57 protein-coding genes, 2 tRNA genes and 1 pseudogene (1 of these 60 running past the window's edge) are annotated in these 57,671 nt (G+C 38.2%); 9 read left to right on the top strand and 51 right to left on the bottom strand.

All coding sequences use genetic code 11. The features are described from left to right. The 21 genes from BET01_RS03690 to BET01_RS03590 all read right to left on the bottom strand — a co-directional run. Positions 1-190 carry the 5' portion of a GNAT family N-acetyltransferase gene (locus tag BET01_RS03690; protein ID WP_120195423.1) on the bottom strand. Its footprint begins 698 nt before the window's first position, so the window shows 190 of its 888 coding nt (coding positions 1-190); it begins with the start codon at positions 188-190; the stop codon falls past the left edge of the window. Positions 191-268: 78 nt separating this feature from the next. Next, entirely contained in the window at positions 269-1,162 is an 894-nt protein-coding gene (locus BET01_RS03685; protein ID WP_120195422.1) for a phosphotransferase, read from the bottom strand. A 117-nt stretch (positions 1,163-1,279) separates the two neighbouring features. Beyond that, positions 1,280-2,014, bottom strand: a complete 735-nt coding sequence (locus BET01_RS03680) for an MBL fold metallo-hydrolase (protein ID WP_120195421.1) — start codon at positions 2,012-2,014, stop codon at positions 1,280-1,282. A gap of 116 nt (positions 2,015-2,130) precedes the next feature. After that, complete coding sequence (locus tag BET01_RS03675; RefSeq protein WP_120195420.1) at positions 2,131-2,721, bottom strand: GNAT family N-acetyltransferase; 591 nt, start codon at positions 2,719-2,721, stop codon at positions 2,131-2,133. A 74-nt stretch (positions 2,722-2,795) separates the two neighbouring features. Beyond that, the gene (locus BET01_RS03670) at positions 2,796-3,209 is read right to left on the bottom strand and encodes a VOC family protein (protein WP_120195419.1); all 414 of its coding nucleotides are present in this window, start codon (positions 3,207-3,209) and stop codon (positions 2,796-2,798) included. Positions 3,210-3,253: 44 nt separating this feature from the next. Further along, positions 3,254-3,679: a VOC family protein gene (locus BET01_RS03665; protein ID WP_120195418.1), complete on the bottom strand. Its 426-nt coding sequence runs from the start codon at positions 3,677-3,679 to the stop codon at positions 3,254-3,256. A 95-nt stretch (positions 3,680-3,774) separates the two neighbouring features. Then, a complete protein-coding gene (locus BET01_RS03660) occupies positions 3,775-4,203 on the bottom strand; it encodes a GNAT family N-acetyltransferase (RefSeq protein WP_120195417.1) in 429 nt (142 codons plus the stop codon). Positions 4,204-4,320: 117 nt separating this feature from the next. Continuing rightward, positions 4,321-4,881 carry a histidine phosphatase family protein gene (locus BET01_RS03655; protein WP_120195416.1) on the bottom strand — a complete coding sequence of 187 codons (561 nt, stop codon included), beginning with the start codon at positions 4,879-4,881 and terminating at the stop codon, positions 4,321-4,323. A gap of 150 nt (positions 4,882-5,031) precedes the next feature. Further along, positions 5,032-6,258: a hypothetical protein gene (locus BET01_RS03650; protein WP_120195415.1), complete on the bottom strand. Its 1,227-nt coding sequence runs from the start codon at positions 6,256-6,258 to the stop codon at positions 5,032-5,034. 127 nt (positions 6,259-6,385) lie between these two features. Continuing rightward, positions 6,386-6,832 (bottom strand): GNAT family N-acetyltransferase, encoded by a 447-nt coding sequence (locus tag BET01_RS03645; RefSeq protein ID WP_120195414.1) that lies wholly within the window; start codon positions 6,830-6,832, stop codon positions 6,386-6,388. 306 nt (positions 6,833-7,138) lie between these two features. Then, positions 7,139-8,092, bottom strand: coding sequence for a GNAT family N-acetyltransferase (locus BET01_RS03640; protein WP_120195413.1), 954 nt, complete (start codon positions 8,090-8,092; stop codon positions 7,139-7,141). Between the two features lie 599 nt (positions 8,093-8,691). After that, positions 8,692-8,958, bottom strand: a complete 267-nt coding sequence (rpsR, locus tag BET01_RS03635) for a 30S ribosomal protein S18 (protein WP_120195412.1) — start codon at positions 8,956-8,958, stop codon at positions 8,692-8,694. 21 nt (positions 8,959-8,979) lie between these two features. Beyond that, complete coding sequence (locus tag BET01_RS03630) at positions 8,980-9,429, bottom strand: single-stranded DNA-binding protein (RefSeq protein WP_120195411.1); 450 nt, start codon at positions 9,427-9,429, stop codon at positions 8,980-8,982. Between the two features lie 22 nt (positions 9,430-9,451). Continuing rightward, positions 9,452-9,739 carry a 30S ribosomal protein S6 gene (rpsF, locus tag BET01_RS03625; RefSeq protein ID WP_120195410.1) on the bottom strand — a complete coding sequence of 96 codons (288 nt, stop codon included), beginning with the start codon at positions 9,737-9,739 and terminating at the stop codon, positions 9,452-9,454. A 151-nt stretch (positions 9,740-9,890) separates the two neighbouring features. After that, the gene (locus tag BET01_RS03620) at positions 9,891-10,088 is read right to left on the bottom strand and encodes a DUF951 domain-containing protein (RefSeq protein ID WP_120195409.1); all 198 of its coding nucleotides are present in this window, start codon (positions 10,086-10,088) and stop codon (positions 9,891-9,893) included. Positions 10,089-10,130: 42 nt separating this feature from the next. Beyond that, positions 10,131-11,120 (bottom strand): aldo/keto reductase, encoded by a 990-nt coding sequence (locus BET01_RS03615; protein ID WP_120195408.1) that lies wholly within the window; start codon positions 11,118-11,120, stop codon positions 10,131-10,133. 32 nt (positions 11,121-11,152) lie between these two features. After that, complete coding sequence (locus BET01_RS03610; RefSeq protein WP_120195407.1) at positions 11,153-11,878, bottom strand: NAD-dependent protein deacylase; 726 nt, start codon at positions 11,876-11,878, stop codon at positions 11,153-11,155. 105 nt (positions 11,879-11,983) lie between these two features. Next, complete coding sequence (locus tag BET01_RS03605; RefSeq protein WP_120195406.1) at positions 11,984-13,030, bottom strand: GNAT family N-acetyltransferase; 1,047 nt, start codon at positions 13,028-13,030, stop codon at positions 11,984-11,986. After that, positions 13,027-13,953 (bottom strand): DUF2156 domain-containing protein, encoded by a 927-nt coding sequence (locus BET01_RS03600; RefSeq protein ID WP_120195405.1) that lies wholly within the window; start codon positions 13,951-13,953, stop codon positions 13,027-13,029. The genes BET01_RS03605 and BET01_RS03600 overlap by 4 nt, the downstream gene beginning before the upstream one ends. A gap of 26 nt (positions 13,954-13,979) precedes the next feature. Beyond that, positions 13,980-14,384, bottom strand: a complete 405-nt coding sequence (locus tag BET01_RS03595; protein ID WP_120195404.1) for a hypothetical protein — start codon at positions 14,382-14,384, stop codon at positions 13,980-13,982. 91 nt (positions 14,385-14,475) lie between these two features. Then, a complete protein-coding gene (locus BET01_RS03590) occupies positions 14,476-15,426 on the bottom strand; it encodes a helix-turn-helix transcriptional regulator (protein WP_120195403.1) in 951 nt (316 codons plus the stop codon). Positions 15,427-15,611: 185 nt separating this feature from the next. On the opposite strand from BET01_RS03590, the gene BET01_RS03585 reads away from it, so the two are divergent. Next, on the top strand, positions 15,612-15,854 hold the full coding sequence (locus BET01_RS03585) for an HPr family phosphocarrier protein (RefSeq protein WP_120195402.1): 243 nt from the start codon (positions 15,612-15,614) through the stop codon (positions 15,852-15,854). Positions 15,855-15,912: 58 nt separating this feature from the next. Here the strand turns inward: BET01_RS03585 and BET01_RS03580 are convergent, their stop codons facing one another. From BET01_RS03580 to dapA, 3 genes are all read right to left on the bottom strand, one after another. Then, the gene (locus BET01_RS03580) at positions 15,913-17,928 is read right to left on the bottom strand and encodes a methyl-accepting chemotaxis protein (RefSeq protein WP_120195401.1); all 2,016 of its coding nucleotides are present in this window, start codon (positions 17,926-17,928) and stop codon (positions 15,913-15,915) included. 139 nt (positions 17,929-18,067) lie between these two features. Then, complete coding sequence (locus tag BET01_RS03575; protein WP_120195400.1) at positions 18,068-18,976, bottom strand: amidohydrolase family protein; 909 nt, start codon at positions 18,974-18,976, stop codon at positions 18,068-18,070. A 128-nt stretch (positions 18,977-19,104) separates the two neighbouring features. Further along, positions 19,105-20,001, bottom strand: coding sequence for a 4-hydroxy-tetrahydrodipicolinate synthase (gene dapA / locus BET01_RS03570; protein WP_120195399.1), 897 nt, complete (start codon positions 19,999-20,001; stop codon positions 19,105-19,107). Positions 20,002-20,121: 120 nt separating this feature from the next. Between dapA and dpsA the strand changes: the two genes are divergently transcribed. After that, positions 20,122-20,970, top strand: coding sequence for a dipicolinate synthase subunit DpsA (gene dpsA, locus BET01_RS03565; protein WP_120195398.1), 849 nt, complete (start codon positions 20,122-20,124; stop codon positions 20,968-20,970). Continuing rightward, a complete protein-coding gene (locus BET01_RS03560; protein WP_120195397.1) occupies positions 20,967-21,545 on the top strand; it encodes a dipicolinate synthase subunit B in 579 nt (192 codons plus the stop codon). The genes dpsA and BET01_RS03560 overlap by 4 nt, the downstream gene beginning before the upstream one ends. Positions 21,546-21,604: 59 nt before the next feature. Here BET01_RS03560 and BET01_RS03555 read toward each other — a convergent pair whose 3' ends face one another. From BET01_RS03555 to BET01_RS03530, 6 genes are all read right to left on the bottom strand, one after another. Continuing rightward, entirely contained in the window at positions 21,605-22,162 is a 558-nt protein-coding gene (locus tag BET01_RS03555) for a GNAT family N-acetyltransferase (RefSeq protein WP_158584977.1), read from the bottom strand. Positions 22,163-22,325: 163 nt separating this feature from the next. Beyond that, a complete protein-coding gene (locus tag BET01_RS03550) occupies positions 22,326-23,180 on the bottom strand; it encodes a class II fructose-bisphosphate aldolase (protein ID WP_120195395.1) in 855 nt (284 codons plus the stop codon). A gap of 10 nt (positions 23,181-23,190) precedes the next feature. Beyond that, positions 23,191-25,038 (bottom strand): fructose-specific PTS transporter subunit EIIC, encoded by a 1,848-nt coding sequence (locus BET01_RS03545; protein WP_120195394.1) that lies wholly within the window; start codon positions 25,036-25,038, stop codon positions 23,191-23,193. 2 nt (positions 25,039-25,040) lie between these two features. After that, positions 25,041-25,961, bottom strand: a complete 921-nt coding sequence (locus BET01_RS03540; protein ID WP_120195393.1) for a 1-phosphofructokinase family hexose kinase — start codon at positions 25,959-25,961, stop codon at positions 25,041-25,043. Positions 25,962-26,219: 258 nt separating this feature from the next. After that, complete coding sequence (locus tag BET01_RS03535; protein WP_120195392.1) at positions 26,220-26,960, bottom strand: MurR/RpiR family transcriptional regulator; 741 nt, start codon at positions 26,958-26,960, stop codon at positions 26,220-26,222. A 283-nt stretch (positions 26,961-27,243) separates the two neighbouring features. Beyond that, positions 27,244-27,450: a helix-turn-helix domain-containing protein gene (locus BET01_RS03530; protein ID WP_120195391.1), complete on the bottom strand. Its 207-nt coding sequence runs from the start codon at positions 27,448-27,450 to the stop codon at positions 27,244-27,246. 154 nt (positions 27,451-27,604) lie between these two features. Between BET01_RS03530 and BET01_RS03525 the strand changes: the two genes are divergently transcribed. Together BET01_RS03525 and BET01_RS03520 are read left to right on the top strand one after the other, a co-directional pair. Then, complete coding sequence (locus BET01_RS03525) at positions 27,605-28,081, top strand: helix-turn-helix domain-containing protein (RefSeq protein WP_120195390.1); 477 nt, start codon at positions 27,605-27,607, stop codon at positions 28,079-28,081. A gap of 344 nt (positions 28,082-28,425) precedes the next feature. Further along, positions 28,426-30,444 carry a KUP/HAK/KT family potassium transporter gene (locus BET01_RS03520; protein ID WP_120195389.1) on the top strand — a complete coding sequence of 673 codons (2,019 nt, stop codon included), beginning with the start codon at positions 28,426-28,428 and terminating at the stop codon, positions 30,442-30,444. A gap of 100 nt (positions 30,445-30,544) precedes the next feature. Here BET01_RS03520 and BET01_RS03515 read toward each other — a convergent pair whose 3' ends face one another. The 19 genes and pseudogenes from BET01_RS03515 to BET01_RS03420 all read right to left on the bottom strand — a co-directional run bounded on the left by BET01_RS03515 (position 30,545) and on the right by BET01_RS03420 (position 53,344). Next, on the bottom strand, positions 30,545-31,807 hold the full coding sequence (locus BET01_RS03515) for a flavodoxin family protein (RefSeq protein ID WP_120195388.1): 1,263 nt from the start codon (positions 31,805-31,807) through the stop codon (positions 30,545-30,547). After that, entirely contained in the window at positions 31,804-32,358 is a 555-nt protein-coding gene (locus tag BET01_RS03510; RefSeq protein WP_120195387.1) for a PadR family transcriptional regulator, read from the bottom strand. The genes BET01_RS03515 and BET01_RS03510 overlap by 4 nt, the downstream gene beginning before the upstream one ends. A 522-nt stretch (positions 32,359-32,880) precedes the next feature. After that, entirely contained in the window at positions 32,881-33,696 is an 816-nt protein-coding gene (locus tag BET01_RS03505) for a DUF4037 domain-containing protein (protein WP_120195386.1), read from the bottom strand. 173 nt (positions 33,697-33,869) lie between these two features. Further along, positions 33,870-34,055, bottom strand: a complete 186-nt coding sequence (locus BET01_RS03500) for a hypothetical protein (RefSeq protein WP_120195385.1) — start codon at positions 34,053-34,055, stop codon at positions 33,870-33,872. 85 nt (positions 34,056-34,140) lie between these two features. Continuing rightward, positions 34,141-34,773: a Vat family streptogramin A O-acetyltransferase gene (locus tag BET01_RS03495; protein WP_120195384.1), complete on the bottom strand. Its 633-nt coding sequence runs from the start codon at positions 34,771-34,773 to the stop codon at positions 34,141-34,143. A gap of 204 nt (positions 34,774-34,977) precedes the next feature. Next, entirely contained in the window at positions 34,978-36,360 is a 1,383-nt protein-coding gene (locus tag BET01_RS03490; protein ID WP_243117112.1) for an FAD-dependent oxidoreductase, read from the bottom strand. A gap of 108 nt (positions 36,361-36,468) precedes the next feature. Next, positions 36,469-38,475: a heparinase II/III domain-containing protein gene (locus tag BET01_RS03485; protein ID WP_158584976.1), complete on the bottom strand. Its 2,007-nt coding sequence runs from the start codon at positions 38,473-38,475 to the stop codon at positions 36,469-36,471. A 13-nt stretch (positions 38,476-38,488) separates the two neighbouring features. Then, on the bottom strand, positions 38,489-40,087 hold the full coding sequence (locus BET01_RS03480) for a response regulator (RefSeq protein ID WP_120195382.1): 1,599 nt from the start codon (positions 40,085-40,087) through the stop codon (positions 38,489-38,491). Continuing rightward, complete coding sequence (locus tag BET01_RS03475) at positions 40,084-41,907, bottom strand: sensor histidine kinase (RefSeq protein WP_120195381.1); 1,824 nt, start codon at positions 41,905-41,907, stop codon at positions 40,084-40,086. Before BET01_RS03475 ends, BET01_RS03480 begins: the two co-directional genes overlap by 4 nt. A 63-nt stretch (positions 41,908-41,970) precedes the next feature. Continuing rightward, positions 41,971-42,834 (bottom strand): carbohydrate ABC transporter permease, encoded by an 864-nt coding sequence (locus tag BET01_RS03470; protein ID WP_120195380.1) that lies wholly within the window; start codon positions 42,832-42,834, stop codon positions 41,971-41,973. A 12-nt stretch (positions 42,835-42,846) separates the two neighbouring features. Beyond that, a complete protein-coding gene (locus BET01_RS03465; protein ID WP_120195379.1) occupies positions 42,847-43,785 on the bottom strand; it encodes a carbohydrate ABC transporter permease in 939 nt (312 codons plus the stop codon). A 74-nt stretch (positions 43,786-43,859) separates the two neighbouring features. Further along, entirely contained in the window at positions 43,860-45,305 is a 1,446-nt protein-coding gene (locus tag BET01_RS03460) for an ABC transporter substrate-binding protein (protein ID WP_120195378.1), read from the bottom strand. Positions 45,306-45,510: 205 nt separating this feature from the next. Continuing rightward, positions 45,511-45,720 carry a hypothetical protein gene (locus tag BET01_RS03455; protein ID WP_120195377.1) on the bottom strand — a complete coding sequence of 70 codons (210 nt, stop codon included), beginning with the start codon at positions 45,718-45,720 and terminating at the stop codon, positions 45,511-45,513. Positions 45,721-45,803: 83 nt separating this feature from the next. Then, a pseudogene (locus tag BET01_RS22295) lies at positions 45,804-45,871 on the bottom strand (IS200/IS605 family transposase); the annotation flags it as partial. A 274-nt stretch (positions 45,872-46,145) separates the two neighbouring features. After that, positions 46,146-46,607 carry an IS200/IS605 family transposase gene (tnpA, locus tag BET01_RS03440; protein ID WP_120195375.1) on the bottom strand — a complete coding sequence of 154 codons (462 nt, stop codon included), beginning with the start codon at positions 46,605-46,607 and terminating at the stop codon, positions 46,146-46,148. Between the two features lie 763 nt (positions 46,608-47,370). Further along, entirely contained in the window at positions 47,371-50,454 is a 3,084-nt protein-coding gene (locus BET01_RS03435) for an AAA family ATPase (RefSeq protein ID WP_120195374.1), read from the bottom strand. Further along, positions 50,438-51,001 (bottom strand): ABC-three component system middle component 1, encoded by a 564-nt coding sequence (locus tag BET01_RS03430; RefSeq protein WP_120195373.1) that lies wholly within the window; start codon positions 50,999-51,001, stop codon positions 50,438-50,440. Before BET01_RS03430 ends, BET01_RS03435 begins: the two co-directional genes overlap by 17 nt. Continuing rightward, on the bottom strand, positions 50,991-52,316 hold the full coding sequence (locus tag BET01_RS03425; protein ID WP_120195372.1) for an ABC-three component system protein: 1,326 nt from the start codon (positions 52,314-52,316) through the stop codon (positions 50,991-50,993). The genes BET01_RS03430 and BET01_RS03425 overlap by 11 nt, the downstream gene beginning before the upstream one ends. Beyond that, positions 52,301-53,344, bottom strand: coding sequence for a ComEC/Rec2 family competence protein (locus tag BET01_RS03420; RefSeq protein WP_120195371.1), 1,044 nt, complete (start codon positions 53,342-53,344; stop codon positions 52,301-52,303). Before BET01_RS03420 ends, BET01_RS03425 begins: the two co-directional genes overlap by 16 nt. Before the next feature lie 1,081 nt (positions 53,345-54,425). Between BET01_RS03420 and BET01_RS03415 the strand changes: the two genes are divergently transcribed. The 4 genes from BET01_RS03415 (at position 54,426) to BET01_RS03405 (ending at position 57,374) form a co-directional block, all read left to right on the top strand. Next, on the top strand, positions 54,426-54,779 hold the full coding sequence (locus BET01_RS03415; RefSeq protein WP_120195370.1) for a hypothetical protein: 354 nt from the start codon (positions 54,426-54,428) through the stop codon (positions 54,777-54,779). A gap of 198 nt (positions 54,780-54,977) precedes the next feature. Further along, positions 54,978-55,319 (top strand): hypothetical protein, encoded by a 342-nt coding sequence (locus tag BET01_RS21970; RefSeq protein ID WP_243117111.1) that lies wholly within the window; start codon positions 54,978-54,980, stop codon positions 55,317-55,319. Then, positions 55,316-55,987 (top strand): replication protein, encoded by a 672-nt coding sequence (locus tag BET01_RS03410; RefSeq protein WP_243117110.1) that lies wholly within the window; start codon positions 55,316-55,318, stop codon positions 55,985-55,987. The genes BET01_RS21970 and BET01_RS03410 overlap by 4 nt, the downstream gene beginning before the upstream one ends. A gap of 196 nt (positions 55,988-56,183) precedes the next feature. Next, on the top strand, positions 56,184-57,374 hold the full coding sequence (locus BET01_RS03405) for a tyrosine-type recombinase/integrase (RefSeq protein ID WP_120195369.1): 1,191 nt from the start codon (positions 56,184-56,186) through the stop codon (positions 57,372-57,374). 94 nt (positions 57,375-57,468) lie between these two features. Here BET01_RS03405 and BET01_RS03400 read toward each other — a convergent pair. Next, positions 57,469-57,539: transfer RNA gene (locus BET01_RS03400), tRNA-Cys, on the bottom strand. 12 nt (positions 57,540-57,551) lie between these two features. After that, a tRNA-Glu gene (locus BET01_RS03395) sits at positions 57,552-57,623 on the bottom strand. Positions 57,624-57,671: the final 48 nt, after the last annotated feature.

Here is a 57,671-nt window from a genome sequence, read left to right as displayed (position 1 = left end):
AAACAGTGATATCATCATGCATTATGGTATAGGGGATAAAACGATCATCCCAATAACCAGATTGATACCACTGGTCAAATTTCAATTTATAGATCTTCTTTGCAAGTTGAAAATAACTCATTCTGGTGACATCATTATTTAATGCGTTAATAACGTAGTCATACTCTTGACTATGAATGAAACATTGCATTTCAATTCCTCCGTATGTAGATAAACCAATAAAATTATAAATCACATGCTGATTTCGCAATCTAACAATACGAGATTCCTAGTCTAGCAAAAGGTGTTTTTCCATTTCATAATTCATATTCTTATAAGAAAGGAAAGTAAAATAGTCAAGCGTGTTTAGTATCTTAGCACATTCGTATTCACACCTTTTTAATTCCATAGGACAAATCGTATCATTTGTATAAAATGAATCTGTACCATAGAGAAACCCACCATTCAAACGGAAATAACTCATATAGCTTGGTGTATATAACGCACTACCAAAGTCAAAAACTCCTTTTATCTGTTGGGCGTCTTTATCCATAAAAATATTATTCCAATGTAAATCCAGGTGCGAAAACACTGCAATAGGCTGCTTTTCCTGATCTAGTTGTTTACAATTTTCATTAACTTTATCTGTTATAATCTTACATTCATCTTCAGTTAGGCTTCCATAACGTAAGCAGTCATTTAATGCTATCTTTACAATGTTTTTGTATGAATCTGTCCACTTATTAAATTGCTCTAAATTACCGCCTTTATATAGTCCTCCAAAATACTCAGACTGAATGTTATTCATCTTTTCAAGAATACACAGCGCTTGGTCTTTTATCTGTTTTTGCTTCTTAAGATCAAGCAGTCCCCATAAATTCCCCAATACTTCATAGTCCATATATTCTGTTATAATAAATTTTGCATCCAAATCATAATCTAGAATTTGTGGACAAGGGATGCTCTGACTTGTACACAAATCTGTGCTTATGACTTCTCGTTCTATTTGGTTTTCATACAAGTCCGGAAGATGATCCTTATCTTGGATTTTAATAAAATATTTATTATCACCATAGCTTGCTATATAGGACGAATTAACATCCCCATTTTTACAACGACTTAAAATTATATTATCAGGACTTGTATTGAATAACTTTTCAAGAGATTCATTAAGACTTTTCATTTGTTAACACCTTGTCTGTATTTTTGTAGAAGTATGTAATTGATATACATTGCACACTGTTTAAATAATAGCAGCTTCACAAATAATTAGATACTGAAATAGTTTTTAATTATTCCGTTATGTAAAACTTGCAATAATTTTTTTCAAACTTCTTTTCACATCAGTGTCACAAACCCCACCGTGGTAGCAAATGATTTTTTCTATATCATAATTTTCCAGATTTCGAATGGAGTCTTTTGCCTCTTCCATATTCAATGCATACTCTGGCACCGCCATGCGCAGTTTTCCACCTTCATTAACAAGTGCATCTCCAGAAATCAGTGTTTTCTCCTTTTTAACATATAAGGAGATATGTCCTGGCATATGGCCTTTCGTGTCAACTACCTCAATACCACCGCAGTAAGGAAGAATCTCTCCACTGTCTATTATCGAAACCTCGTCCACCTTTTTGACAGAGGCTATGACTTTTTGAAACTGTATCCCGTATTCCTTTTTATCTTCTGGTAACGTATTCTGGATATCTTCGGCCTGCTGTAAACGTAGGGACTTGCTCTTTCCTGTAATATAAGGAGCTTGCTCTTTAGAACACAAAACTTCAATTTGGGGATATTCCTGAGTTATTTCTCGTAACGCCCCCATATGATCATGGTCATGGTGCGTAATAATGATTTTGGTTAATTGACTTAAGGATAAGCCATATTTTTGCATTGCATTTTCTAGCTTTGGCATGGAATCTGGATAGCCACAATCAATTAAAATTAATTCGTTCTCATCTTTTAAAAGTACAGGGTATATGATACGCTCTGACTTACCTGAATTAAACGTTACTGGCAATAAATATATATGGCTCATTATAAATACTCCTGTTCTTATTTCTATTAATTGTATTTCTCAATGTCTTTAAAATAGTTATTCTAAATATATCAGAAAACCATATTTGCTTCTCAAGTTACATATTTAGAGTGGAACTACCTTAACTGTTTCCTCATGACAAGTCCTTGCTGTGTCTCTTTTAAAACATAAAACCCCATTTTATTATACAATTCAAAATGGCCTCCAAAATCTGAAGATTGATAACTTGATTCTTTGTACGGGTATGCCTCTACAAAGTCAAATCCATCTTCCGCGGCATCTTTACACACTCGCTCCAAGAATTGTGTGGCAATGCCCTGTCTTTTCATCTCCGGCGCAATCATGAAGCAAAATATTGATTTCACCTTTATGTCTGTCCCTGGTTCCTCTAGTGGCACATAATCCATAAACCTTTGCCAACTAGCGCATTTCAAGCAATCTGCCTTCGTATTGGCGTTACACCAACCAACCACCACATCGTCCCTATAGGCAAGATAACCTTGAACGTTATTGCCTTTCACATATTCAAAGGCGCACTCTCTTCTTTTCTCTGCTGTGGAAAGATCTTTGTTCTTATAATCATCATTACACCAACACACACAATAACATTTATTTTCATCTACATTATCATCGTGCGGTGTTACATCGAAAAAATGAACGTAATCATCTGCATGTTCTGGCATCAGCTTGCGTATCTCAATCGCCATTTACTACCTCCCCAAATAGAAACAACTTATATTTTACTATGTCTATATAATAACGGTTTTTAATATAAGTCATGTTAAAAGTCACACATCAACTCCCATTGAACTCTGAAACGATCCTTTACAGTACCGATAATTACCATGTAAGGCGGTCTTTCCAGTGGCCTTATCACTTCTCCTCCGTCGCTAAGTACGGAGAAGGCCTTTTCAACCTCTTCTTCTGAATCAAACCCAATAATATGAGTCACCTTTTTCGTGAGTTTCACATTTTCTTCATCGGACAAATCATTCATTCTTACCTCTTGGTCACCAAACATAATCTCGGAATGGTAAACCATTGATTCCTTAGCCGCATCTGGTTGTTCCCAACCATGTTTCACAGCATCAGAATAATATAATAAACTCCTTACCGTGCAGCCAAAAGCTCGCTTGTATTCTTTCAATGCTTCCTCTGTCTCACCAGAAAAACATAATTGCTGTATCATTTTCATTTCATAACTCCTTATGAATCAAATATTTTACCTTATGTGTTTTTCTATAACAGGCCAAAATGGGGACTTTCCATAACAGATTTCATTTGACATAGGCAAAAAGGATGTCCTGCTGGGTCAAGCATAACTCTCCAATCTTCAGAAAATTGATCATCTGCAACGGTTGCTCCACATTGGATCGCATGTTGAACGGCTTTTTCTAAGTCATTAACAGCAAAGTCTAAATGTGCCATTTGCTGCTGAACTCCAGGCTCTCCCGGCCATACAGGTGGTTTATACTCAGGATTTTGCTGAAACAATACACAAGGATATGATCCCTGATTCGATCCCGGAGGGTATGCACATGCAAATTCCTCGCCGAGAGGCATGGTTTCCCACTTGAGCAACGCCGCATAAAAGTTTGCCAGATGATTTGGCTCTTTGCAATCCACCGTAAATGAGTACATTTTGATTTTCAATTCTTCATCCATAAGACTAATACCCCCTGATATTAATAATTTATATTATAACTTCATAGTTACCACTATTTTTAACTTCTCCGTTTGGTCATTTGTGGAAGTTGTAATCACAGTTTCTTTTCCATTTCTACATAAAGACCATCGCGAAATGTTTCAAAAAAACCAGAATGTCGGTACAACGTAATAGCTGGTTCAAGTGTAATGCGCGTGCTTAAATGTAGCTTATGATCACCACACTGTTTTGCATATTGCTCAACCATGTTGAGCATTAATTTAGATATTCCGCGTCCACGATATTCTTGTTTTATAAACATACGTTTAACTTCACCGACATCTGAAGATTTCTTGCGATAAGCGACACAGCCTATTGGCAATTCTCCAAAGTAGGCTAACCAAACTCTTTTTATTTTTTCATTTTTGCTATAACGGGTATAGTAAACTCCATCAGCACCGAGAAAGTCCATCATATAGTCATCTTGCTCGGAAAAGAGTTTAATAACCTCTTCGGAAATAACATCTAATAATGTTATCTTCATAATTACACCTCCGCCACAAAATATAGATAATATGTGTTTCTTATTTTCTTAATAATGACTGATTTATAAATATAATGGAATGATACATTAATTATACAGTTTGCTCATTTGGAGTGATTAGTCAATCCATTTAAAGCATTCAAAGCTACCACAATAGTTAATGCTATATGGTGTACAATATTGTACTTTGGCTTCCCCTGTAAATCTTCTTATTATTCCTCCATGAGCAACTACAATTATTTTTTCATACCTCTCTTTATAGTAAAAGTGAATCACGGGATTAATACGATCAATTATTTCATCAATTTCTTCCCAATTTCTTTTTTCGTCCTTGGGATAAATCCCTTTGCAATTACAGAAATCCTGATATAAAGTATCAGCTTCCTCAGAAGATTTAAATTGAAAGGTCTTATCTGGTTCCCATTCACGCAAATCCATTTCAACATTCAATTTGATTCCTGTTTCACGTGATATAATGGCTGCCGTTTGCAGGGCGCGAGGATATGGTGATGAAACAATTATTTCACTTTTGCTTAAAATACTATTTAATGCAACCTTCTCAGCCTGCACTATTCCTAGTTCAGATAATGGAGCTAAAGCTCTTCCATGTCCTATAAATCCTCTTTCGTCACATGGAGTATAATTAGGTTCACCATGCCTAATAAAAATAACTTTCATACTGCACCTAGAACAATATAAATAATTAGTTTATAAATAATCTAGCCTTTAACTTTTAGCTCTACACTGATACATTATAAATATAATGGGAAGTTTAACACTCTACAAAATTGGAATTTGACTCTCTTTGCTTAATTCAATAATAAATAATTATGAGATGATTTTTATTATCTCCATAATTCTCTCATAAATATTTAAAATTCTCGTTTTTGTTGAAGTTTCTGTACAATTGCTATTTATATAAGAACAATAGTCAATTTTATCGTAAATCATTTCTATTTTACTAAACTTGACCAAATCATACCGAAAGTTGATATCTGTTTCATTCTTTAGGAATTCTAAATGTTCCTCAAGTATTCTAAAGTATCTGTAGCAAAGTGGCGTTATTAAATCTATTTCATTTAGTTGAAACGCCGGGTAATCAGATTTGAAAATTTTACCTTCCCAATAATACTCTAATGCACAAGTCGAGATGTTTTTAAAATACTTTAACAATTCTTGTTTAACAGATTTAATCGTAGTTGCAGTTCCTGTATTATCATCTATCAATATAATATTTGTACACTCTGGGTATTGAGTACTTAATAAATGTACCTGGTCAAGCAAGGATAATTCACAATAATAATCTTTATCATACTTTGAAAACCTAACATATTCATACCCTGCCAAACCGGAACGGCAACTCCTGTCAGTGGTATATTTTTGCATAGAAATGAAAAATGGTGGTATTAGTGCAGCCCCTTGTAAAGGTGAAACGATAATATCGTGTTCTCCAATATAATCACACATTGCAAAATAAGAAATAAACATAATAAGGATATTGTCCATTTCTGAATATTCACGAACATGGGTAATATTAAGTTTTTTCATATCCAATATTATCCTGTCAATTAAGCCTAAAGGTAGCGGTGGAAATTGAACTAATTCTTCATTAAAAATAATTCGAGTAATATGGTCAGTTAAATCTATTAGGTATTCTTTAAGTGCTTTATAATAATTAATATCCAAAGAAGTATAAGAGAATATGATACCAACTAATTTTGCTATACATGACAACATATATTCCGTGAGTGAAAACATAATATATCTTTTATTATCAAACGATAATTCCAAATTTAATATGATCGGTGCGTCTAAGGCTATACTTTTTACCAAGTCTGTTGTAACAACTAAATCAGTTGAATAATAGGAACCGTTTCTGTTACAGTAAAACGGTTTCTTTAGACTAAAATATTTCTCTAATATTAGAAGATATCGGCTGTACTCTTCTTCAAACTTATCTGACTCAATATAAACCTCCCCTGCATAACCAAACTTATATTTAGATAATATAGTTTGATTTAAGTATGGTTTAATCATTTTATATAAATCATTCAAACTAACACCTCTCAAGTTAATGCTACTTGTAACCCCATGTATATAATTTCTATTCTTTAACCTAACTATTCCCTTGTGAATATAATGAAAAGCCATCTGTTATAGAAGACGAGGAACAAATTCAACTTTACGTTAGTTTGACATATTCTATCTCATCATCATTTCTTGAAATTTCTTTATAGCCGAACTTAGTGTATAAATGTTGATTTCCTACACTAAATACTGGTGTTGATAATTGCCACTCCTTAATGTCTGGGTGCATCATCTCAACTAACTGCATTACTTTATATCCGTACCCATTATTTTGATATACTGGATTAATTACAAAATCCTCAAATCTCATTTTGTTACCTTCTATCGGGATCAAGAATAATCCACCAATAATGTTATTATCTAAAACGATTTTGTATGCTATAAAATTAGTTATAATATCCTTCTCAGATTCTACTTTATCATACCCAGGGGGCCCTCCATTTCTACCCAAGTATGTATTTATTTCTTCATTAAAAGCCTTTATCTTTATTTCTGTTATTGCCTCTGCATATTTTAATAGTGCTCTTTTTACCTCCACCATAATTTACTCCCTGTACTAAAAGGACAATCTATTAGTTTAAAATTATATATTGTTATAAGAATATCCCCAGCGATTGTTTAGTTATAGTTATTTGTCAGCATCTGTCTTTCTAATAAATATAATGAGAAGTCCAGAATCCCTATATAACCAGGATTTTTATCTACAACATATTTTCCAATTCATTATTATTTCTGATTCTAGTTACTTTTACTCCATATCTGGACGTATATATCTATTCACTGTATGCATAACCTTTACCATGATTGTCCTCGTAAGAAACGGATTTTCCTACCTATCTTATACCCATTATTTATTGGCATCCTTATTTATTGTCCTTCTTACAGAGCGTATTATTGGTTTAAAATTTTTCGGCCAGAACCGTAATGCGTTAGAATTAGAAGTCTCAAAGCTTACATGAATAAATGGCTTCCCTTGCTCCCTGCATAAAATAAAAACTTTTTCCAATAAACAATTACCGATTCCCTTCCTTCTGTATTCTGGGTTTATATATGCTCCTATAGATTTTATATATGCGCTATCACGCGTTGTTAAATGCTCAATGTGAAAGCCTTGGTTTATAGTAAAACTCATTACACCAATAATATTTCCATTATCCCATGCAATTAAAACATGATCTTTACAAATCAAATCAATAAGTTCGTCTTTTGTATGTTCCTTTCTTACCAAAAATATTGGGGAGTTAGCATAATATTCGTTTATCGTTTTTGCAAATTCATATAATGCATCTACATCATTTTTGTTGGCATAAGTAATCTTATACTCGGATTTTATGTAAGATCTAATCTCACTGGTTGACTGACAGGCATCTATGACATATGAGCCAAAACCTAAATCATATAAGTTATTCTTAAGAGTATCATCATCAAAATATGTCATCCACAAGTGATTAAATCTATTATCGAACACCCATCTATTAGAAGCATAATCATACATTTCCTGATATATCTCCCACTTATCTCTTACTGATGCCGCATGACCAACAATGGGCAAAAATGCTGTTTTCTCATTATGGAATTCAAAGTACATCCACGCCATAAAACCAACAACATTATTATCTATTTTTGCTACTATTGCATTATTTTTATTTATTTGTTCTTTTATGTATGACTCAATTAACGTCTGACCTCCATCTATAAAATTAGGAAATGCACTAAAATGACAATAATATTTAAATTGAGTTTTCCAAAGATTGATTGCTCTGGGAATATCATCATATTGCATTAAAGAAATATTAATCAAAAATCATACCTCCTATAATGTAAATATTCTTCGTTACATACTTCAATATAAAAGATTTTTATATATAGTTCAATAATCTGTCGATAACTAAGACAAAGCGGATAGATTAGCAAATCCAGTACTTCAATTCTACATTTTTTCAATCCCAACAAATTTATCAAACATAATATCACCAGCCATCTTATAACCACTTATATACTGACTAAATCCTGTAATATCAAAAGACTCATATTTACACTCCATGGTTTAACTAATGATTTTTTCTTTCGTAACTTTAAGTTTTATTTATGATTTTCAAAACATCTTTCAATTTCCCATTATTGCTATAAGCCAGAAAAACAACCAATACTCTATCAATAACTAATTATATACCATATTAATTTTATTTTCCATATTTAACCATCCTATTTTCAAAACATTCCTTCCTAAAATCCCTCCCCCCAGTCTACTTAATCCCATTAAAAAAAGACCCCACACTCACATGTGAAGTCTTCCATATTACGAAACTCTCTTCCCGTCCAATTCCTCGTCCGAAAAAATCATCCCGCTTATATTAATTTTCAACCCATTACCACTAACAAACCCTTATAAAATAAGGATTAGTCCATAGTGTAAGGCATAAGAGCGATATGTCTAGCTCTTTTGATAGCAACAGTAAGTGCTCTCTGATGTTTCGCACAGTTGCCTGTGATACGTCTAGGAAGGATTTTTCCTCTCTCAGATACATATCTTTTTAATTTATTTGCGTCTTTAAAATCGATAACGCCGTTCTTTTCGCCACAGAATACGCAGACTTTCTTTCTTCTACGCATGCCGCCTCTTTTGAACTTAGCGCCATCAGCTTTATCATTTCTATTATATGCCATTGGTACTACCTCCTATCAGGTTTAGTTGAATGGAAGTCCTTCGTCTTCGACTCCATCCGGAATGTTCATGAATCCGTCACCGATTGCACTGGAAGGAGTTGGTCTGGAGGTTGGCTGAAAACCGCCATCTCCGGAAGCTCCGCCTTTGCTGTCTGCGAATTCCTGATCTTCTACAACGATATCTGTTGTATATACTTTAATGCCATCTTTATTCGTATAATTTCCAGTCTGGATCCTACCGGAAACCAATACTCTCATACCCTGACGGAAATACTTCTCTGCAAACTCACCAGCCTTGTCAAATGCGACACAGTTGATGAAATCTGCGGTCTGTTCATTGCCATCCTGATTTCTGCGGCCTCTGCGGTCAACAGCAAGGCTGTACCTTGCGATGGCCATAGAACGCTCACCTTGGGAATATCTTACTTCTGGATCACGGGTTAATCTACCCATAAGGATTACTTTGTTCATACGATCACACTTTCTTTATCTATTATGCCTCTTGTCTAACGCATAAGTATCTGATAACCGGTTCCATAATACGAATGTGTGCTTCTAATTCGTTTGGTGTTGTGGAATCGCCATCAAATTTGATGAAGTAGTAGAAACCCTCTTTCATCTTCTGAATTTCGTAAGCTAATCTCTTCTTACCCCATTCATCGATGTTAGTTACAGCTCCGCCGAAACGAGTAATATAACCCGTAACCTGCTCAAGAGCTGCTGTTCTCTCATCATCTTCGAGCTTTGCGCTAATAACAACGGCTAACTCATATTTGTTCATGCTTGTTACCTCCTTGTGGTCTCTGGCCCCTGCTTTCAGTTTCAGGAGCAAGGATTATATGTGTCACGAGTTAACATTATACCGGAAACGCTGAACAAAAGCAAGTCCTTTTCTCAACTTTAGGTGCCTTTTCCAGTATATTTACGCGATTTCATGGCTTTAGATTGCCATCACTGCTCTTTAAGCCCCTGGTATTTTTTTCCACCAGCTTTCTTGGTACCATAATCATGTGTCCGCAGCCCATACATTTCAAGCGAAAATCAGCTCCGACTCTTAATATTTCCCATTCCTGACTACCACAGGGATGCTGCTTTTTCAGCTTTACAATATCTCCAATTTCATAAATCATAGTAATACCCGCCTGTCCTTTCCGGGCCGCCCTTATATCTAATTATTTTAATATATTATCGATTAGCTTTAATTCTTCCTTAGAAAAATCTGTATTTTTCAAACAATCCACATTGTCTTTTAACTGTCCTACGCTGCTGGCTCCAATTAAAACAGTGGTAACTGCTTCTTCTCTTAGTACCCAGGCAAGTGCCATCTGAGCCAGACTCTGGCCCCTTTTCTTTGCCACTTCATTTAACTGCCTTACAACAGATAAATTTTCCTCTGTCAGGTAGCGGCCACCTATGGTGCTTCCCGCTCTTGCCGCTCTGGAATCTTCTGGAACGCCATTTAAATATCGATCCGTAAGCGCACCCTGTGCTAACGGACTATAGCAGATACAGCCAGTTCCGCTCTCAAGCAATGTGTCAAAAAGACCCTCTTCTGCTACTCGCTCAAACATGTTATATCTAGGCTGTGCGATGAGGCAGGAAATTCCCATTCCCTTTAATACCTTAATGGCTTCCTTTGCTTCTTTACTGCTGTAATTGGAAATTCCTACGTACAGTGCCTTTCCCTGTCTTACGATGTCAGCTAGAGCGCCCATGGTCTCTTCTATAGGTGTATTAGGGTCTGGTCTGTGATGATAGAAGATATCGACATAATCAAGTCCCATACGCTTTAAGCTCTGGTCAAGACTTGCCATTAGATACTTTCTAGAACCCCAGTTGCCATAAGGTCCTGGCCACATGTCAAATCCTGCTTTGGTAGAAACGATCAGTTCATCTCGGTATCTTATAAGATCGCTTTTTAATACAGCTCCAAAAGTCTCTTCCGCTTTTCCAAAGTAAGGAGCTCCGTAGTTATTTGCCAAATCAAAGTGAGTGATTCCCATATCAAATGCGCTTAATAAAATGTCTCTCTGAACCGTGGGAGCCTTCTCCATACCAAAGTTCTGCCATAGTCCCAGAGATACCCTGGGAAGCATGATTCCGCTTTTCCCGCAACGCTTGTAATGCATGGTTTCATATCTTTCTTTTGCCGCCTCATACATAGTGTTTTTCTCCTTTTTCAAGTGAATTTTCTTTAAACCGAATCATGAAGCACCTGTCCAATACTGCCGCTAATAACAAGATCTGCCCTGTCGTCCAGGGGAGTGACTGTCTTATTAATTAAGACCATTCGATCCCCTCTGTAATAATCAATTAGTCCTGCTGCCGGATAAACCGTCAGGGAGGTGCCTCCGATAATCAGCATGTCTGCGTTTGAGATGTAGGACACTGCCTTGCTCATCACGCTTTCATTTAGACTCTCTTCATATAAAACCACATCAGGCTTAATTAGCCCTTTACAGTCACAACGGGGAACCTCATTTTCGTCCATGGAAGCAAGCATTTCTTTCAGGTTATAAAACTTCATACACTTGGTACAATAATTTCTTTTTACAGAGCCATGAAGTTCCAATACCTCTACACTACCTGCTGCCTGATGGAGTCCATCGATGTTCTGGGTTATGACAGCCTTTAATTTCCCCATATCTTCAAGCTTTTTTAAGGCATGGTGGGCTTTATTGGGCTTTGCCTGGGGAAATATCATTTTATTACAGTAAAACCGGTAAAACTCCTTTGGATTCTTCCGATAAAAGCTGTGGCTGATTATGGTTTCCGGAGGATACTTATACTGTTCCTGATAAAGGCCATCCACTCCTCTAAAATCAGGAATATCGCTTTCCGTAGATACGCCTGCCCCACCAAAGAACACAATATTGTTGCTGGCTTTCATCCATTCTTTTAACTGACTTACCCCTTCCATACAAAACCCTTTCTTATATCAATAAATCCGCATACAAAAATGCAGGGCGGATTATAATTAATCCGCCCGCAAATACCAGTCGGATTGTAAAACCGACAAACAATGTTAAGTTACCTCATTAAAGAATACACCCTTTAATGGCCGAATGCGGTCCACCATGGCCTCTGCATCAGCAGAAACAGATGGAAGGCTATATCCAAACAGCCAAGAGGTCATCTCGCTGATGGTAAGAGAAATATGGGGTGTTAACCCGCTTTCTTCTACTGGAGAGATGCTAGACCCCTTCCGGTCAAGCTTCCATAGAAACAAGCCGTTATTTTGAGGGATGAACTTGTCCTTTATCTCAAGGAGCATCTCCATCTCACTTACCGGACTTTCTTCCTTTAAGCCAATGACAGAAGCAAATCGTTCCAGATGAATGATTCTTCCCATGGCATAAGGTTTTGTTTGGCCGCTTTCCTTCAAGTATTCCGGCAGACAAATCAGTTCTCTTAAAGCACCTGCCGTCTCTCCGTAATAAGCCCAAACGCCAGCCAAGGTTTCCTTCTCATCCTTAGTGGTGAGAAGAATTAAATCTCCACTGTCGCTTCTGACTTCTTTACTCAGATCCCGGTAGTATTCTTCATTACGAAGAGCATAGACCTCATATTGTTTTTCAAGCTGTCGCTCTACAAAATCAGAGACTTCTTTGCACTCATCAGAACGTTCCAGAAAAGCACGGCGGTTTAAGTGGGTTCTTCCTGCTTGATTCAGCTTCTTCGTAGAGAGATCACTAATATAGGTGAAATCAAAGGGTTGGTAAATAGCAGGATCAACTGGAACCAAAAAGCAAAAAGGCATTCGTTCCTCATACATATCCAAAAAGCACCGGTCTAAAAGCCGTCTCATATATCCCTGATGGCGAAAGTCAGAAGCCGTAGCCACTCCAGCCACGTAATCGATGGTCCAAACATGGTCCTTCACCACGACCTCATAAGGATTGCGATGAAGCATAGCAGCCATATTCTCATCCTTATAAGCGGCCAATACCTTATTCTTAAACACTCGATCCGAATAGTAGTAATGAACAAAGCTTTCCGAATCCTCAGAAAAAACTTTTTCCCAAAGCTTTCTGCTTTCCACTTTTTCTTCCTGCTTTAAATACCGTATCATTGCGAAAAACCTTTCTGAAGTACGCCGAATTTCCTTGCAAATCCCATAGGATAATAAGACATCTTAGCCCGGCGTAAGCCCTCCATACCAACATCGTCTTCTCGATTGACCAGATTTACTTCCTCTGTAAATCCGTGAAGTAAGAACTGCTGGTTGATAAACTGATAAAGTCCCTTAATTTCAGGGTCTGCTTTTTCAATATGGATGACAGCCATCTTTTCCAGAGGATTATAGGTACCGATGGTAAATGCCTTTAAGCTTCCGTCAATGAAAACTCCAGCCATTCTTACATTGAGCATGGAGCAATTTTTCAGAATATCATGAATACCCATTACCTCGTAATCAAGCTGACGAACAAATTCTGCTGCTTCAACCTTGTTCTCCCACCACTCATCAAGGAAAGATAGAACGGATTCCCGGTCTGAACAGATGAGTGACCTGTATTCGTGACGGCCTTCATATTCTTTTAGAAAGTTATTTAAATGATTTTTCTTCTTATGAAGTTTCTTACCTGCTAGAGTTCTCAATGCTTGAGCATCATAAAGGTAATCTTTTAAGTCTTCCTCTTCTTTAATAAGAAACTTTTCTGGATCCAGATCTAAATAATTAATTGCGTCTTCATCCGCAAGGAAAATCTGGAGAGGTTTTTTTAACACCTGATTAAAATATTCCACTAATTGCTGAAAATAATAGGAAAGATCTTCTTCCCTGCAGATGGGCATTGCGGTAAATGGTTCTCCGCCCTTTTCCATTAAAAATAAAACCGCTTTTTCATCAATGACAGTATACTTTACCTGATAATAATCTCTCCAGATAAAACTATCCAAATAGACACTGTCACATGTTTTATTGGGCCGTAAAGCATAGAACGGAGCAATCTTTTGCATGTCCTCTGCCTGAAGCGGCTTAAATTGTAAATTCATAATAGTTCCCTTCTAAAAAAATATATCTAGCTTTTTTTCACAAAATCCGTCTTGCAATTAGGGCAGTGAATGCTCACCTTCCCTTTTCCTCTTGGAATTCTGATCTTCTGACTGCAGCTTGGGCATTTATAAATATGGTATTGCCTTATCTGCTGGATCTTAAAACGCCATTTCTTAAAAACTTCTGTTACCCGAAAGGAAAGGCGTTCAAATTTCTGATTCTCTTCAAAGCGTTTTCTTATATTCTTTGAAAACATGCGAAAATAACATAGCGCCATGAAAAGAAAAGCCAGGATATCAACCCAGGAATTACGGATAAAAACACCTGCAATCAACAAGGCAACAGAAAATCCAATTAAAAATCGACTCAATTTATCCGCACCATACCGACCAATCATAAACCATGAAAAGCATTCCCGAATTTGGCTCATCTTATATTCCTCGCCCCTTTTTCGTTTTGTCTTAACTATAATAACCTATGATTGGAAAGTCAATGTTACTCCGTCATATTTCATAATCTTTTCAGAATTTGCCTTTGGAGCTGTCTCTAAATTGTTTTGGCGTTATTCCATATTTTTGTTTAAACAAACGGTGAAAATAGCTGCTGTTTTCGTATCCGATTTCCACGATAATCTCCTCAACTGGCATTGTCGTAGAAGACAGATAGCCCGCCGCACGGTTGAGCCTGATTAGCTGAAGGCATTCCGTAAAAGTCATCTTGTAATATCGCTTAAATAAGCGGCTAACGTAATAAGACGGCTGCATGGATAACGTAGAAAACTGATCTAGGGTGGCACAGGTGTAGTTATTTTCCAAATATTTGTATGCTGTGAGAACAATCTCTTCCTCATATTGCAACATATCATGAGTTTCCGCTTTACCTGCATCATGAAGAAGCTCCATGATAAGTATACCCATGGTAGCCTGATTAATCTCTTGTCTGCCTTCTTTTTCTTCTGCATGGGACCAGATCATGTTTTCAAGCAGATTTTTAGCCGGCAGTATCTCACTTAAATGAAAGTGAAGGTAATCTGCCTGCGGCTCTTTGCCTTTGGTTGATGTACCAATAAAACGATGCAAAACATCTCCGCATTCTCCCATAAATGCAGGATGACTGAAAAATTCCGGCATCAAAAAGAAATGGATTGCCAAATCCTCTTCTCCTGCCGGTTCGATGGCATGGCTGGTTCCTTCTCGAAGCAAAAGCAAATCGTTGGTCCCCAGTGCAAGCCTTCTTGTGCCGTTAATGACATGAACCGTAGATCCACTGTACATATAAATCAGCTCAACGTAATTATGAGTATGATTTGATATGGCGATGTGGCAGGGCTGACAATACATATCCATCAGCTTTCCCGGTCTTATTACTATATTCTTATCCACCACTTTATCTTTATAATCATTCTTATAATGCTGCAAAATTGAAGTTGCATGCGATGAATCTCTTAAACGTTTCAGAAGTTCTTTCTTCATATTCCCCTCCAAACAACAGTTTCACATGCCCTTCCCCCAAGTCATTATAACACCAATCTTCAAAACTTTGCAAGAAAAGACGGTTTTTATACAAATTTAGACATATCTTAATGTCACATTTTGTCATATAATCAGGGCAAAACAACAAATATGTAACCAGAATTATTTTTATGAGGTGAAGCGATATGAAAAAGTACTCAATCCGAATTAACAACATCGAAGATATTACCACATTTGTCAGAACGGTAACCAAGTTTGATTATGACGTGGATTTATGCAAAGGAAGCGTTTTAGTAGACGCAAAATCCATTCTTGGTATCATGACAATCTGTCCGAATCCGGCTCTGGAGTTGATCATCTATAGCAATGAGCATGAAGATATTCTGGATTCCCTGTCTGATTTTCTTTTGGAAGAAAAGACCGCGTAACGTACATAGTAAAAAAGATGCCAGGCAAGAAATTTCTTGCCTGGCATCTTTTTTATTTCTAATTCACCTTAAATTCATTGACCAGTCCTTTTAACCTACTGGCATGTTCATAAAGATCCTCACTTGCTGCAGCTCCCTCCTCTGCGTTGGCAGAGTTTGTCTGAACGACTCCGGATATCTGATCCACGCCAATGGTTACCTGACGAATGGCCTCAGACTGTTCCACCGAAGCTTCTGATATCCTGCTGACCCGATCTGTCACCTGACGGGTGGTATTTACTGCACTAGTAACGGATTTTGCCGCCTGATCTGCAAGGCTGGTTCCATTCTCCACCGCTCTTATGGCACCGTCAATGAGTTCTGCCGTATCCTTAGCTGCTGCTGCGCTTCTGGAAGCTAGATTCCTTACCTCATCGGCAACTACAGCGAATCCTTTCCCTGCCTCTCCTGCACGGGCCGCCTCTACGGCTGCATTAAGTGCTAGGATATTGGTCTGGAATGCAATTCCTTCGATGTCTTTAATAATCTTGCTGATCTCGTTAGAGCTTTCTGTGATGTCAGTCATAGCAAGAACCAGTTCTCCCATGTGATGATTACTGGTCTCAAGCTCTCCTGCTGCCTCCATGGCCTGCTCATTGGCTCTGGCTGAATCCTTGGCGTTTTGTTCAATTTTATGGGAGATCTCATTGATTGTGGAAGCCAGTTCTTCTACGGAAGCCGCCTGCTGGGACGCTCCGTCCGCCAGTGATTTTGAGCTTTCAGAAATATTCTGAGAGCCATAGGCTACCTGATCCGAAGTGATTGTAATCTGTTCCATGGTGGTTGTCAGCGTGCTTCTGATCTTTAACATGGAATTTTTAATCTTTGCAAAATCACCCTTGTAATCATACTGGAGCTGGAAAACAAGATTTCGTTCTGCGATTTGATCCAAGACAGCAGATATCTCATCAATATAATTTACATAATTCTTTAATTGACTGGAGGTATTGGAAAGAGATTCTGCCACTAGGCCAATCTCATCGTTGGTGCTTACATCTACAAAAACATCAAGATCACCTGCTGCGATCTGTTTTGCGGCTATAGACAGTTTAGCCAAAGGCTTTGAAATCCCTTTTGCCACCAGGAAAATAAGAAAAATTAAAACCAGTGCAGATAATGCAAAGACAATACCAACCGTAGCGATTACCTTATTTTGCTGGGAAAGAAACTCCGACCTTGGAAGGCTGGAAAGCACGAACCAACCAGTATTTCCTGCTTTTTTAATGGATCCGGCATAAGATACTTGATCCATGGTATAGTTGAAATCACCACTTTCCTTCTTCGCAAATGCTTCTTTGATGTTAGGAGAAATATCAATTTCAGAAATATTTTTCTGAATCAAATCTTTGTTGGGATGGGTAACAATCAATCCACTTTCAGTCGTCAGTATAACCGAACCAGAAGTGCCAATTCGGTAGGTTGCCATAATGTCGTTTAAATGAGCAAGCTGAATATCAAGTCCCATCACTCCAAGGGGTTCTCCAGAGCCTTTTTTCGTTACGCCACTGGCTGCAGTAATAATGGTAAGCCCAGAGCTGGCATCTACATAAGGTTCTGTAAGGACTGGCTTGTCCGTTTGTGTGGCCCGAAACCAGGGTCTTGATGTGATATCCCAGCCATCCTTAGACGTAAAATTATCAGATTGAGTCACCTGGCTTAAATCCACATCGGCAATCCAGGACGCTAAGATATTTTCCGTATCTGCCGCTTGAATCTTATCAAGGGTTGCTCTCACCTGGGGATATCCTTCGCTATCTGGCATCCGTATCTTCCCAGTTGCCTTTGACAGATACTCCTCCACCTGCTGGCTGGCAGATGCACTCTTTGTCTGTGCCATATAATAGCTTAAGAATGAGTCTACCTGATTGGCGGCGGCCAAAGATGCCGCATCCAGTGTCTGAAAGGACTGTGCTTCCATGCCTTTTTCTACCCGTTCTGAGATAATAATGCCAGATAGGATAAAAATAAGAATGACAGGAACCGATATTCCAAGAAGCATCTTGGTAAAAATATGTACTTTAATTTTTTTCTTCATAGGCAACCTACCTACCTCTCCCAGTTTTTATAAATATATCATGTTGAAAAAAAGACCGCAAGACACAGAAATTGCCTAATATTTTCCGCAATTTTGGATAATATTAGGCAATTTCCCGTTTAGATTCTTAAGTTGTCATTCAAAAGAATACATTACACGCATTATCATAAAAAATCTTCTTTTTTTCTTGCTCATTTAACAAATTGCTGTCCATGAGGAAGTTTACATAATTCTTGTAGGTGTCCCTCTTAAGCACAGAGGGTATGTCCGTACCAAACAGCAAACGCTCCGCTCCTACGATGTCTTTCCCAATCTGAATGGACCTTCTGGCATTTTCATAAGGATAGGTGTCCGGGCCACAGATATGAGGAAGGGAAGCAAGGTCAAACCATACATTCGGAAGGGTTAAGAGGTCAAGGCCCCATTTTAACTTGTCCTCATCCGTTGTTGACACTGCAAGGAGATGACAGACCACGAACTTCATGTTAGGGTGGTTTAAGATGGCTCTTCTAAGAGCCTCCACTTGCCAGCTTTCGCTCCCGCATTTTCCAATATCAATGACAAAGACAAGTCCTTTCTCATCTGCATAGGAATAGGCTTCTTCCATGATTTCACCATCTAAAGGCAAGGTGTGATGATTGCTCATAAGGCCAGAACCTGTACTCACTTCAAACTTTACAATCTTAAATGAAAGTTCCTCAAACAAGTGCTTTAAAATCTTATCCTTATTTCTGGAAAATGGATCATAGGAGGCTGCGCCTACAAATCGGTCAGGATAGCGCTTTACGGCTTCATGTGTGTATATATTTTGGAACCCATAGTAGTTTCCCTGTAAAAGAACTGCCTTTTCCACTTCATTCTCATCCATAATTTTAAGGATCTGCTCTGGGGTCACCTGTTCTCCGCCAAACATGGGTGGTATCATCTGAGGAACTACTTCACCACTTGCATAGATTGCATCGCCATTGCCTATGGAGCGAAGTTCTCCCCCAGAGCCTGTACCAGCGATGTATTGTACCAAATGAACGTGACTGTCGATAATTTTCATTCCTGTCCCCTTTTCTTTTATTTCATATTATCATACAGGAACAAGAAAAATGCAACTCTTTTGGCATCAGTGGGAGGGATCAGAATTTTCATGTTCCGATCCCCCCTGTGCCATTTCAACTGAACTTCTTACGTTTCAAACTGAACAAAATAAGATGCCATAATCTCTCTTAACTTCTTTTTCTTATCCGGGTCAAGCTTTGTCATTGGAAGTCTAAAATTCTCCCCACAAAGTCCCAGCATGGAAGCTGCGGTTTTTACCGGAATGGGATTTACCTCCATAAACATGGCATTCATAATCTTTAACAGCTCTAACTGCATATCTTTACTTTTCTCAATCTCACCGTCAAAGAAATGCTGACATAACAGGTGCATTTCAAACGGCATAATATTAGCCAGCACAGAGATGACACCCTTTCCACCAAGAGCCATAATAGGCAGTGTCAAATCGTCGTTTCCTGAGTAGATATCCAGCCTGCTGCCGCAAAGTGCAGCTACCTTAGAAACATGAGTAATGCTGGCATTTGCCTCCTTTGTTGCCTGGATATTAGGGTGCTCTGAAAGCGTTTTATAGGTTTCCGGTTCCACATTGATCCCGGTTCTAGTTGGTACGTTATAAATAATAATTGGTATATTCACACTATCTGCAATGGTATTATAATGCTCAATCAGCCCCTGCTGGGAGGCTTTGTTATAATAAGGGGTCACAACCAAAAGTCCTGAGGCGCCAAGGGCCTGGGCCTTTCTTGACATCCGGACCGCGTGTAAGGTGTTGTTACTTCCGGTCCCCATGATAACTGGCACCCTATGGTTTACATAATGTATCGTAAGCTCCAGCAGTTCCAATTTTTCCTTTTCCTCAAGTGTCGAGGATTCTCCTGTGGTTCCATTGACTATGATGGCATCCGTGCCATGTTCTAATTGAAACTTCAACAATTTTTCTGTTGCCTTTAAATCTAGGTTCCCATGCTCATCCATTGGAGTGACGATTGCTGCTCCAGAGCCTTTAAAAATTGCATTTTTCATAGACATCCATTCCCAAAATTAGAGGTTCATACTAACAAAAGTATGACAAACATCCCCTAATGGTACCATACACAAATCAAAATTTTCATCATATAAACCAGTATAAGGAGTGATGACCGTATGCATAATTTTCTTCTTTTAGGCGGCGATCTAAGGCAGCTTTATTTAAGCCGAATTCTTACCCAAAACGGCTTTTCAGTTACAGTTCACTATGATAAGGAGGATTCCTCCTTTTCCATTGATAAAGCCATTAAGAGCAGCAAGATCATACTCTGTCCGATTCCATTTACAAAGGATAAATTAAATCTGTTTTCCGTTCATAAGATGGACGATTTGGGCATTGGCAATCTATTAAGCCTGCTGACTCCAGATCATATCCTTTTTGGGGGAGCGATCCCAGATGATGTGAAACAATACGCAAAGGAAAATCAGATAAAGTGCTTTGACTACATGGACATGGAAGAAATTACTGTAAAAAATACCATAGCAACTGCAGAGGGCGCCATTGCAGAGGCCCTTATAGAAAGCCCCGGCTGCCTTCACAGGAACCGCTGTCTGGTTACGGGCTTTGGCAGATGCGCAAGAACTCTGGCATTAAAGCTTAAAGGGCTTGACGCCTCCGTTACCATTACAGACAGAAAAGACACCCAGCTTACGCTGGCTTCATCCATGGGTTTTGATACCGTGGCTCTTTCTGATTTATCCCAAACCATAGGGGAATATTCATTCATTTTCAATACCATACCGGCTTTGGTTTTGAATGAGGATTTAATCCGCCTTACGAAGCCGGAGGTTACCATTATTGATATCGCCTCCGCCCCTGGCGGCGTAGATTTTGATTTCTGTAAAACGCAAAATATCCGGGCCAAATTATGCTCCGGACTTCCTGGAATCTACGCACCGGAAACCTCCGGTGAAATCTTATTTGAAGCAATTGTTAAGTGTCTCGCTAAAAGGAGTGGCATATGAAACTGAAGGGATTAAAAGTGGGCCTGGCCGTAACCGGCTCCTTTTGTACGTTCGATAAGATAGAAACGTCCACCAAGCTTCTCACAGAACTGGGCGCAGAGGTATATCCTATTTTTTCTACTAATGTACAAATTACCGACTCAAGATTTGGTGATACTGGGGAATATATGGATCGGATTGCTGAAATGACAGGTCACAATCCAATTCTCCGTGTAGAGGACGCAGAGCCTATCGGGCCAAAAGCATACCTGGATATTCTGCTCATTGCCCCCTGCACCGGAAATACCCTTGCCAAACTGGCAAATGGGATTACAGATTCTCCAGTTCTTATGGCTGCCAAAGCCCATTTAAGAAATTCAAAACCCCTGGTTATCTCCATTTCCACAAACGATGCCATGGGGATTAATTTTAAAAACATTGGCGAATTATTTAACGCTAAAAATATTTATTTTGTCCCTTTTGGCCAAGATGACCCGGTCAAAAAGCCTACCTCTTTGATTGCTCATACCGAGTTAATTTCAGATACTCTGGAACTAGCTTTGGAAGGGAAACAGATTCAGCCAGTTATTTATTAATCACAGGTTAGGCGAAGCTTGATAGGCAAAAGGCTGCTGCAATTCCCTTTGCAGCAGCCTTAGTCTTGTTCAAATGCAATATCTGTCTCTGAGGACTTACTATAAATTCGATTCCTATAGTCATTCATTCCCTTTCCATGCTGTTTGTTATAGCTCATGAGATAGTGGGACCTAGATTTGTCATATACCTGGAATCCAGCGTCTACAAGCAGGCTCTTCCATGGATCGGATTGAAATACGGTTATATACACTGGTTTGTGGGTCTCCTGAGAACGGGATACGAGATGGCTTAAGAAAAATTCCTTTAGCCCCTTACCACGGAAAGAGGGAGAAACATGCAAGGCCACTTCACTGATCTGGTCCTCCTGCTCCTTGTAGGAAAAGAAGCCTATGGTATTTTCATCTTGCAAGATTTTGCAAAAATGAGGGACCTCCAAAAGCCGATGGAAACTATCCTTGCTGATTATGGTCTGGATTCTGTTATCCCAACCTCCATAATACTGATCTACATATCTTTTACAGCAAGCTTTTTTGAGTTTTATATATGTATTTAAATCATCTATTTCCACATCCTGTAACAAAAGTCCCTGACGTATCAAATCATCCGGTAATACCATATGCCCTCCTAACTGCGACTGCCGCAAAACCTGTCTATGTACTTCCATTATATTCCTGCGTTCATCAGATAAAACCAGAAGTATTTATTCCCCCTAGAATTAAAAGAGGAGCCATCCTACCTTCGTTAAGATGACCCCACATGCTACTTCGTCTATATTGTTATTAAAACCTACCTCTGCCAATACTTCTGCAGGTGGAAATCCGGTCAATTACGTAACGTTTCACCAGCTCTATCCCTCTTTTTCCATAGAGCTTTGGATCAATCACAAAATCATCCCCAGCAATGATCTGCCTTACCCCTTTGGTGTAAGCGATCCGTAAATCTGTTGCATAGTTGACTTTGCAGATCCCCTCTGATATGCACTCGCGTACAATCTCATCTGCTACCCCAGAGGTACCATGAAGAACTAAAGGTATGGAAACCTTTTTCTTTATATCTTTTAACAAATCAACACGGATATTAGGTTCCCCTTGATAAACACCATGTGCCGTCCCAATGGAAACCGCCAGTGAATTGATTTCCGTCTGTTTTACAAAATAAGCCGCTTCCTCTGGAGAAGTAAGACCGCCATCCTCCCCATCTAAGTCATCCTCTTTGCCGCCTACCCGTCCAAGCTCCGCTTCCACCGGAATCTTTTGAAGGCGGCATGCGTCCACCACCCGTTTTGTCAAAGCGATGTTTTTCTCCAGGGAATAATGGGAACCGTCAATCATAATAGACGTATATCCTTCCCTCAGCGCCTTAATAGCCAGTTCATAGCTGCTGCCATGGTCTAAATGAAGTGCAACCGGGACCGACGCCGCTTCCGCCAATGCCTTAGCATTGGCATAGTAGAGATTTAGACCTGCATAGCTGACTGTAGAGGGCGTTGTCTGTAAAATCACCGGAGATTGCATTTCCTCCGCCGCCTCAATAACAGCCATCATCATTTCCATATTTTCCACATTAAATGCCCCGACTGCATAATGATCCCTTTGGGCATTGAGAAGCATCTCCTCTGAAGTAGCTAACGGCATTTTTACTCTCCTATTCTTTCTCCAGCAGTGCAACGATCTCTTCCTTTGTGCTGCATTCATTCAAACGTTTCACAAAGGCCGGTTCCATTAGTTTCTGAGACAAATCTGACAGTAATTTTAAATGGGTGTCACCTTCTCCCTCCCCAACAGCAATCATAAAGACGGCTGAAACAGGAACCTTATCTGTGGCATCATAGGTAATTCCTTTTTTGGAAAGCCCCACTGCAACCCTTGGAGTATTAACAGCTGGAGATTTCCCATGAGGAATTGCAATTCCAGTTCCAAATGAGGTAGAGGAAAACTCCTCCCTTTTCATGATTTCTTTTTTGAATGCTTCTGCGTCATTTAACACCCCGTCCGCCTTAAGCATCTGAATCATTTCATCAATTACATCTTCTTTCTCTGTCTGTTCCAAGGAAAGGGACACGGTTTCCACCTTAAATAAGGGTGATAGAGAAATGGTTTCTTTTACTTCATCCAAGGTCTCATTGGTTTCCTTAACAGGTGGAGTTACTAGTATGTAAAGAAATGCGCCTACAATAGAACCAAGCAAGATACAAGCCACCCAAACCAAAGGCTTATTAACCAATCCCAGAATCAAGAACCCACCATGAGGAGCTGGAACCTGAACCTTCATGAGATAAGTTGCAACTGCTGAGATAGAGGAACTTATCATGAGAATGGGAATTACCTTTAAGGGATTCTTAGCTGCAAAGGGAATTGCCCCTTCTGTAATATGTGTGCTTCCTAAAATGTAGTTAACCAATGCTGCCGTACGATCTTCCTCTGTAAAACGATTTTTCTTCATAGTTGCTGCAATTGCAAGTACAAGAGGTGGTGTAATACAAGCGGCAGAGACTCCAGCCATAAAATAAAAATTTCCCTGTCCAAGAAGTACCGTTCCAGTCACGTAAGCTGCCTTATTTACCGGGCCACCCATATCAAATGCACTCATACATCCAATGACGATTCCCAAAAGTATGGGGCTGGTATCTTGAATTTTAGTCAGGCTTTCCATCATCCAATGATTTAAGGCCGCACAAGGCTGGCTAAAAAGCATCATAAGGATTCCAACACCGCCAATGGTAATAATGGGTACGATAAAAATAGATTTCAATCCTTCTAACTGTCTAGGAAGTCCTCTTAAAGCCTTAACGGCTGCCAAAGCAATATATCCAGCCAGAAAACCGGAGATAATTCCACCAAGGAAACCAGCATCAGTACTTCCTGCTATCATACCTCCAACAAAACCAGCAAGCAGTCCCGGTCGTCCACCGATCGACTCGGCTATGTACGCACTGAGCACCGTTACCATTAATCCCATGGAATAACCACCCACGGACTTTATGAGAGCCGCTACCTTGTTATACTGCTCCGAAGCCGGATCAAAGGAATAAATACCCCATAAGAATGAAATGGCCGTCAAAACGCCTCCTGCCACCACCAGAGGCAGCATATGAGAAACACCATTCATCAGATGCTTATAGATCTGATAGGCCGCACTGGCATTTTGCGTCTGGCTGTTGTCACTTTTTTTATTCCCCTTGCGAATGGGCACCGAACGGTTTAGACATGCCTGAACTAAATCCTCTGCCTTGTTCATCCCATCGGATACGGATACCTCCAAAACTGGCTTTCCGTTAAAACGATCCAAATCCACGTTTTTGTCGCAGGCCACAATAATTGCATCCGCAGATGCAATCTCCTCTGCTGTCAATAAATTTTCTACTCCAATGGCTCCATTGGTCTCAACCTTAATTTGGCATCCCAACTTTTTTGCTGCTTCCTTCAAAGCCTTTTCTGCCATAAACGTGTGGGCGATCCCTGTAGGACACCCTGTAACCCCCAACAATTTCATACTCACTCCACCTTTCTCACCTTAATTTCTCTTGTGTATTCTTCTACTTTATCCATTAAACCAAGGCCGCTGCTTTCTGCTACATTTGCGCCGACCGCGGCAGAACGTTTTAATGCCATTTCTATATCAGAAGAATCTTTAAGCCATATACTTAAAAATCCCGCTAGTGAAGCATCCCCTGCGCAAGCAGAGCTTACCAGCTTCACTTTCTTTGTCCCGGCATAATACATGGATGTTCCGTTGTAGAAATAAGATCCACCCTCTCCAAGTGTCAGTAAAATATTTTGTGCGCCTTTTTCATAAAGGTAATGGAGAACGTCTATAATGTCCTCTTCATCTCTCATAATAATTCCAAAAATATCCTTAATTTCTTCTTCGTTTGGTTTAATTAAGTAAGGCCGAAAGGAAATCAGCTCCCCTAATTGCCTGGAACTGATATCCAAAACAACTTGGGTGCGCCTTTCCCTGCACAACTCTAGAATATCATCATAAAATGTTGGTTCAATCCCTTTGGAAAGACTTCCGCTAATGACTAACGTATCCAGCTCTGGAAGTTCTTTTAACAGGCTGCACATGTCTATTTGATTCTTAACAGGTACAAACGCACCTTCATTGACAAGCTTATATTCCTGCGTTCCGTCGTTTAAGAATATATTGATCCTGGTTATGTCTTCTACCCAAATGGGGTGTGTTTTTATAAAACGTTTCTTCGTTTCTTCTATAATATACTCCCCGGAGAACCCTCCGAAAAAGCCCAGTACTTCTGACTCCGTCTGGAACCGCTTTAAACAGTAGCTTACATTCAATCCCTTCCCATTTGGTGTGTAAACTGCCCCCGATGTGCGGGTAACTGCATTCCCTTGAATCCCATTAGAAAATATATTCATATCAATTGCAGGATTCGTTGTCAAAGTATATATCATTTATTAGCACCTCACTTATTTACAGAACCGTTTTACACTTAATTATTATAAGTAAAAACAGAATGAAAATCTTTTCAGAAAATAAAACGAGGATTAGGAATCCTTTTTACTACAAAAAATTACGCCTTGAAATGAGCCGGTAAAAGCCCTATCAAGACGTATCAAATATTCCATTCAACTATAAAATGTTCTACGGCAGATATAAGAAATCGCAGTAGAATCTTCTTGTATTATGATAACTTATATAATTCTATCCCATTAAGAATAGAAAGAAATATAATCTATAATTATCCTGCAAATCATATAAAGAGGGATTCTGGAGGAGACTTCGAATTCCTTAATAGCCTGATGGGAGTGTTTAAAACCAATCAGGGAATGCTCGCTATATGTAATCAATTTTGAGTTGTCATTGCAGCAACAGGAAATCACACAGTTTCCTCTTTGATTTGCCGTAGCCGCTGCAGAGACTAGTTCCGGTGTCTCTCCATTTAAAGATAAAATAAATAAAATATCCTCTTTCTTTAATTTTTTGGCCTTTATCTGCATGATGTTCGGGTCATCGGTAAAGAAAACATGATAATTAAGAAGCTGTAGCTTTAGAGAAAACTCCTGGCCCACATACTTTGTTAGCCCCCTGGCAAAGACTGAGATCTCTCCAGCTTCATTTAAAGATTTGATCACTGCTAAAATATCCGTTAAGGATATTCGTTCATGTACCGCCTGTGCCTCAATTAGAGTCTTATTAAACAACTCATTCATCGATTGAATCTCTTCACTTTTTGCCTTATAGCCGGACCTGTACCGTAATTCGCTAAAACCATTAAGCCCACATTTACGAATGGCTCTCGATACGGTAGATGGCGAAGAGTAAGTCTCGAAAGCAATATCAACAATAGAAAGCTCCGGAAGTTCCTCCTCGTGGCCATTAATAAAATGTATAATCTCCAGTTCTGTTTTCGTTAACCGTTCTAAGGTGTTCTTATCCAATGAAATAATCATTTGTTTCCTCCAAACTGCATTTTTGTCACCAATCTGCTGCTGTTCCACGAAAAAAGCCTGACTTTCCTAATATTATAAGCTTTTGGTAATGGTCTTAACAAGCAAATTGTTCTTTTTCCCCTCTTTCATGTATTAATTTGTCATATTTTCACCTTGAGCTCTTCCTATCCATTTCATTTATTCTTGTATTCACCCTTCATCTATTCTTGTTTTCAACTTTATCTATTCGTATCACCAGGAAAACTATAACCTTATGCCACTCCTAATGTCGCATTTTCGCTACTCATGAAGTAAAAAAAATTAGAACTGCCTCTTCTCTGCTTAGTGGTATCACCTGAACAATCTTGTTCATCTCTTCGACCGTAAAAGTATTGCCCTTTCTCTTCATCTTACGGTAAAACGTGCAACGATTCATCCCTATGGCATCTGCAACCGCCTCCTGGGTAATACCCGATTCCACAATCTTTCCTTTTAACATTTGAGTATTCATATCACTCACCTCCCCTTTAGTTGCATTTTTGCTACACCATAAAATAAGAATAGCTCAATCAATCTGAAAAGTCAACATCGTAATAGCAAAAACGCATCTTTATTCGTTGCATTTTTGCAACATAAATGATATTATACATTCAGGAGGTGGAAAAATGTCAATCACCGGTCAAAGAATAAAATCAAGAAGAAAACAAAAACAAATGAGCGCAGACGAAGTCGCAAGTAAGCTGGGTGTTTCCAGATCCACCATATTCCGCTATGAAAATGGTCATATTGAAAAAGTCCCTGCCAATGTACTAGAACGTCTGGCTGAAATCTTAGATACTACTCCTACCTATTTAATGGGGTGGGATGACGATTCTATCACTTCTAATACTCTGAATTTGAATTCCGTTTCCTCCCTTGGAAAGAGTCCAGAAGATAGGAACGCTGCCATGGTGAAAGAATCATCCGAAGATTCCTATGAGATTGATGAACGCTTTCGATTCATAAGCATGAAAGCCACACCAATTGACAAAGATTCTATCATAAATATGGCAGAGATCTATCTAACACTGACAGAAGTTGGTAAAAAGAAAGCGTTTGATTATATCATTGATTTATCCGAACATACAAAATACCAAAAATAAGGAAATAGGGATTGCTATGCCAATTTCGATAAAACCTTGGATTAAGCACTTTAACTTGATTCCTATAAAATATGATATATAATTGAAAGTATGGGCATAATCATCTTAAGGAATATTTAATTTGACATTACGAGTTCTTTTTTGTAAAATACCCATATCAAAAGGGAGTAGTTGACGCTCAATCAGTGTTTGCGATTGCATCAATACGATTATAGACACCGCTATTACAGCCTAATATAATCTGCATCGCAACGAAGTAACAAGACTTTTGTTGTAATGTCTACGTTACAGCAGGGGTTTTTTTTTGTTTTTTTACAGAAAATACATTTAATGAAGAGGAAAATATGGAATCACTATCAAAGAAATCTAATATTTCAAAGCTATCACTTGGCGGAATACTGGTAACATTAGGTGTGGTGTATGGAGATATCGGTACTTCACCGCTCTATGTAATGAAATCTGTACTTTATGGAAATGGTGGAATTCAGCACGCCTCAGAAAATTTCATTCTGGGAACCTTATCCCTCGTATTCTGGACACTCACTATTTTAACAAGTATAAAATATGTATGCATTACATTAAGGGCAGATAACAATGGAGAAGGCGGTATCTTCTCCCTGTTCACACTTGTCAGAAGCCGTTCCAGGTGGTTGATCGTTCCTGCAATGATCGGAGGTTCTGCTCTCCTTGCCGATGGAATGTTAACACCTGCGGTAACCGTAACATCCGCTGTTGAAGGTCTTAAACTGCTGCCAGTTTTTCACGACCTATTCGGCGACAACCAAAGGAATATCGTTTTTCTCGTCATTTTTATAATCTGTATCCTGTTTTTCATTCAGCATATCGGAACAGAGTTTATCGGAAGACTGTTTGGTCCTATCATGTTTTTGTGGTTCGGCAGCATAGCGATTTTCGGCATCGTCAATCTTGTGAAAAATCCATTCCTGCTGCGCGCATTGTCACCTCATTATGCCATCAATATTCTTTTTAGCGATGACAACAAGCTTGGATTTTTTATTCTGGGAAGCATATTTTTGTGTTCTACCGGAGCCGAAGCTCTTTACTCCGATTTGGGACATGTTGGCAGAAAAAACATTTACTTTACATGGCCATTTGTGAAAATATGTTTATTGCTCAACTATTTCGGCCAAGGTGCCTGGATTTTATCTTCAAGAAATAATCCCGCGTTTGCCTTAACGGAAGATATCAATCCATTTTATCAAATGATTCCTCACGGCTTTTTGGTCTACGGCATCGGCATCTCTACCCTGGCTGCTATCATAGCATCTCAGGCTTTGATTTCAGGCTCCTTTACTCTTGTATCGGAAGCCATTAAACTCAATCTTTTCCCAAGACTTCATACCATATACCCCTCTCCATTAAAGGGACAGCTCTACATTCCAGCCATCAATCGGATCTTATGCATTGTCTGTATCGGCATTGTACTTTTCTTTCAAAGTTCCGAGAAAATGGAGTCAGCGTACGGTCTCGCCATAACAGTTACCATGCTTATGACCACTATCTTGTTATTTAACTACATGTTAAAGAAGAAAACACCCCTTGTACTTGCAGTCATCACCTTTGTTTTCTTTATGTGTTTTGAAATTTCCTTCTTCTTGGCAAATATCATTAAATTTTTCCATGGTGGATTTGTTGCCATTATAATTGCTGTTTCTATCTTATTTGTTATGTATCTCTGGGACAGAGCTCATATTATAAGGATGCGATATGAGGAGTTTGTCCCAATAAAAAATTATATCAAACAGCTAACTAAGTTGCATGACGATCCGGAAGTTCCCAAATATGCCAGCAATCTGGTGTGCTTAAGCAAGTGCCCGAACCCTGAGGAAATCGAGCGAAAGATCTTGTACTTCCTTTTCGATAAGCGCCCAAAAAAAGCCGATATTTACTGGTTTGTGGATGTCGTAGTAACAGATGAACCTTTTCAGGCCGAGTATTCCATCGAAAATTTTAATACGAACCACATTATAAAAATACAGTTAAAGCTAGGTTTTCGTATTGATCAAAACCTTAACGTGTTTTTACGTCAGATATCAACGGAGCTAGTGAAGAATAAGGAAATTGAGCCTCAAACCAATACTTACTCCATTGTTCCAAACCGTAAACTAGGAGATTTCCGCTTTGTATTTATCCAGGAAGTCCTATCCCATGAAACCTCATTATCCGCCTGGGACTCCTTCGTTTTTAATACGAAGCTATTTATACAGAAGTTCACAGCTTCCCCTACAAACTGGTTCGGACTTGACACAAGCGATGTATATATTGAAAAAGTACCTATGGTCATTGGACATTCAAACCGTGTCGTTCTAAAAAGAAAAGATAGGGAAATTCGGAATAAGTAAAAGTTAAGATCTCCTATGAAGGTAAATTCATAGGGGATCTTTTTATAATAGCTAAATGGAATGCATTTCTTTTTATTAATACAAATTAACCTTTTTCCTATTATTTAGTGCTGCTATCTTCTGCATATGGCCTTGCAAATCGCTTTTTATAGGCACCATTTTTCTTAAGATTGAGATTCCAGTAGTAATTAGTTAATCCAGTAAGTGAAATTATGGAAAATAAAAATTGCGCACCCTTTGAAAGATATTCCGTTTTTTCATATTCTTTTTTCAGGGATATATCCATAATTCCTTTATTGGCATACGTTTGACCTAATAATTCCATTTGATCAAAGAACTTCTTATTAACGCTCTCCGGTTTTATCTGTATGCCTTCTACGCCAGGTTTTATAATAGTCCCGTCGAAAGACACACCAAGTTTTTTTGTAATTAGTTCAAGATAAGGTCTTAAATAATAGGACTGACTCGTCTCCGGGAATCCCGATTGAACAAAAAACGCCATATGTACTTCTTTATTATTAATTGGTTTCAGTTGTTCAAAAAACTTCATCACAGAACCCGGCATTGCATGTACATAGAGCGGAAAAACAAATAAATGATTCTCATTGATACCAAAATTTTCAGCCCACATTTTGTGCGCTTTCAAATTTATCAAATTCCTCACTTCAATATTTTCTACCCCCTGAGTTTTCATCCCCTTAATTATTTTTTCAATAATTAACATACTATTAGAATGATTCCCTCTCGGAGAGCCATTATAGATCACCCATTTTCCCTTTGCTTTTCTTTCAACAACATCTTTAGAAAGTACTTCACCGATTGGTTCTGCATACTCTAAATCAGCAACTTGTAAACAGTCATTTTCATACAGAAATTCTTTGCAAGCACTTTGATAATGATATGCCGTTCGAGCAAGATAGTTCTTTATAACGTTAACTTCTTCATGACTCAAACCACTTTTTTCAAAATAAAAGTTTAGAACGGGATATCTATCATATCGTTTCACATGACCACTCTCGCCATTTCTAATTTCGATATATGGTAAGTAATGTTGAATTAATCTATCTAAAAAAGTCTTACCCTTACCATCAATAAAGCCATTTTCTGTATTAAAAAGTAGAACCACCTCATCACTATTTATATAATCCTTGAATAATTTACTTGCATCATCATTCAATGCACATCTTCCAGGAGTCTTCCACCAACAACTCCAGCAACCAATACAATCCTTTATCTGAGTATCAATAGAATCATAGATCGTTATCTCAGATTCTTTATTGGATTCCTTAAAATAACTCTTAATCTCTTGAGACAGTAGTTCATTACTTCTATCTTTTCCAAAATCAAAAATGGTTATCTTCATGTTTCCTCCTCAATTCTTTTTAAGTAATCGCTAAACCAACTTATCACGAAGTTGGCGTAAGCAAGTCCAAATTCAAGTGCGTCATTCTCATATTTTGCCGGCTTATAGTTTTTAAAAGATGCACCCATTTCATCAAGGCGCACCTTCCCCTCCTTTCTTATATTAGTGAGATTTTGTTCCATGTCTTGAAAATGCATAATATGGGTATTGATGGAATGCACTTGCTCTTCTTTTGATAACTCATTAAAGAAAAACATTTTTAGTAATTGAGTGGACTTATACTTATCAGAACCCATATCCTGCCTCATCAGCTCACTAAACCGCTCCCTACCAGCATCGGTTATGCTATATAGTTTTTTAGTCCTGTTATTTTTAATTTCTTCTTTTATCTTTACATATCCATTTTGATTCAGTTTCACTAAGGCTGGATGGAGTGCCCCCTGGCTAGTACTTGCAAAATATTCAGTGCTTTTTTTCATTGCCATCTTTATATCGTATAATGTAAGGGGATAATTATAGGATAAAAATCCTAGGATAATTAATTCTATCAAGTATTGACTCCTTTTTTATCTATATTTTTTATATGTCTTAAAGACATATTATATGATAAATACTACTGCTGCTTTTTTAATCTGTCAAGATGATATTTTTTCTTTATTTTGTGGTAATTAATGATTAGACGATTACATTATGCTTTTTTTATTAGGCTCTGACTGGTCGATATTTCTCCATCTTGTCAGTTCAGAAGGTAGCAGATGCAGATAGCTCTTGGTATAAAATTAACAGAAAGCTACCTTTACAGCAAAATATGTTGGCTGACTAATTTTAGAAAAATCCCTATAAAAATCTATATGCGTCAACCATAACCGCTTACTGTCAATCTTAGTTTGCAAAAACAACTTATGAAACATCTTTTAAATCAATCGTCTCTTACATAAAACCCACATAAAAACCTAAGTATCCGCATTTTAAATAAGTTTGCATGATATTGGAGCAAAAAACAGACTGCTAAAATTAATCAGTCTGTTACTTAAATATATTTTTTATAATTTGTAGAGTATATGATGGCAAGCTTATCCCTGTTTAATTATAAACTCGACATTCTGGATTTCCCTTGTTAATTCTTTCAAATCATTTACCGACTCCTCCATTGTCTCACTAGAAGTTGCCATCTCAATGATCTTAAGCAGCCTTCCATAACAATTAATCGGTTTATTTTCAAATCCATGGATATATTCTTCCATTCGCTTCCTGCTTGGAAAATATGTATGATTCAGAGCAAATAAAGCTTGAAGTAGATGATCGAAAGAACTCTCCAGCACTTGATGATAAAATAGCACCTCTTTTCTCAGAATCACTCTACCTAGATCCTCATCATTAAGTACTCGAATAATATGATGTTGATATAGCTTTTCAAACAACTCAGACGGACTTCTCTTCACTAACTCTTTCAAGTCTGTCCAAGTGGAACCTTCTTCATATAAAATATTTATAGTTTCAACACTAGACAATCTTCCTGTTGGATAAAATCCACCTATCATCCCTAAGTGCTTTCCCTGTAATGTTTCTTTTAAATATGATTCCATTTCATCTATGGTAAAATACATGGGCATAATTTCAATTCCACCTATTAAGAGTATATCTCCATACCCCCAGTTTCCACCATTACATACATTCAAGGTACATTCGGAATATTGGTCGGAGAACAATGAATATATACGCTTGCGTTCTTCTTGCACTGGGATATTTGTACAAAGAACAAACAAATCAATATCACTCTGCCCAGACACCAGCTTTGCACTGATATCGCCTGTTTGAGCTATGCCTTTCACGGCTTCACATTCTGATATTTCACGCACTAAATTATCTTTTGCTAGCAATATATCCATCTTTCATTCCTTTCCTTTCCATCTTCATCTGCACATTACTAGACTCAAATTTAGAGTAACTCCTGTTTTTAGTACCTTTCTATACAAAACATAAATGCGCAATAATTAAAATGTATTTTACTTACACAAAAATCAAAAAGCACAGCACACCTACGCAAATTACTTTATGGATATTACTTATTTGAGATTTCATTTGTTAATAATGATTTTGAAATATACATGGCCTTTAAACGATTCTTAAGAAGCGTATGTTGAGAATTTCCCTCCGGAAACTTTTCTTGTGCCTTTTCGCACTTACTTATAATGGAATTTACAGCCCTAAGAGCCTCCTCCAATTCCCCCTTGGTATAATCACTCATAGCATTTTCTCCTTATAAAAAACTTGTTATAAAACAACCGTTATTCATTGCATATCATTGCCTTTATGGAGCAAGTAATCTTCCACTATATGTTCTTAATTTTGATTAAATCACCACTACATAGAGCCTCAAGATTTTCAGTGATTTTCTCCACAGACCAATCCCACCACTTCAATTCCAGGAGATAATCAATCAGCCTATCATCAAATCTTTTTCTAATAATCTTACAAGGATTACCCCCCGCAATATGATAAGCCGGTATATCCTTTGTCACAACAGAATTAGCTGCAATAATTGCGCCATCGCCGATATGCACTCCTGGCATAATAGTAACATTTTGCCCAATCCAGACATCATTTCCCACAACAGTATCTCCCTTGAATGGAAGATCTTCCAAGGACGGCGTACATTTCTCCCATCCATGTCCCATAATATTAAATGGGTAGGTCGTAACGCTACACATTCTATGATTTGCGCCATTCATTATAAATTCAATTCCTTTGGCTATCGCGCAAAACTTTCCAATGATAAGCTTGTCACCTAAAAATTCATAATGATGAGTGACATGGTTTTCAAAGTTCTCAGCCCCATTTACATCATCATAATAGGTATAGTCTCCTACAAATATATTGGGTCGAGTAATCACATTTTTAATATAACAGATACTGTTTATCTTTTCATTTGGATGTATATCATTGACATTTGGTCCGTACTGCATTGTATTCCTCCAACTCGTTAAATAATTACTTATATTTTACTATAGCTCAATAGCCTTGTCCACTTTCTATTGTGTTATATGAGCGAGCAGAACTGGTCACTTAATAAATATTTACTTTGCTTACTATATTCCATGAACCATGACATAACACCTGGTTATGTAACTATTTGTAAGAACGGGAAAGATAGGGGTTGTTGGATTACATTAATAAGGGTCAAGAAATGCCCCCTGAGCCTTTAGAGTCTCTCTGAGCTGTCCCACATCAATTGCCGCCACACTGCTTTCCCATCTTGCTGCAAGAGCCGCTGCTGTGCCGGCGCCCTGGCTGATGGCCATTAGTATGGGAGTCACACGAACAGCCCCGCAGGCTTCATGGGTCGCGCTCATACACCTGCCGGTCACCAGCAGATTATCCAACTCATTCGTATAAAGACAGCGGTATGGAATGGAATACCAGCTTCCCTGCTTTAAATAATAATGCTTTGTCGCCTCCCCGTCAGGAGAATGGATGTCAATTGGATAACCGCCCATGGCAATGGCATCTTCAAACATTTTATTTTGAAGCAGATCCAAAGCGGTCAGCTTGTAAGTGCCATTGATCTTTCGGCTTTCCCGCACGCCGATATGCGGTCCTGTGGCTACAATAACCGCATGTCCAAATCCTGGTACATATTTTCTCATGAGCTTTACAATAATATAAGCCTGCTTTCTTCCTTCTATTTCTGCCTCCGTTAAATCAAAGGAATCCAACGGACTTTTTTTCGTGATCCGGGACATGTTAAGGATATATTCTCCCAGATTGTTGGTTTCAAAACACAGCACCATATCCCTGTCAATGGGGAATTCTCCTGATTCCCTGGCCTTTCTGATTACAGAATATGCTCCCTGTATCCCGCTTCTTGGAATTAGCTCGAGATGGTCAAACGGAACGGTTGAGAGCATGTCATCCGAATGCATCTTCACGTATTCAATCACTCTGCCCCTATCCACATTCTGCACCTTGACGTTCATTGTCATGGGCTGGGTAAGATGATCCTCTTCTCTGCCGTACACACTTTCAATCCCTGCATGTGTGGCAAGATCCGCATCTGCCGATGCGTCTATGAAAACCGTACCGGTCACATCAAAAAAGCCCTGTTTCCCATACAAATGCACCTTACTGATCCTGCGGTCCTCCCGCTCACACCCTGTGTAAACCGTATGATACAGCAGATCCGCTCCCGCTTCCTTGACCATGGTTTCTAATATCAACTTCATTCCTTCTGCGTCGAAAGGAGTTACAGAACTGGCGTAACCCACAAAATCCTCCAAATGGCCCGGAGAAAAGCCCCCTTTTACCATACGTTCCACGATCTCCTCCGCAATCCCCCGAACAACCTGTGTGCTTCCGGCATGAAAGGTCATCTGAGGACCTGTGCCCGCCATAGTCAGCATTCCACCCAGACAGCCGTATTGCTCCACCAAAAGCGTCTTGGCTCCGTTTCTGGCACTGGCAATAGCCGCCGCAGTACCAGCCGGACCGCCACCGATGATTACTACATCATAATTTAAATCCCTTTTTGTGTCCGATTTCATAAACTTCTTCAATCCCTTCCCCTTTTCTTACACCCCATATACTCTGTGCGGCCCTCTTGGGTTCCTTTGTACAGAACCACATCTTACCAAAGAGATACAACTCAAATCTTACTGTTAAGTTTACATTTTATGCTCTTTGCTCCATGTCCTTCCGCTCGCGTTCTCTTTCCCTTCCACCATAACCAACATTGTGCCTGAGTGCCAGGAGAAGTTCACACGGTCAATTCTGCCTGGACCATCGCTGCTGGTTATCACATGGGCAAACACAGCTTCCTGGCCATAAGCCCGCTCAATCTGGTAATTAATGTTCGAAACCGAAGGATTATCCGGCCCTTTCCCGTAATAAAGTTCCTTGCCCTGATTCCAGGCAAACACATCCGTTCGAATTTCCCCATCGATATAAGAAAACACAGAATTTCTTTCCCCATCATTTGAAATATCTGCATTTTTCATAGAATGCAGATGCCGGTATGGCTTTCGGTCAGAAAAGCACTCTACTATCTTTCCTTTCGGAACCGAAATAGTTTCTCCAGAAACATGCATCACCCAGTCGATCGGCAAGCCCTTCCTGGCACCTTTTACCACAAATAACTCCACAAAGTAATCCGCCGCCCAGGCGATCTTTCTCTCCATCTTTACTCCGCAGTAATTCTCTTCCTTCCACTGCTCAATGGTAAATGTGTCAGGCATCTCATAGGGAGCCGTCCAGTCTGCTTCCGCCTCCACATACACAACTCCATCCCGTTCTTCATACTTTGTGAGTCTGGCATTGACCGGAGACTGGTTTTCTTCCCCGATATTCACCGTATTATGGGAGCCTGTATTCTTATAATAATCATAATGCATGACAGCTCCATATCCTGTGGTTCCAAGATCCGGGGAAATCCGTTTTCCAAAGTCAAGGTAGCTGATTGCCAGGCGGTCATAATGATCATGCTCCCCGCCATACCGGTCATGTTTAAACAGCAAGTATCTGGCATTGTCTCCTCTTAATACCGTGCAGCCGGACTCCCCTGCCTTTCCATGATAATTTTCAAGAACTGTTTCCTGTGTGGGCAGCTGGTCAACGCCATAGATAAATGCCTCTAAATTATCCCTTTTCTCGTCTTTAAAAAGCTGATTCAGCACGTACAAAATCTTATCTCCACCAATTTCCCTGTAAGCAAATTCATAGAGGTACAAGCTTGCAGATGTATGTCCGTAATTCGTGTCATTTAACATGGGAATCCGAAATCCTGGCTCTAAGTAAGACACCAGAAGCTCCATCATAGCCTTATAGTTTGGATGACTGATATGGCTGTGCTCCGTATGAAGAGCGATCTTCTCATAAGCAAAGAAACTGGTCAGCGCATAAAAATGATATCCAAAAGCCCCTTCAAACCACATATGATCCGCAAGCATCCCCTTTTCCAGCTGATATAAAAGCCCATATGGCTCATAAACAGCAAATCTGATATAAGAATCAATATGCAAAATCAGTCCGATAATGGCAATGGCGGAATTTATGATCACCTCATGATTATGAAGCTGTTTATGACGGTGTTCTATGAGAAACTCCGCACCCGGAAGCAGCATCTCTTTCTTTATATTCTCTCTTTCCTCCTCCGTAATAAAATCCCATATCAGATCATAAACCATGGCAAAGCTGCGGAGAAAATTTGCTTCATCAAGGGTCTGAGCTCCTACCTTTCCAGGTCCGTTATACGGAATATTTCCATGAACCTCATAGCTGTTATAGTACTTGGCATACTCTGCCATGATATCAATTGCTTTTCTGGCATAATCCATCTCCCCGGTAACCCTGCTGATCAGCCCCATCTGAAAGGCTGCCGTATAATTTCTGCTGTTAGTTATCCCCCACCACGCACTGTCATAGGGCTCACCCGAAAATACCTGACCGCAGGACGGACATTTGTGATGAAAGCCGTCGTTTCGGTTATAGCTTAAAGATACGGAGCAAATGGGACAGTAATAATAAAGAGTCCAGTTGGCAATTCCCGTCTTGGGGACCCGTATGGTATCAGCCATAACCTCTTCTGTTTCTTTCTTTAAATTCAAGATGGCCTGGGGCTGCTTTTTCCCTTTTTCCTGCAAATGCAGGATTTCCTGTTCCGTAAATTGAATCATATCCCGTCCCCTCCTAATATAAATGTTCTTCTTCCACCGCCTTTTTAAATTCCGTAGGCGTGCACCCGTAATATTTTTTAAAACTACTGGCAAAATATCTCTGATTCTCATAACCACACTCTTCTGCAATTTCCTGGATCTTTAATCCGGTTTCCTGTAAGAACTTACCGGCCCGCTCCATCCGTTTCCGGATCAAATATTCTCCCAGACTTTCCCCCACATACTGCTTAAAAATCTGTCTTACATAGCTGGAACTGAAATGCACCTTTGCAGCCACCCATTCCAGATCCAGATCCAGATTTTGCAAATCATTCTCAATCATCAGTTTTATCAGCTTTACCACTGCATCCGCCTTTGTTTCCTCTGAATTATCCCTGACCACCAAACAACATTTTCTGATATAGGTATCCAGCATATCCTTCATGTCCATAAGGCTTCCGTATGTAATCCGGTCCTGCATGGAGGACAAAGGCTCTGTATCTGCTCGGTCATAGCCTTCCTGTTCCATGTCATTTTGAATGGCATAAACCAGCTCACCCACGGATACACTTACGTAATCATTTTTCTTATTGGAAAAGGAAGCATAGCACTTCATCAGCCCTGTTAAGCTCTTTAGGGCGCCCTCTTTCTGTCCTCGCCTTACGGACATTCGAATCTGATTTTTCCATTCCCGGATCTGACCGCTGGTGATTTCCTCTTTCTTTCCATTATCTTCTCCATAAAACAGGATTTGCCGGTTTCCATCCAAATTCCCCCGCCACACGGCCATGGCCTCACGATAGGAATGTTCCAGATCGAACTGGCTGGTGTAAGCCTTTCCAACCGCACAGTTTAACTGAAAATGATAATATTTTTCCAGACTGACATTGATTTTTTCCAGGCTAAGGCCAATGTTTTTCAGGAATTCCCCCTCATCTTCTCCGCCTCCGCACCAGATCACTGCCAGCTGTATGCCGTCAAAGCTGACCGCAAACATGAAAATATCCGGAAGAAGATAGCCGTTTCTGACCAGCATCAAAAATTCCTCCACCTGCTCCTGCCTGCTGAAATCCCACGCACTTCCTTCCAGCCGCACGACCCCTGCTACATAATATTTTCCTTCCAGAGAGATGTCTGTCTCCGTCTGACACTCCTTTCCCTTTAGCAGCGCTCTTAAGGCCTTTTCCCGCACAAGCCCTTCCCGGCTTATGGCCTGTTCCTTTAAAAGGCTCATATTCTGCTGTAATGCTTTCTGACTGTCCAGTTCTTTCAGCAGCTTCATCATCACATCCGTCAGCTCTTTTGGAAGAAAGGGCTTTAATAAGTAATCCTTTACCCCCAGGGATATGGCCTGTTTCGCATAATCAAATTCATCGTATCCGCTTATGACCACATTTTTGCTGTGAAGGCCGGCCTTCTGCATCTCTTTTATCAATTCCAGACCGTTCATAAAGGGCATGGCTATGTCTGTAATGACAATATCCGGTTTCTTTAAAAGAGCTTCTTTCAGTCCTTCCCTTCCGTTGCCCGCGACAGCCACCACCTCAACATCAAGGTCAGAGCTATGGATGTTTCTAACCAGTAAATCTCTTACATAGTCTTCGTCATCAATAATCAGCACACGGTACATCATTCCACCTCGCCTGTTTCTGTTGGAATTGTTAATATGGCTCTCGTCCAATGACCAAAACTGCTTTCATAGCGCAGTCCGTAGCCATCCCCGTAAAATAACCGGATTCTTTCGTTGACATTATAAATACCATAGCCTGCCTTGGTGTCCGCTCCGCCTATTTGCAGTGTTTCATTCATTTGAATCAGTTTTTCCTCCGGGATACCGGCTCCGTTATCCCAAACGGAAAGTTCCAAAACCTCCTGCTGAGATATGGTATGGGTTTCTCCGTAGATCCTGATGTTCCCTGCTCCCTTTGTTTCCTTTATACCATGATAAATGGAGTTTTCCGCAAGAGGCTGTAAAATCAGCTTAATCAGCCGAATCTCCAGCCATTTTTCATCCATATCTATCTCATAGGACAAATGGGAATGGTAGCGGATGCTCTGTATCTTAAGGTAGCTTGCCACATGCTCCAGCTCTTCTCCAAGGGTGATGACCTCGGCTCCCTTGCTTAAGCTGATGCGAAAAAATTTTCCCAAAGAGCTTGAAAGAATGCTGATCTCCTCTGCCCCCTGGTCCGCCGCCTGCCAGGTGATGGCGTTAAGGGTATTATAAAGAAAATGAGGATTGATCTGGGCCTGGAGTGCCTTTAACTCCGCTTTCCGCTTCTGCTTCTGCACCTCTGAAACATAATCCCGTTCCCGTTTCAGTTCTTCAATGGTCTCCTCCTGCTTCTGCACCAGACTCTGGATTTCTCCAATCATGTAGTTAAATGTTTTTGCCAGACTCCCGATCTCATCCTTGTAGGGATAGAAAAACCGGACGCCCAAATCTCCTTTTTCCACGTAGCTCATCCGTTTTTCCAGCCTCCGCAGGGAATCCGTTAACTGGTGGGACAAAAGAAGAACAGCGGCAACCGTGAATAAGAACGTGATGCCCATGATCTCGTAAATCATATTCCGCAGACTCTTCAAGCTGCCAAGCAGGGTCTGTCTGGATTTCAGACCATATATCTGCCAGCCATTTTCTTTCAGACTTTCGTAGGTGACCAGATAAGTTTCGCCATCATACCGGTAATCGCTTGTGATGACATTGCTGCCTGCTTTTCTTGTTTCAGAGAGCTTCTTCAGCTCCTTTGAATCGACTCCCATTGAGCCGATCAGTACATTTCCCGTTTTATCCAATATAAGAATCTTGTCAAAGAACTCATATTTTCCTTCCAGAAGTCGTTCAAGTTCCGTTTTTTTCAGCTGAATTACCAGATATTCCACTCCCACATAACCCTGAACGCTGAACTGCCATACGATGGGGATCACCTGGTCATTATCCTGAAATATTTCGTCTGTCCATATCGGGAACCAACGTATGGATTTACCGGGGCTTTCCTCATAACTTTTGTAAAAAGTAGACTCCTTAAAATCAAAATCCCAGTTTCTCATGCGAACAAAATTATCAAAGCTGCCTTTATCGGTGTAAATGAAGGTAGAATGGATGAGACTTTCTCCTGTCTCAAAATCCTTCATAAAGTCGGGAACCGTCCCCAGAGCCTTTACCAGATTGATATCATTGGGGTTGTTTAAATAATCGGAGAGAGTCACCATAAACGTATAATTTGCCAGCATTCCCTTGGCCCTTTGGTTGATGACTCCAAAGCGCATTACCAGAGTGTCTGCGGTCTGAACCAGAACATCTTCCGCACCTACCCGGAAATTTTCTTCTATATCATTGGAAGTATACCGGTAATAAGATAAACCGCTGATAACTGTGGTAAAGAAAAATATGACCCCAAACAGCCATATGATCTTACTGCGAAACCGAAGATTGTTCCAGACTCTTTTCATGATATCCCCGCCCCCTGTTCAACTCCATTTTTTTCAGTATATCACAGCATCGGGGGTTTTTCCTTATCCTTTTACTGCACCCGCCGTCAGCCCGGCTATGAACTGTTTATTGGCAAATAAATAGACAATCAGAATGGGAATGATGGCGATGGATGCCCCCGCCAGCATAATATGCCACTCGGCCGCTGCATTGACGGAATACTTTAACTGCACCACAGCCACCGTAAGGGTCTGAAGCTTTGGCATGGAAATTGTCATAATCAGGCTGGTGATATAATCGTTCCAGGCATTTCGGAAGGAAAATAGAGCAACAACAGCCAAAATCGGTTTGCTCAGGGGAAGAATGATGCGAGAGTATACTCCATACAGGCTACAGCCGTCAATAATGGCCGCTTCGTCAAGCTCCCTTGGAATTCCCTTTGTAAATCCCATGACCAGAAATACATTGGCCGCCTGACCTCCAGTAAGGGCAATGATAAGGGCAAATATGGTCTTATTCAGCTTCAACGCCCGCAGCAGCTCGTAAATTGGATATAAGGTAACTGAGCCCAGTGACACAAACATCATGGATAAATAAAGGGCCATCAGTACCTTTTTACCTGCAAAATTCTTTCTTGCCAGTATAAATCCGGCCATGGAGCAGGTAGCTGCCGCCAACAGGGTTACACTTGTGCTGACGATTACGCTGTTTATTGTATATTTGGTGAAATCCGCCTGAACAAAGGCCTGATAATAATTTTCAAAATGCCAGGCCGCCGGAAAAAAGCCTCCGCCCTGAGTCAGTTCTGCATTTGTTTTTAAAGAACCAAGCACCGTATAAACCACCGGATAGAGGGTGAATATTATGATGATCCCAAGAAATACCCATTTTCCAATGATTGAGGCCCACGCGGTTTTTGATAAGTGCTTTCTATTCATTTCTGCCATGCTGCTGCCTCCTTAATAAATACTGTCCATCTTCTTTGATATTTTTAAATAACCCAGGGTTACTGCACCTGCAATAACAGCCGAAATCACGCTGACTGCGGCACCGTATCCATATTGGGGTACCGTCGCCTCTGCAGCTGATATGGGAAAGAAATAGCGGTAACCATAAAGAGACATAACCATGGTTGAATTGTTGGGACCGCCTTCCGTTAAGACCATAACATTGGTGATGTCGTGAAAAGCCGAGGTAATTGCCAGCATGAGAATGATTTTTAAGATCGGCCCCAGCATGGGAATGATAATGTACCAGATGGTCTGCAGCCGCCCGGCTCCGTCTATCCTTGCACTTTCAATGGCGTCCTCCGAAACCTGCTGGATCCCAGCGATAAAATATACCATATAATTTCCCACGCCTCCCCAGACTGCGGTGAGGATCAGGGTCTTCATGGCCTGATCCTTTCCAAGCCAGTTGATCGGTCGGGTTACAATCCCGGCTTCCATCAAATATTTGTTGACTTCTCCATTATAGGCATTGAATAAGAGATAAAAGACAAGACCCATAACTGCCGAACTCATGATTGTAGGTAAAAATACAATGCTTTGTGCCACCCCGTTGCCGCGTATCTGCCCGTTTAAGAGAAAAGCCAGAAAAAATGCCAGTGGAATTATAATAAGCACCTTTCCGAAGCCGTATGTAAACGTGTGCATCACGCTTTCCCAGTAAACCTTATCCCTAAACACCCTTGCCAGATTATCAAGTCCCACAAAACGGGGCACCCCTGTTCCATATCCGCCGTACTGATAAAACACATATTTTAAGGTCCATACTACCGGATATAAGGAACAAACCGTAAATAAGATCAGGTTAGGCAGCATGAATGTATATGCCTGCAGATTCCGTTTCACAGCCCTTTTTCTTTGCAGAATACTTTTGTTTTTCTGATCTTTCATCTGCGTACTCCTTTCTTTTCAAAGAAAGAGAGGACCTCCAAAGCTGTCCCCTCTTTAAGATGTTGCCTAAGCCATTATTTCAAAGTGGGATTCATGGGATCATAATTTTCAATCCTGATCTCATGTCCGGTTCCATTTTTAATTGCTTCTTTATATGCCTTATTATAACGCTCCGTTAGATCCTTTAATGTGGATTCAATATCCGCATCCCCATAATAAATGGACTCACAGGTTTTATACATATCTTCCCCTTCCACCACCATGCCCGATGCAAAAGCGCTGTGGGGCGGCTTTGGAAGAAGTGTATCCAAATCACTGATCAGAAGCCACTCTTTTTTCTGAAAATCTTCCCCAGGTTTTGCCTTATCAATAACACTCTGAAGGATGCTCACACCAAATCCCCCTTCGTAGTAGCCTTTCAAATAGTCTTCATTTGCAAAAACATCCTTATATACCTTAAATGCCTTTTCCGCATTGGGGCTCTTGGCATTGATAACATAGCTTCCGGTACCCGTAAAATACTGTTTTCCTGCAACCTTTCCGCCAACAGTGGGGATGGGGACACAATCCCATTTGGAAGAGTCCATGGGGAACTGGTTTTTATATACTCCGGGCTCCGCATGGCTGTAGGACATGTACATACCGATTTTTCCAGCTGCAAACTGGGTTCTTAAGGGATCAATATCCAGAGATTCACAGCCTGGGAATGCACATTCATCGGACAGCAGTTCTTTCCACAGCTTTAATGTATCGGCCCACTGGGTAAAATCATATTCTCCTTTTACAAAATCATAGCCCCGCACCAAGCCGGTCTCCCGTTCCAGTCCAATGCACATGGATCGCTGTAGCCCGGAGCTTGCGCTCTTCATATTTTCTGCAAACCCATAGATACCTTCTTTGGATAATTCAGAATTAATAAGCCTTGCATCTTCCACTACCTCTTCTAATATCTTCGGCGGCTCCGCAATTCCTACCCGCTGAAATATCTCCTTATTATAGAAGAGACGACATGTGGACCCGGTAGTTGGAATGAAATACAGCTTTCCGTCTAACTCATTATATCCCGGAAAGATGACGGACTTAAAATACGACTTCATATCCTCATCCATGTAATCGTAAAGGTTTGCCCATTGTCCTTGGTTGACATATTTGTCAAACATCTGGTCCTGCTGCACCAGAATATCCGGAAGCTCCCCGCTCTGCACCGCCATGTCTATGGCCTGCACATAGTTGTCTGTATAAAGCTGGTAATTGATCTGAATGTTATCAGCGTTATTTGCATTGTATTCGTCCACCTTAGCCTGTGCATAAGTGGCATCATGGCGGTCCTTGGACCAGACGTTTATAACAGTTTTCTCCCCCGAAGTCGTCTCGGTCTGTTTTGTTTCTACCTGTGCCGTCGTCTCTCCCCCTTGAGATGCCGCAGTTGCGTTTGTTTCTCCCCCACCGGAGCAGCCTGCCAAAGATCCTGTCATCATCAATAATGCCAGAGTGATACCCATAATTTTCTTTAATCTCATTGCTCTACCTCCCAATTCGCTTCATAAACACATTTTATAGAAAAGCAGTACCTTTGTAAATGCAATATCTGATGGTGGAATGTTCAAAATAGGATGATATCCGGACAATAGAAAATCATTTGCCCCAATTTTACACAGCAAAAGGGGCTACTGCACCACAACTGATTACTCAGTCATTTTGCAACAGCCCCTAAAAACAAATTAATTATTTTTGCATAATATGAATAGCAAAACCACCATATTCTCCATCTAAATAAATATTTTTTAATTCTCCTTGCTCTGTATAAGCAGCTGTTTCCATCTTAAAAGAAAAACCCTTCTCTTTCAATTCCTCAACAGCAGCAGTTAAATCAGGTGTAAGCATGGCAATATGCCCATTGAAACCAAGGAATGGAGGAACGGAGTCTTCATACATTCCAAGTATTTGTCCGCACCCCCTAGCATACTCAGTATATTGGCTATATCTTGTTTTAACTGTCCATATGCTATCTTTCTTCAATATTTTGTTGTAAAAACAATGTGATACTTACAATTCCATTTGTATGTGATAAGCTGTTAATGTCCATTTAGGATACCTCCTTTGATTTAGTGTGGTTGTCGAACCTACACCTATTTTATCATTGGAGTTTTTTTTCTGTATAAGCTAAAGCAACTGTGGACGCACCCGCAAGCAGATGGTTTATTAAAAGACTGCCATACAATCATGACCACCCGTAAAACGGGTGGTTTGCTCTGAGGCTATAAGCCTCTGTTACCGGCCAGTGCCTAAAGACGCTGGCTTTCACTTTGTTCAAGCCTTAACGCCCTTGACTCGTCGCAGCCCTTGAAAGGGCATTTGTACTACCGGCTACCCTTAAAAGGGTCCTCATACTCTTTGACGCTTAATTTATCCATTGCAACATCGTGACTTTCTTGTTCTTGGATATACTTCTTTATAGTTGCCTCGTTAAGTCCGACTGTGCTCACATAATATCCCTCTGCCCAAAAATGTCGATTTCCAAACTTATACTTTAAGTTTGCGTGATGATCGAAAATCATAAGCGCACTTTTTCCTTTGAGGTATCCCATAAATTGTGATACACTCAGTTTAGGCGGAATGCTTACTAGCATATGAACATGGTCGGGCATTACATGCCCTTCCAATATCTCTACGCCTTTGTATCCACATAGCTGTTTCAAAATATCTCTGATACTCTCCTTGTACTGGTTATAAATTATTTTTCTCTTGTACTTTGGTGTGAACACTATGTGATACTTACACATCCATTTGGTGTGTGCTAAACTGTTTGCCTTATTGGCCATTAAAATCACCTTTCCTTTCGTTATAAATTGGCTTGAACAACCTTATTATAACGGAAAGGTGATTTTTTTGTATAACAAACACCGCGCACCCGCATAGCGGGTGGTTGATATTTCGCACGCTTCGTGAGCCCAACAGGGTCACGACCCATAATAAAATAAAACCCCAGTAAACACTGAGGTTTTAAAGAGGCGACAACCAGATTTGAACGGATTTCGCCGTTAAAAACGCTTGTAGAAAGGAGCTTTCTGCAATCCCTCTCTTTATTTGCATACATTTTGCATACATTTGAAAATTATCACCACTTAAAGAACACCCTAAAATAATGTGACAACCAGATTTGAACTAAAAATTCCGCATAGAAAGCAGATTCTGGAATCTCTGACGATTTCGCACCTATTTTACACCAATTACGTATAACTCGATTTTTTTCATAACAGGACTCAACCCCACCTTTACTCAAAAATTACCAGAAATACAAGAGGTTTGAGTGTGGCTCTTCTTCATTCTATCCCATACTCCACCCTATAATTTAGTCACTAAAAAAAGGTTCCACCGGAGCGATACTTGCCATTGGCTTGACCTGCTTAACTTTATTTGAAAAATAAAAATACATGGGCAATGGTCTTTCTCTTGCCCTTGTTGTTTAAACCATTTATTAGATTCGACTAATATGAAAATATAATATTAATTTTAAATGTAATAATCTTAATAAATCCCAGAAATCCATCACTTTTCTAGAATAAAATATAGCTCATTAAGTATTTAATTTTTAATTTTTTTTACCTCTCCAACAGAATTTAACTCTATAAACTTTGACTGATAGTATCTGTCATCCATTTTTATCTTAAGCAACTTATAAAATTGTTCATTATGTGTCGATATGATAATCTGTCTATTTAATTCTGATGTAATTGTACGAAGCAAATCAATAAAAGCCAATAAATTAATACCATCAAGATGTTGAATTGGGTCATCAATAAAAATTGTATTAAGAGTAGTATTATTTTCACTTAAAACTTTGGCTAGAAAAATACATAGTGACAGTATATTTACCTGCGCTGAGCTCAGATATAACATCGGAGATATCTTATTCTTCTTATTTTTATCACAGCTATTGATGAATGTCTGTAAACCCCTCTTCCCTATTTTTGTTTCAAAATCAATATAATTCATAGATGGATGTGGATCTATCTTTTGATATATTTCATTAATAAGATTAGACTTAAAATAAGCATTGGTTTGCTCCACAATATACATTTGTATGTCATTTTTACTTTCTATAAGCTTTTCAAGTTTTTCACTTACCTTTTCTACTTCCTGCTTTTTTTCATCAATTTCTATTTTCTTTTCTAGCCATATTTTTTGCTCACTTAAACGCTTGCTATTTTCATTTATAGCAGTTAATTTTTCATTTTGAACTTTCAAATCCGCTTGTTCTTTTTCTTCTTTTAATTTTAAACATAATAATTCTTCTTGAATGTTCTCATTGTTATTATATCCTATCATTTTTTGACATCTAAATGTATAACTATCAACTAAAACTTTTTGTTCTTGTAAATGAAGAAGTAGATTGTGGTTTTGAACGTTTAAATCTTCCATGTTTTCAACTGATAAGGCATCATAGGTAGCAATCTGCTTTTGATAATCTGAGATTGAATTCATAACCTCTTTTTGTTTCCCTATTAGCACTTGTTTTAGCTGATTACTCTGTGGAACTACTAATGTATACTTCTTATTCTCTAAATATGTACTTAGTTTTATGTATACTTTTTCTTTTTTATTAATGCTTTGTTGTGTATTAAGATCTATTAGCCTTACACTCATTTTAGCAGATATATCTTCATATTGCTGTATTTGCTCTAATAGACGATCTTTATCTTTATTTTTATTTATTAACTCTCCTATTATTTTTTCAATCAAGAAACTGATTTTTGATTTTTGTATCTGGATTTCTTCTTTTCCTATTTGATCAAAATGAAATTCTTTATATTTAGTATCAATTATCTGATTAGCACTTTGCTTTTTCTCATAAGAATCATTCCAATCTTCAAGCTTCCTATTTATTCTTCGAACACGCTGATCATTTTTTTCAACATCCTTTTCTAATGTATGTATAATTTCATTAAATCTAATATCACGAACATTTTTTAGCTGGACTAAAACGCTTTTTATTTCTTCATGATGATTCTTATTCTTCAAGATCTTCTCCGTCAGTTCCTTTACTTCATGATTGTTTTGAACTAATGAAGACGTTTGAGATAGTAACTTTTCAAATGATTCATACTGTTTATGACATACTGGACACGCTGTTAATTGCTTTTCTTCGATTAATGCTTTACCTAACACGTTTATTTGCTTTATCTTGTCAAATAACTCAACCTTCGATTGATATGCATTATTTAGTTGCTCAATTATTGTCTCCAATTTTTGTTTTTCATTTTCTACATTATCTATTTTACGTAGTATTTCCAAATCATCATTAGATAATAAGTTTTTAATCTCTTTTATATCTTTTGAATTTTTTAATAAATGAATTTTCATGGTAGCATCTTTACTTTTTTTATTACCACAAGAAATAACCGCTTTTGATTTATCTATTAGATAAACCTTATGCTTCATGAAATCGAGATTTTCAAAATACTTTATTGCATCAGTTTCTAATTGATTTCTTTCTTTTTCTAAAGCTATTTGTTTTTCTGATAACTCCTTAATTTCTTTATATACATGTAGCAAAGCATTCTTATCAGCTATTATAAATTTTTGCAACTCAGGTCTTTGTGTTTCTATCAACTTCTTTTCTTCTTCAGTTTTCGAAATCAATTCACTTTTTGCAATATAATCATCCCAATTGTCAAGAATTTCTATATAAATTTGCTTTTCCTCTAAAGCACTTGATAACTTTTCATTCCATTTTTTTAGTTCTAGCAAATCATTTAGCTTTTTTTGCATTATTTCTATATTTTTATTGGATTTTATATATTCATTAAAATTTAATTCATATACATTGTATTCTTCTAATAATAGTTCTATATCGGTAATTTTATTTTTTTTATTATTTTGCTGAAACTGATTTTCGTCTATTAAATATTGTACATGTTTTATCAAATCAGATAAGTTTTTTAATAAATTCTCAAATTGAATGAAACTATTTTTAGTCTCATTATAATTATAAATTGCTTCTTCAACTGCTTTTTCTAAATCTTTCTCGTATTGCAATTTTCCTAATTGCTTTTCTGTTATTGCAATATCTTTTTCTATTGTCTTTTTACGATTATCAATCTCAATATACATGGCATCAACCTGCTCGAGTATCTTAGAATACCCTTTCGTATCCCAGAAAATTTGTAGCATTTTTGTTTTATCACCTGCTGTGTAACTTTGTAAAAAATTAGTAATTTTATCATGAGCCAGCAAATTTGTTGTACAAAAATTTTGTTTTTCTAGCTCTAATCCGCTTAGATTTGGAGTCATTTCTTTTGTTATACTTTGTTTATTATAATCGTTTTTATATCTTCCTTTATGGGTCTGTCGGATTAGTTTAGCATCATCTTCTGTTAGAATCCCAACTGTTCCATGATCCTTTTTAGATTCTCTATTTTTAAGAATATATCCCTCTTCTTGACTTACCTCCTCTTTCATTGCACCTGAAGTATTTAATCTACCGATTTCACTAGTAATAAGCCATTCAATAGCATCAAAGAATGATGTTTTTCCATATCCATTAGGTGCATAAATAACCGCAAAGTTTGCAATATCTCCACTAACTTCATTGATTAAAGAAAATATCTGTTTCTCTTTATAAGCACGAAAAGCTTCTATCTCTATTTCTTTAATCTTTTTTCCCATTATCATTTCCTCCCATATAAAGAGCAACTTCAACATCTAAATCTTCTTTTCCTCGGGTTAATGCATTATATAAGTCTACATTTGTTCTCTTGATTTTATCATGAAGAGTCTCTGTTTCCAGTATTTCCTCAAAATTTAGATCTTCTGTTTTTATTTTTAAGTCAAATAATCTATTCTCAATGTATTTTTTTGAGTCTATCTCTTCCTGTGATAAGGAATCCCACACCATCTTTCTCGTAGAGTATTTATCCTGCTCTATCTCACTTCTTAGTGATATTGAAATGGGCTCCCTACATTCAAAAATTAAATATAGATTCCACTTTTCAATTTTTGTTATTAATTTTGATTGGACATCTACTGCTATTGCAGCTGAAATCTCATTATGCCACTTACTTAATTCTAATTCATTTTTTACTATTACTTGGAATATACGTATTCCATATTTATCGGTTTGGGCTATCCAACTAATTATGTTCTCTATCCACTGTGTATTATCCCTATTATCTCGTAATTGCTGCATTGCGTCTTGATTCAATTCAATATTCATATAACACCTCGTGAAGTCGATCTCTTACCATCTTTGTCACTTCTTCCTCTTCCATTTTCTCGCTACACCTTTTTTCTAGCATGCTTCTAATATCATTAATTAAATTTGAAATATGCATCATTGATATTCCCTTTGAAGTATCTTTTACACTATCAATTAACAGATGATTATTTTCAAGGTCGTCATCTGCAATATCTGATACTATCTCTTTAACTCTTTCCGGCTCCAAGTATATTGTATATGGAGGAAATGAACATGTTTCTACTAGAATCAACTCTCTATCCTCTAAGTTCTCCTCTTCCGAATGTATTATAAAATCTTTCAAAAATGTGTCTAGTTTAGTATTATTTGTTACATATATTAATTTTATTTTTCTTTTTCCCCTTATTCCATCAATACAATAGACTCTGCCCTCTTTTATATTGTTTTCATCTTCTATACATCGTAATATTAAATATAATAACCATATACTCCACAGCTTGCGATCACCAATATCTGGCATACCATATGGCCATATGAGTTTCTTACCACAATGCTCTACAATATTTTTAGGTTTAATATTGCTATAAATATGCTGTTTTTTCTTTCTAAATACTGTATCCATTGGTTTATCAAATAGCTTTACATCAGCATCGAAATTTTTAAAATCACTATAGTCATATGGATTTATAGATTTCCATTTATTGGCTATTAAAACTGTATTAATTCTTTTTATTGTTATACCCAATAGTGAACTGTATGCACCATTTTTTGCAGATAAATCTGTAATAATACCGCCTAAATATATAGTTCCTCTATCTACCCCAAAGATTCCTTCACCAGACATTCCAGGTATAAGTTCACTGGCTGAGTTATCATATGTAAAAAATGGAGTAAGACTTTCTACAATAATTTTATTATCTGTTGTCACTTTATTAACTTTACCTGACAAATCATAACGTCTTATTTGATTATCATTAATTTCTAAAAATTCTGGAAAGCCGACATTTTTAACATCAACTCCCAACTTTAATTCTTTTATCATCACCTTGGAAAGTGGTTCCGTACACTTTAATCTTAAAATTGCAATATCTAACTCTTCAATAATAAAATTATCTATATAACAATATGTAAATTGTTGTAAATTAGACGAAATTTCTCTTTTAATTATTAACTTTTCTTTATCCATCTGTTTCGCATATTTTATACAATGTGCAGCAGTTATACAATATACTTCGTTATTATCCATTGGTATCAAGACACCAGATCCGTTTTCTTCATCATAAGTTATCTTTACGCAATGTCGTTCGAACCATTCTTCTATTGTTTCTTGCATAACTCCTCCATAACAAAACCATCTTTTTCAATAGTTATAAATTGCATTCCATATTTATCAAACTCATCGTTTGTAAACATTTTGTTGAAATTTATCTCATAATTGGAATAAAACACTACTTTTCCTTCGGTATTTGTGATAATCCTGCTTAAACATTCTTTAGAAGGTCTTTTGTTTCCTGTCATACAAGTGCTAATAATATAATTATTACAGTCCAACATTTTAATTAATTCATTACTTGTATTATTGCTACTTGCATGATGTGATATTTTACAACAATCAACTTTTAACTTATTAGTTTCTGAATATCCTAATTTTTGTAATGCTTGTTCTAGTTTCCTTGCTGTTGCATCTCCCAATAAAAGTAATCTATAGTTTTCATAATCAAATATAAATGAAATACTAGATTGATTTGCCAAAGAATTTTTTCCTTCAAACTTTTTCTTACTCAATACTTCTATTGCTTCATATGCTTCTTGATTAGCAGAAACTTTAGTTGTATTTTCTTCTTCCCTTTCCCAATGAGTTTGGAATCGTTTTAGCGTATCTATATCTGGTGATAGGATAGTCATCTTGGCTCCTTCTATTTGATATGTATCTCCCTCTTTTATGCACCAATTGTGACGTATTTCACTTTCATTTAATAAGACTTCTAATTCCATTCCTTCTTTGTATCCAATTTTGGTATCTTGATTAGGAATACATATTATTTTTTTAGAAGAAACTTTAAGTTGATCATTAAGAAGTTTTCCATAATTGAAGAACATATTTTCAACTATTTTTTGCTTTTTAAAACTTTCATCCTTCATGATTTGCAATATACCATTAATATGGTCATTGTCAATATGTGTAAGTACCACTAATTTTATCTTTTGTTCTTTTTCATGTATTTTTTTCATGAAATCTTTTAGTGATTTGAAACATTCGTGTCCCGTTCCTCCATCGATCAATATATGAATATTATTTTCCTTACCATAAGAAATAATTATACTATCTCCGACATTTGCTTTTAATACCCTTATTCTCATATAGCCTCCCCTTGTAGGTTATCAATTTACCGTTGTTGCTATAATTAGTTCTAAAATTAAAACCTTATGAACATATTATCATACTAATAAGTAAATGACCATGTTGTTATAAGAGTTCATATAAATTTTGCAAAAAACAGGATGTTCAAAATGATATTACTGCTCTCCCCAATATTTAGATTTTATAAATGAAAGCTGTCAAGGGTTCCACGGGAACAACGATTGCCATTTATAGCTTGGAGCAGAAATGAAAACACCCCAAAATAGAAATGGCTAGGAAAGATTCTTCACCCTTCCTAGCTCGCTTAATAATCTTATTCTTTTATCTCACTAAACACTTATTGAATTACAGTTCCGCATATGGTTATCTTTCCTAAAGTTATTCTCCTTGTATAACCCCAACCTGAATTCCCTATTTGAACTAAAACAGCCACTATAAAACCACATAGAGAGGACGTTTATGGGAACTCTGATACCGGTTGCACCTGATCTCAACCAAATATAGATTAACACCAAACTATTTATAACGGAGTAGAATTTGAACTCTCCTACGTCCTGTTTAAATAAAAATGATGAAACAATCAATCTTTTAGCATAAAATTATAAACATTTGAAAGAAAAGTTGTCAAGGGGTCTGCAAATACACCATAGAGCACTTACTTTAATCACGCATTAATTATTTAAGATTGATTACCATTCTTTAAATATTCTTTATATGACTGTAAGTCATATCCTGCTCCAACATAATCTTCCCTATATTCCTCCTCTATTGAATCATTTATGTTTAGCAATTTTACTGGAGTATCATTACCATTTACCCATTTTAACTTGAGATATACAGAATTATTTTCAAAATATAAAGTAGCAGTTTCATTTAAAAATTTGTCCCCACCTATAGGCTCATAATAAAAAATTTCTGATGTGATGTTATTGTTGATTGGTACACCATCCCATTCTGCATAACCATGTTCAATATCACTATGCGACCAAGATATAGCGGCCCATAATTTATTGTCTTGAATCTTCTGTATAGTTAGAAACGGATTTTATTCAGGTTTTATTTGTTGATGAGCTATCCAGTTTGTTACTTTCTCTGCCTAAAAAGGAACAGGAGGAATTACGTGGACAGATTGCACGTTTATTAAATCTTTCACGAGCCTTGAAGATAATTTTTATATCTGCAATGCAAAGGCCATCGGCAGAACTGTTCGTAAACGGGGCACGTGATAATTATAATATTAAATTCATGTTTGGTGCCAATAGTAAGGAAACAATAAATATGGTAGCGGGAGAGTATAAAGAATTTATAAGTTCATGTCCTACTAGCGTTGGATACTGCACTATCAATGATATGAACTTAAAGAAAATCCGCTCTATTATGCCAACAAATACGGACAAGTTACATTATGTAATTAAAGAAGCAGTAAACAGGTAATGCCTCTGTCAGCGGTGCGGAGCAAAAGCAGGCAGGGGCAGGGCAGGCGGTGAAGCCGTCTGCCCCATACCGAAGTGGATTAGTATTACCACAACTTCGGTGTCAGTGTCACAAATACATAAAAACCTTTTAAAATCAATAGTTCCGACATACTCCTGAATGTGTCAGCCCTGTGCCGGAACATAGAAAGGAAATATTATGGCAACAAAAAAGAAAGATACTAATAATAATCGGCGTAGTCGAAAATATCAATTAACATTTAATAACCCGGAGAAACACAAAAACTGTTCCCATCAGGCAATTAAAGAAACGCTGTTAAACTGGGAGAGTATTATTTATTACTGCATGTGTAATGAACTTGCAAAAACACTACATACCCATCTATTTATACAATTCAAGAATCCCGTTTACTTTTCCAGTGTAAAAAAAGCCTTTCCTACCGCCCATATCGAGGAAGCTCAAGGGACAGCGGAGGAAAACCGGGCATATCTCCGTAAAAAGGGAAATGGGAGGATACAGAAAAAGAAACTACTAATTTGAAAGAAACTTTTGAAGAATGGGGGACCATGCCCCAAACCGGGCAAGGAAGAAGAAGCGATTTAGCCAACCTTTACCAGATGATTAAAGATGGTTATTCTAACGTGGAGATTCTGGAAATTAATCCTGATAATCTCCTAAACCTACAACACATTGATAAAGCCAGATTAGAGATACTTTCTAACCGTTATAAGGCAGAACGACGTACCAACCTAACAGTAACTTATGTAAGCGGTTCAACTGGATACGGAAAATCGAGAAATATCCTTGATAGTCACGGTGACTCAAATGTTTACCGAGTAACACACTATAAGCACCCCTTTGACACATATTCCGGGGAAGATGTGCTTGTATTTGAAGAGTTCAGAAGCGATTTACCTATCGGCAATGTGCTAAACTATCTTGATATATACCCTCTACAACTTCCTGCTCGGTATAACAACCGCCAAGCATGTTATAACTTCGTCTATATCGTATCCAATTGGAAACTTGAAGATCAGTATCATAATATCCGCTTAGAACAGCCTGAAACATACAATGCCTTAATGAGAAGAATTCATAAAGTAAGAGTATATGATACCCCCGGCAAATGGCAGGAATACAATACAAAAAATTATTTGCATGGCTTTCGATATACCAATAAAGAAGATACTCCCTTTAATCAGGGATAAGAACCTTAGAAAAATATAACATAAGATATGGTGTAATGGTTCATTACTTTATCAAATACAAAGAAATAAAATAAACCTATTCTAACCAAATATAAAAATATATGTGTCTTTACAAAATATAAATTAAATCTATTCTAAAAATCATAAAAAACCAATATAAAATTAGAACCCTTACACCACCTAAATGGTGGCTTAAATGAAAAATAAACTAAAAAACGAATTGATTAATTCCCCTACCCATGATACATTATCGCTAGAGGGAATTGCAAAATTATATAAATTTATGCAAAGAGAGAAACAATTGAAAGATATATGTAACTTGGAACTTATTAAAGTTCGCCCTAATGACGGCAGAAATTATATTTACGTCAACAGGAAACAATTCATTGGAAGTGACCGGGTAGACTTAATCAACAAACTATATGACCATTTCTACGGAACATCATTAGAGGGGCTATACGAGGACTGGCTAAGATGGAGGAGGGATTGTACTCACGTAAGCAATAAGACCATTAAAGAAAACATTTTCTTATGGAATGCTTATTTTAAAAACAAACCTGTTTTTAAAATACCCATTAAGGATCTGAAAGCTACGGATTTTATAAAATTTTTCCGAGCTATGCTGAAAGCAGAGTCTATGACTAGAAAACGTTTTAATGATGCAAAGAGTGTTTTAAATGGATTATTCTACTACGCTATTGAAATTGGAACAGTGAATTATAATCCCATTAAAGAAATAAACTTTCGTCAATTTCAGTTTAAGCCTGTTAATAAAAAGAAAGAGGTTTTCACCCTAGCTGAAAGACAGTTGCTATTGGATTATCTCGAACCAATAAACGATATCTTTAGTCTTTCTGCTCAATTTGATTTCTACTTAATATGTCGGAGTGCTGAACTTCGTGCCTTACGTTGGACTGATATAGAGGGCAATATCATTAAAATTCAAACACAACTTTTAGATGACCAAACAATGAATGATGATCTCACCTTTAACCCCCGTACATACGAAAATGTCACTCATATAAAAGGGAATACTGACTATGGCTATCGTTATATGCCATTAACAGATGGGGCAAAACAAGCGCTGAAGCGCATTAAGGATGTCAACCCAGACGGCGAATTTATTTTAATGAGAGATGGTGAACAGCTAACCACAATTACATTTAACAGGCATTTAAAGGCTTATTGTGAATCAGTAGGCATTGAACCACGAACCAGTCATAAAATACGCTTTACGGTGGCTTCCTTACTTTATAAAAATGGAGTTCCGGCAACTACCCTACAACGCTTGTTAGGACATTCCACCTTGGCTATGACACTTCACTATCTTAGAGATATCACGCCAGAAGAAGATACTTTTAATGCCATGAAAGCAGTTTTAGGATAGTAAAAATACCTTGCATACATCTGCATACTAAAAACATAAAACAAAAAATGCTTCAAACCCTTGTAAAATAAGGATTTGAAGCACTTCCTAAAAGAGGCGACAACCAGATTTGAACTGGTGATCAGGGTGTTGCAGACCCACGCCTTACCACTTGGCTATGTCGCCATATAATTTTAGTGACCCCAACGAGATTCGAACTCGTGTTACCGCCGTGAAAGGGCGATGTCTTAACCGCTTGACCATGGGGCCGTACATATGTTTCGTTGACCTCGCGGCTACTGTTTGTTGAGTATCACG

The organism is Lacrimispora algidixylanolytica (assembly GCF_003609635.1).
In the GTDB taxonomy this organism is placed as follows: Bacteria; Bacillota; Clostridia; order Lachnospirales; family Lachnospiraceae; genus Lacrimispora; species Lacrimispora algidixylanolytica.
This window is presented reverse-complemented; position numbering and strand designations above follow the sequence as displayed.

Excerpts from the sequence above, each read along its gene's own strand:
- BET01_RS03525 (WP_120195390.1), top strand. The coding sequence starts at position 27,605 with ATGTCAATCACCGGTCAAAGAATAAAATCAAGAAGAAAACAAAAACAA.
- BET01_RS03615 (WP_120195408.1), bottom strand. The coding sequence starts at position 11,120 with ATGTATGAGGCGGCAAAAGAAAGATATGAAACCATGCATTACAAGCGT.
- BET01_RS03535 (WP_120195392.1), bottom strand. The coding sequence starts at position 26,960 with ATGATTATTTCATTGGATAAGAACACCTTAGAACGGTTAACGAAAACA.
- BET01_RS03550 (WP_120195395.1), bottom strand. The coding sequence starts at position 23,180 with ATGCCGTTAGCTACTTCAGAGGAGATGCTTCTCAATGCCCAAAGGGAT.
- BET01_RS03555 (WP_158584977.1), bottom strand. The coding sequence starts at position 22,162 with ATGGTATTACCGGATGATTTGATACGTCAGGGACTTTTGTTACAGGAT.
- BET01_RS03520 (WP_120195389.1), top strand. The coding sequence starts at position 28,426 with ATGGAATCACTATCAAAGAAATCTAATATTTCAAAGCTATCACTTGGC.
- BET01_RS03495 (WP_120195384.1), bottom strand. The coding sequence starts at position 34,773 with ATGCAGTACGGACCAAATGTCAATGATATACATCCAAATGAAAAGATA.
- BET01_RS03685 (WP_120195422.1), bottom strand. The coding sequence starts at position 1,162 with ATGAAAAGTCTTAATGAATCTCTTGAAAAGTTATTCAATACAAGTCCT.
- BET01_RS03460 (WP_120195378.1), bottom strand. The coding sequence starts at position 45,305 with ATGAGATTAAAGAAAATTATGGGTATCACTCTGGCATTATTGATGATG.
- dpsA (WP_120195398.1), top strand. The coding sequence starts at position 20,122 with ATGCATAATTTTCTTCTTTTAGGCGGCGATCTAAGGCAGCTTTATTTA.
- BET01_RS03500 (WP_120195385.1), bottom strand. The coding sequence starts at position 34,055 with ATGAGTGATTATACCAAGGGGGAATTGGAGGAGGCTCTTAGGGCTGTA.
- BET01_RS03420 (WP_120195371.1), bottom strand. The coding sequence starts at position 53,344 with ATGAGAATAAGGGTATTAAAAGCAAATGTCGGAGATAGTATAATTATT.
- BET01_RS03405 (WP_120195369.1), top strand. The coding sequence starts at position 56,184 with ATGAAAAATAAACTAAAAAACGAATTGATTAATTCCCCTACCCATGAT.
- BET01_RS03585 (WP_120195402.1), top strand. The coding sequence starts at position 15,612 with ATGAAAAAGTACTCAATCCGAATTAACAACATCGAAGATATTACCACA.
- BET01_RS03475 (WP_120195381.1), bottom strand. The coding sequence starts at position 41,907 with ATGAAAAGAGTCTGGAACAATCTTCGGTTTCGCAGTAAGATCATATGG.
- BET01_RS03480 (WP_120195382.1), bottom strand. The coding sequence starts at position 40,087 with ATGATGTACCGTGTGCTGATTATTGATGACGAAGACTATGTAAGAGAT.
- dapA (WP_120195399.1), bottom strand. The coding sequence starts at position 20,001 with ATGAAAAATGCAATTTTTAAAGGCTCTGGAGCAGCAATCGTCACTCCA.
- BET01_RS03425 (WP_120195372.1), bottom strand. The coding sequence starts at position 52,316 with ATGCAAGAAACAATAGAAGAATGGTTCGAACGACATTGCGTAAAGATA.
- BET01_RS03680 (WP_120195421.1), bottom strand. The coding sequence starts at position 2,014 with ATGAGCCATATATATTTATTGCCAGTAACGTTTAATTCAGGTAAGTCA.
- BET01_RS03530 (WP_120195391.1), bottom strand. The coding sequence starts at position 27,450 with ATGAATACTCAAATGTTAAAAGGAAAGATTGTGGAATCGGGTATTACC.
- BET01_RS03430 (WP_120195373.1), bottom strand. The coding sequence starts at position 51,001 with ATGAATATTGAATTGAATCAAGACGCAATGCAGCAATTACGAGATAAT.
- BET01_RS03605 (WP_120195406.1), bottom strand. The coding sequence starts at position 13,030 with ATGATACGGTATTTAAAGCAGGAAGAAAAAGTGGAAAGCAGAAAGCTT.
- BET01_RS03465 (WP_120195379.1), bottom strand. The coding sequence starts at position 43,785 with ATGAAAGATCAGAAAAACAAAAGTATTCTGCAAAGAAAAAGGGCTGTG.
- rpsR (WP_120195412.1), bottom strand. The coding sequence starts at position 8,958 with ATGGCATATAATAGAAATGATAAAGCTGATGGCGCTAAGTTCAAAAGA.
- BET01_RS03455 (WP_120195377.1), bottom strand. The coding sequence starts at position 45,720 with ATGTATGAAGACTCCGTTCCTCCATTCCTTGGTTTCAATGGGCATATT.
- BET01_RS03505 (WP_120195386.1), bottom strand. The coding sequence starts at position 33,696 with ATGGATATATTGCTAGCAAAAGATAATTTAGTGCGTGAAATATCAGAA.
- BET01_RS03660 (WP_120195417.1), bottom strand. The coding sequence starts at position 4,203 with ATGAAGATAACATTATTAGATGTTATTTCCGAAGAGGTTATTAAACTC.
- BET01_RS03655 (WP_120195416.1), bottom strand. The coding sequence starts at position 4,881 with ATGAAAGTTATTTTTATTAGGCATGGTGAACCTAATTATACTCCATGT.
- BET01_RS03630 (WP_120195411.1), bottom strand. The coding sequence starts at position 9,429 with ATGAACAAAGTAATCCTTATGGGTAGATTAACCCGTGATCCAGAAGTA.
- BET01_RS21970 (WP_243117111.1), top strand. The coding sequence starts at position 54,978 with ATGGCAACAAAAAAGAAAGATACTAATAATAATCGGCGTAGTCGAAAA.
- BET01_RS03610 (WP_120195407.1), bottom strand. The coding sequence starts at position 11,878 with ATGGAAGGGGTAAGTCAGTTAAAAGAATGGATGAAAGCCAGCAACAAT.
- BET01_RS03670 (WP_120195419.1), bottom strand. The coding sequence starts at position 3,209 with ATGAAAATGATACAGCAATTATGTTTTTCTGGTGAGACAGAGGAAGCA.
- BET01_RS03435 (WP_120195374.1), bottom strand. The coding sequence starts at position 50,454 with ATGGGAAAAAAGATTAAAGAAATAGAGATAGAAGCTTTTCGTGCTTAT.
- BET01_RS03515 (WP_120195388.1), bottom strand. The coding sequence starts at position 31,807 with ATGAAGATAACCATTTTTGATTTTGGAAAAGATAGAAGTAATGAACTA.
- BET01_RS03560 (WP_120195397.1), top strand. The coding sequence starts at position 20,967 with ATGAAACTGAAGGGATTAAAAGTGGGCCTGGCCGTAACCGGCTCCTTT.
- BET01_RS03665 (WP_120195418.1), bottom strand. The coding sequence starts at position 3,679 with ATGGATGAAGAATTGAAAATCAAAATGTACTCATTTACGGTGGATTGC.
- BET01_RS03595 (WP_120195404.1), bottom strand. The coding sequence starts at position 14,384 with ATGAGCCAAATTCGGGAATGCTTTTCATGGTTTATGATTGGTCGGTAT.
- BET01_RS03675 (WP_120195420.1), bottom strand. The coding sequence starts at position 2,721 with ATGGCGATTGAGATACGCAAGCTGATGCCAGAACATGCAGATGATTAC.
- BET01_RS03540 (WP_120195393.1), bottom strand. The coding sequence starts at position 25,961 with ATGATATATACTTTGACAACGAATCCTGCAATTGATATGAATATATTT.
- BET01_RS03600 (WP_120195405.1), bottom strand. The coding sequence starts at position 13,953 with ATGAATTTACAATTTAAGCCGCTTCAGGCAGAGGACATGCAAAAGATT.
- BET01_RS03575 (WP_120195400.1), bottom strand. The coding sequence starts at position 18,976 with ATGAAAATTATCGACAGTCACGTTCATTTGGTACAATACATCGCTGGT.
- BET01_RS03470 (WP_120195380.1), bottom strand. The coding sequence starts at position 42,834 with ATGGCAGAAATGAATAGAAAGCACTTATCAAAAACCGCGTGGGCCTCA.
- rpsF (WP_120195410.1), bottom strand. The coding sequence starts at position 9,739 with ATGAACAAATATGAGTTAGCCGTTGTTATTAGCGCAAAGCTCGAAGAT.
- BET01_RS03645 (WP_120195414.1), bottom strand. The coding sequence starts at position 6,832 with ATGGTGGAGGTAAAAAGAGCACTATTAAAATATGCAGAGGCAATAACA.
- BET01_RS03590 (WP_120195403.1), bottom strand. The coding sequence starts at position 15,426 with ATGAAGAAAGAACTTCTGAAACGTTTAAGAGATTCATCGCATGCAACT.
- tnpA (WP_120195375.1), bottom strand. The coding sequence starts at position 46,607 with ATGGCCAATAAGGCAAACAGTTTAGCACACACCAAATGGATGTGTAAG.
- BET01_RS03620 (WP_120195409.1), bottom strand. The coding sequence starts at position 10,088 with ATGATTTATGAAATTGGAGATATTGTAAAGCTGAAAAAGCAGCATCCC.
- BET01_RS03485 (WP_158584976.1), bottom strand. The coding sequence starts at position 38,475 with ATGATTCAATTTACGGAACAGGAAATCCTGCATTTGCAGGAAAAAGGG.
- BET01_RS03580 (WP_120195401.1), bottom strand. The coding sequence starts at position 17,928 with ATGAAGAAAAAAATTAAAGTACATATTTTTACCAAGATGCTTCTTGGA.
- BET01_RS03545 (WP_120195394.1), bottom strand. The coding sequence starts at position 25,038 with ATGAAATTGTTGGGGGTTACAGGGTGTCCTACAGGGATCGCCCACACG.